General features: G+C 46.9%; 59 protein-coding genes and 3 riboswitches (2 of these 62 running past the window's edge). Of the genes, 12 read left to right on the top strand and 47 right to left on the bottom strand.

Features of this window, described 5'->3' with window-relative positions:
• From NKT06_RS02490 to NKT06_RS02475, 4 genes are all read right to left on the bottom strand, one after another.
• A protein-coding gene (locus tag NKT06_RS02490) for an ABC transporter permease (RefSeq protein ID WP_253429489.1) crosses the window boundary here: on the bottom strand, positions 1-110 show its beginning. The gene continues 607 nt to the left of window position 1, outside the view; 110 of the gene's 717 nt are visible here — the first part of the coding sequence; its start codon is at positions 108-110; the stop codon falls past the left edge of the window.
• Positions 107-1,021: an ABC transporter ATP-binding protein gene (locus NKT06_RS02485; protein WP_253429487.1), complete on the bottom strand. Its 915-nt coding sequence runs from the start codon at positions 1,019-1,021 to the stop codon at positions 107-109. The genes NKT06_RS02490 and NKT06_RS02485 overlap by 4 nt, the downstream gene beginning before the upstream one ends.
• Positions 1,022-1,106: 85 nt before the next feature.
• On the bottom strand, positions 1,107-2,642 hold the full coding sequence (locus NKT06_RS02480; RefSeq protein ID WP_253429486.1) for a sensor histidine kinase: 1,536 nt from the start codon (positions 2,640-2,642) through the stop codon (positions 1,107-1,109).
• Between the two features lie 26 nt (positions 2,643-2,668).
• On the bottom strand, positions 2,669-3,352 hold the full coding sequence (locus NKT06_RS02475) for a response regulator transcription factor (RefSeq protein ID WP_253429484.1): 684 nt from the start codon (positions 3,350-3,352) through the stop codon (positions 2,669-2,671).
• 228 nt (positions 3,353-3,580) lie between these two features.
• Between NKT06_RS02475 and NKT06_RS02470 the strand changes: the two genes are divergently transcribed.
• Positions 3,581-5,335, top strand: a complete 1,755-nt coding sequence (locus NKT06_RS02470; protein WP_253429482.1) for an alpha-glycosidase — start codon at positions 3,581-3,583, stop codon at positions 5,333-5,335.
• Between the two features lie 142 nt (positions 5,336-5,477).
• Here NKT06_RS02470 and NKT06_RS02465 read toward each other — a convergent pair whose 3' ends face one another.
• The 27 genes from NKT06_RS02465 to NKT06_RS02335 all read right to left on the bottom strand — a co-directional run bounded on the left by NKT06_RS02465 (position 5,478) and on the right by NKT06_RS02335 (position 32,982).
• Positions 5,478-5,990, bottom strand: a complete 513-nt coding sequence (locus tag NKT06_RS02465) for a PadR family transcriptional regulator (RefSeq protein WP_253429480.1) — start codon at positions 5,988-5,990, stop codon at positions 5,478-5,480.
• Positions 5,991-6,044: 54 nt separating this feature from the next.
• Positions 6,045-7,259 carry a YhgE/Pip domain-containing protein gene (locus NKT06_RS02460; protein WP_253429478.1) on the bottom strand — a complete coding sequence of 405 codons (1,215 nt, stop codon included), beginning with the start codon at positions 7,257-7,259 and terminating at the stop codon, positions 6,045-6,047.
• A gap of 267 nt (positions 7,260-7,526) precedes the next feature.
• The gene (gene sdaAA, locus NKT06_RS02455; RefSeq protein ID WP_253429476.1) at positions 7,527-8,471 is read right to left on the bottom strand and encodes an L-serine ammonia-lyase, iron-sulfur-dependent, subunit alpha; all 945 of its coding nucleotides are present in this window, start codon (positions 8,469-8,471) and stop codon (positions 7,527-7,529) included.
• Positions 8,461-9,150 carry an L-serine ammonia-lyase, iron-sulfur-dependent subunit beta gene (gene sdaAB, locus NKT06_RS02450; RefSeq protein WP_253429474.1) on the bottom strand — a complete coding sequence of 230 codons (690 nt, stop codon included), beginning with the start codon at positions 9,148-9,150 and terminating at the stop codon, positions 8,461-8,463. The genes sdaAA and sdaAB overlap by 11 nt, the downstream gene beginning before the upstream one ends.
• 112 nt (positions 9,151-9,262) lie before the next feature.
• Positions 9,263-9,398: riboswitch (glycine riboswitch) on the bottom strand.
• Between the two features lie 4 nt (positions 9,399-9,402).
• Positions 9,403-9,527, bottom strand: a riboswitch (glycine riboswitch).
• 352 nt (positions 9,528-9,879) lie between these two features.
• Positions 9,880-10,857 carry a phosphotransferase enzyme family protein gene (locus NKT06_RS02445; protein ID WP_253429472.1) on the bottom strand — a complete coding sequence of 326 codons (978 nt, stop codon included), beginning with the start codon at positions 10,855-10,857 and terminating at the stop codon, positions 9,880-9,882.
• A 239-nt stretch (positions 10,858-11,096) separates the two neighbouring features.
• Positions 11,097-11,852 carry a phosphate ABC transporter ATP-binding protein PstB gene (gene pstB / locus NKT06_RS02440; protein ID WP_253429470.1) on the bottom strand — a complete coding sequence of 252 codons (756 nt, stop codon included), beginning with the start codon at positions 11,850-11,852 and terminating at the stop codon, positions 11,097-11,099.
• A 12-nt stretch (positions 11,853-11,864) separates the two neighbouring features.
• A complete protein-coding gene (pstA, locus tag NKT06_RS02435) occupies positions 11,865-12,752 on the bottom strand; it encodes a phosphate ABC transporter permease PstA (RefSeq protein ID WP_105601638.1) in 888 nt (295 codons plus the stop codon).
• Between the two features lie 2 nt (positions 12,753-12,754).
• Positions 12,755-13,690 carry a phosphate ABC transporter permease subunit PstC gene (pstC, locus tag NKT06_RS02430; RefSeq protein WP_017690972.1) on the bottom strand — a complete coding sequence of 312 codons (936 nt, stop codon included), beginning with the start codon at positions 13,688-13,690 and terminating at the stop codon, positions 12,755-12,757.
• 115 nt (positions 13,691-13,805) lie between these two features.
• Positions 13,806-14,732, bottom strand: a complete 927-nt coding sequence (locus tag NKT06_RS02425; RefSeq protein ID WP_253429468.1) for a phosphate ABC transporter substrate-binding protein — start codon at positions 14,730-14,732, stop codon at positions 13,806-13,808.
• Between the two features lie 99 nt (positions 14,733-14,831).
• The gene (locus NKT06_RS02420; RefSeq protein WP_253429467.1) at positions 14,832-14,975 is read right to left on the bottom strand and encodes a hypothetical protein; all 144 of its coding nucleotides are present in this window, start codon (positions 14,973-14,975) and stop codon (positions 14,832-14,834) included.
• A 591-nt stretch (positions 14,976-15,566) separates the two neighbouring features.
• The gene (locus tag NKT06_RS02415) at positions 15,567-16,859 is read right to left on the bottom strand and encodes an arsenic transporter (protein ID WP_253429465.1); all 1,293 of its coding nucleotides are present in this window, start codon (positions 16,857-16,859) and stop codon (positions 15,567-15,569) included.
• Positions 16,860-17,046: 187 nt separating this feature from the next.
• On the bottom strand, positions 17,047-19,134 hold the full coding sequence (locus tag NKT06_RS02410) for a methyl-accepting chemotaxis protein (protein WP_253429463.1): 2,088 nt from the start codon (positions 19,132-19,134) through the stop codon (positions 17,047-17,049).
• 173 nt (positions 19,135-19,307) lie between these two features.
• Positions 19,308-20,366, bottom strand: a complete 1,059-nt coding sequence (locus NKT06_RS02405; RefSeq protein ID WP_253429461.1) for an EAL domain-containing protein — start codon at positions 20,364-20,366, stop codon at positions 19,308-19,310.
• A gap of 215 nt (positions 20,367-20,581) precedes the next feature.
• The gene (locus NKT06_RS02400; protein WP_253429460.1) at positions 20,582-22,831 is read right to left on the bottom strand and encodes a bifunctional 2',3'-cyclic-nucleotide 2'-phosphodiesterase/3'-nucleotidase; all 2,250 of its coding nucleotides are present in this window, start codon (positions 22,829-22,831) and stop codon (positions 20,582-20,584) included.
• A gap of 477 nt (positions 22,832-23,308) precedes the next feature.
• Positions 23,309-23,725: a pyridoxamine 5'-phosphate oxidase family protein gene (locus NKT06_RS02395; RefSeq protein ID WP_074093246.1), complete on the bottom strand. Its 417-nt coding sequence runs from the start codon at positions 23,723-23,725 to the stop codon at positions 23,309-23,311.
• 651 nt (positions 23,726-24,376) lie between these two features.
• Entirely contained in the window at positions 24,377-24,835 is a 459-nt protein-coding gene (locus NKT06_RS02390; RefSeq protein WP_253429458.1) for an NUDIX domain-containing protein, read from the bottom strand.
• An 85-nt stretch (positions 24,836-24,920) separates the two neighbouring features.
• Positions 24,921-25,694: a LamB/YcsF family protein gene (locus NKT06_RS02385; RefSeq protein ID WP_253429456.1), complete on the bottom strand. Its 774-nt coding sequence runs from the start codon at positions 25,692-25,694 to the stop codon at positions 24,921-24,923.
• Positions 25,691-26,725: a 5-oxoprolinase subunit C family protein gene (locus NKT06_RS02380; protein WP_253429455.1), complete on the bottom strand. Its 1,035-nt coding sequence runs from the start codon at positions 26,723-26,725 to the stop codon at positions 25,691-25,693. The genes NKT06_RS02385 and NKT06_RS02380 overlap by 4 nt, the downstream gene beginning before the upstream one ends.
• On the bottom strand, positions 26,722-27,438 hold the full coding sequence (gene pxpB / locus NKT06_RS02375) for a 5-oxoprolinase subunit PxpB (RefSeq protein WP_253429453.1): 717 nt from the start codon (positions 27,436-27,438) through the stop codon (positions 26,722-26,724). The genes NKT06_RS02380 and pxpB overlap by 4 nt, the downstream gene beginning before the upstream one ends.
• A gap of 37 nt (positions 27,439-27,475) precedes the next feature.
• Positions 27,476-28,309, bottom strand: coding sequence for a DUF2785 domain-containing protein (locus tag NKT06_RS02370; protein WP_253429451.1), 834 nt, complete (start codon positions 28,307-28,309; stop codon positions 27,476-27,478).
• Entirely contained in the window at positions 28,310-28,903 is a 594-nt protein-coding gene (locus tag NKT06_RS02365; protein ID WP_253429449.1) for a histidine phosphatase family protein, read from the bottom strand.
• On the bottom strand, positions 28,900-29,490 hold the full coding sequence (locus NKT06_RS02360; RefSeq protein WP_253429447.1) for a DUF1572 family protein: 591 nt from the start codon (positions 29,488-29,490) through the stop codon (positions 28,900-28,902). Before NKT06_RS02360 ends, NKT06_RS02365 begins: the two co-directional genes overlap by 4 nt.
• A gap of 69 nt (positions 29,491-29,559) precedes the next feature.
• Positions 29,560-29,889, bottom strand: coding sequence for a DUF952 domain-containing protein (locus tag NKT06_RS02355; RefSeq protein WP_253429445.1), 330 nt, complete (start codon positions 29,887-29,889; stop codon positions 29,560-29,562).
• Between the two features lie 51 nt (positions 29,890-29,940).
• Entirely contained in the window at positions 29,941-30,498 is a 558-nt protein-coding gene (locus NKT06_RS02350; protein WP_253429443.1) for a GNAT family N-acetyltransferase, read from the bottom strand.
• Between the two features lie 28 nt (positions 30,499-30,526).
• The gene (locus tag NKT06_RS02345; RefSeq protein ID WP_253442346.1) at positions 30,527-30,925 is read right to left on the bottom strand and encodes a ribosomal maturation YjgA family protein; all 399 of its coding nucleotides are present in this window, start codon (positions 30,923-30,925) and stop codon (positions 30,527-30,529) included.
• Between the two features lie 13 nt (positions 30,926-30,938).
• Positions 30,939-31,490 (bottom strand): GrpB family protein, encoded by a 552-nt coding sequence (locus NKT06_RS02340; protein ID WP_253429441.1) that lies wholly within the window; start codon positions 31,488-31,490, stop codon positions 30,939-30,941.
• A 385-nt stretch (positions 31,491-31,875) separates the two neighbouring features.
• Positions 31,876-32,982, bottom strand: a complete 1,107-nt coding sequence (locus tag NKT06_RS02335; RefSeq protein WP_253429439.1) for an Ig-like domain-containing protein — start codon at positions 32,980-32,982, stop codon at positions 31,876-31,878.
• A gap of 180 nt (positions 32,983-33,162) precedes the next feature.
• Between NKT06_RS02335 and NKT06_RS02330 the strand changes: the two genes are divergently transcribed.
• Together NKT06_RS02330 and NKT06_RS02325 are read left to right on the top strand one after the other, a co-directional pair.
• The gene (locus NKT06_RS02330; protein WP_253429437.1) at positions 33,163-33,366 is read left to right on the top strand and encodes a hypothetical protein; all 204 of its coding nucleotides are present in this window, start codon (positions 33,163-33,165) and stop codon (positions 33,364-33,366) included.
• Positions 33,367-33,382: 16 nt separating this feature from the next.
• Entirely contained in the window at positions 33,383-34,000 is a 618-nt protein-coding gene (locus NKT06_RS02325) for a hypothetical protein (protein WP_253429435.1), read from the top strand.
• 67 nt (positions 34,001-34,067) lie between these two features.
• Here NKT06_RS02325 and serS read toward each other — a convergent pair whose 3' ends face one another.
• A complete protein-coding gene (serS, locus tag NKT06_RS02320; protein ID WP_253429433.1) occupies positions 34,068-35,366 on the bottom strand; it encodes a serine--tRNA ligase in 1,299 nt (432 codons plus the stop codon).
• 387 nt (positions 35,367-35,753) lie between these two features.
• On the opposite strand from serS, the gene NKT06_RS02315 reads away from it, so the two are divergent.
• On the top strand, positions 35,754-36,989 hold the full coding sequence (locus NKT06_RS02315) for an MFS transporter (protein WP_253429431.1): 1,236 nt from the start codon (positions 35,754-35,756) through the stop codon (positions 36,987-36,989).
• 353 nt (positions 36,990-37,342) lie between these two features.
• Here the strand turns inward: NKT06_RS02315 and NKT06_RS02310 are convergent, their stop codons facing one another.
• Entirely contained in the window at positions 37,343-37,852 is a 510-nt protein-coding gene (locus NKT06_RS02310) for a DUF2798 domain-containing protein (RefSeq protein ID WP_483311556.1), read from the bottom strand.
• Positions 37,853-37,983: 131 nt separating this feature from the next.
• Positions 37,984-39,384: a phospholipase D-like domain-containing protein gene (locus NKT06_RS02305; protein ID WP_253429427.1), complete on the bottom strand. Its 1,401-nt coding sequence runs from the start codon at positions 39,382-39,384 to the stop codon at positions 37,984-37,986.
• A 178-nt stretch (positions 39,385-39,562) separates the two neighbouring features.
• A riboswitch (TPP riboswitch) is annotated at positions 39,563-39,675 on the top strand.
• Between the two features lie 208 nt (positions 39,676-39,883).
• On the opposite strand from NKT06_RS02305, the gene NKT06_RS02300 reads away from it, so the two are divergent.
• The 5 genes from NKT06_RS02300 (at position 39,884) to NKT06_RS02280 (ending at position 44,134) form a co-directional block, all read left to right on the top strand.
• Entirely contained in the window at positions 39,884-40,924 is a 1,041-nt protein-coding gene (locus tag NKT06_RS02300; RefSeq protein WP_253429425.1) for an ABC transporter substrate-binding protein, read from the top strand.
• Between the two features lie 254 nt (positions 40,925-41,178).
• Positions 41,179-41,469, top strand: coding sequence for a thiamine-binding protein (locus NKT06_RS02295; protein WP_127551654.1), 291 nt, complete (start codon positions 41,179-41,181; stop codon positions 41,467-41,469).
• Complete coding sequence (locus NKT06_RS02290) at positions 41,469-42,227, top strand: ABC transporter permease (protein WP_253429423.1); 759 nt, start codon at positions 41,469-41,471, stop codon at positions 42,225-42,227. Before NKT06_RS02295 ends, NKT06_RS02290 begins: the two co-directional genes overlap by 1 nt.
• A gap of 86 nt (positions 42,228-42,313) precedes the next feature.
• Positions 42,314-43,222 (top strand): ABC transporter ATP-binding protein, encoded by a 909-nt coding sequence (locus tag NKT06_RS02285; protein WP_253429420.1) that lies wholly within the window; start codon positions 42,314-42,316, stop codon positions 43,220-43,222.
• 81 nt (positions 43,223-43,303) lie between these two features.
• Positions 43,304-44,134: a TatD family hydrolase gene (locus tag NKT06_RS02280; RefSeq protein WP_253429418.1), complete on the top strand. Its 831-nt coding sequence runs from the start codon at positions 43,304-43,306 to the stop codon at positions 44,132-44,134.
• Between the two features lie 134 nt (positions 44,135-44,268).
• Here NKT06_RS02280 and nfsA read toward each other — a convergent pair whose 3' ends face one another.
• The 9 genes from nfsA to NKT06_RS02235 all read right to left on the bottom strand — a co-directional run bounded on the left by nfsA (position 44,269) and on the right by NKT06_RS02235 (position 51,949).
• The gene (gene nfsA, locus NKT06_RS02275) at positions 44,269-45,012 is read right to left on the bottom strand and encodes an oxygen-insensitive NADPH nitroreductase (protein ID WP_253429416.1); all 744 of its coding nucleotides are present in this window, start codon (positions 45,010-45,012) and stop codon (positions 44,269-44,271) included.
• Positions 45,005-45,604, bottom strand: a complete 600-nt coding sequence (locus NKT06_RS02270; RefSeq protein WP_091018425.1) for a TetR family transcriptional regulator — start codon at positions 45,602-45,604, stop codon at positions 45,005-45,007. The genes nfsA and NKT06_RS02270 overlap by 8 nt, the downstream gene beginning before the upstream one ends.
• A 155-nt stretch (positions 45,605-45,759) precedes the next feature.
• Positions 45,760-46,920 carry a YhgE/Pip domain-containing protein gene (locus NKT06_RS02265; protein WP_253429414.1) on the bottom strand — a complete coding sequence of 387 codons (1,161 nt, stop codon included), beginning with the start codon at positions 46,918-46,920 and terminating at the stop codon, positions 45,760-45,762.
• A gap of 352 nt (positions 46,921-47,272) precedes the next feature.
• A complete protein-coding gene (locus NKT06_RS02260; RefSeq protein WP_301290256.1) occupies positions 47,273-49,759 on the bottom strand; it encodes a heavy metal translocating P-type ATPase in 2,487 nt (828 codons plus the stop codon).
• 219 nt (positions 49,760-49,978) lie between these two features.
• Positions 49,979-50,179 (bottom strand): copper ion binding protein, encoded by a 201-nt coding sequence (locus tag NKT06_RS02255; protein ID WP_253429412.1) that lies wholly within the window; start codon positions 50,177-50,179, stop codon positions 49,979-49,981.
• 58 nt (positions 50,180-50,237) lie between these two features.
• Positions 50,238-50,594 carry a metal-sensitive transcriptional regulator gene (locus NKT06_RS02250; protein WP_253442342.1) on the bottom strand — a complete coding sequence of 119 codons (357 nt, stop codon included), beginning with the start codon at positions 50,592-50,594 and terminating at the stop codon, positions 50,238-50,240.
• A gap of 167 nt (positions 50,595-50,761) precedes the next feature.
• Positions 50,762-51,250, bottom strand: a complete 489-nt coding sequence (locus tag NKT06_RS02245) for a GNAT family N-acetyltransferase (protein ID WP_253429410.1) — start codon at positions 51,248-51,250, stop codon at positions 50,762-50,764.
• 123 nt (positions 51,251-51,373) lie between these two features.
• Positions 51,374-51,559: a hypothetical protein gene (locus tag NKT06_RS02240; RefSeq protein WP_253429408.1), complete on the bottom strand. Its 186-nt coding sequence runs from the start codon at positions 51,557-51,559 to the stop codon at positions 51,374-51,376.
• Positions 51,560-51,661: 102 nt separating this feature from the next.
• The gene (locus NKT06_RS02235; RefSeq protein ID WP_101314873.1) at positions 51,662-51,949 is read right to left on the bottom strand and encodes a hypothetical protein; all 288 of its coding nucleotides are present in this window, start codon (positions 51,947-51,949) and stop codon (positions 51,662-51,664) included.
• A 135-nt stretch (positions 51,950-52,084) separates the two neighbouring features.
• Here NKT06_RS02235 and NKT06_RS02230 point away from each other — a divergent pair, with 135 nt between their 5' ends.
• The 3 genes from NKT06_RS02230 (at position 52,085) to NKT06_RS02220 (ending at position 53,864) form a co-directional block, all read left to right on the top strand.
• Complete coding sequence (locus NKT06_RS02230; RefSeq protein ID WP_076329734.1) at positions 52,085-52,270, top strand: hypothetical protein; 186 nt, start codon at positions 52,085-52,087, stop codon at positions 52,268-52,270.
• Between the two features lie 289 nt (positions 52,271-52,559).
• On the top strand, positions 52,560-53,078 hold the full coding sequence (locus NKT06_RS02225) for a hypothetical protein (protein WP_105601542.1): 519 nt from the start codon (positions 52,560-52,562) through the stop codon (positions 53,076-53,078).
• 108 nt (positions 53,079-53,186) lie between these two features.
• Complete coding sequence (locus NKT06_RS02220) at positions 53,187-53,864, top strand: hypothetical protein (protein ID WP_133386949.1); 678 nt, start codon at positions 53,187-53,189, stop codon at positions 53,862-53,864.
• A 436-nt stretch (positions 53,865-54,300) separates the two neighbouring features.
• Here NKT06_RS02220 and NKT06_RS02215 read toward each other — a convergent pair whose 3' ends face one another.
• The 4 genes in view from NKT06_RS02215 to NKT06_RS02200 are tightly spaced (at most 46 nt apart) and all read right to left on the bottom strand, a layout consistent with a single transcriptional unit that may run on beyond the window.
• On the bottom strand, positions 54,301-55,059 hold the full coding sequence (locus tag NKT06_RS02215) for a nucleoside phosphorylase (protein WP_253429406.1): 759 nt from the start codon (positions 55,057-55,059) through the stop codon (positions 54,301-54,303).
• A gap of 1 nt (position 55,060) precedes the next feature.
• The gene (locus NKT06_RS02210; protein WP_253429404.1) at positions 55,061-55,732 is read right to left on the bottom strand and encodes a sulfite oxidase-like oxidoreductase; all 672 of its coding nucleotides are present in this window, start codon (positions 55,730-55,732) and stop codon (positions 55,061-55,063) included.
• Between the two features lie 46 nt (positions 55,733-55,778).
• The gene (locus NKT06_RS02205) at positions 55,779-56,702 is read right to left on the bottom strand and encodes an ABC transporter permease (RefSeq protein ID WP_076332630.1); all 924 of its coding nucleotides are present in this window, start codon (positions 56,700-56,702) and stop codon (positions 55,779-55,781) included.
• On the bottom strand, positions 56,686-57,671 hold the 3' portion of the coding sequence (locus tag NKT06_RS02200) for an ABC transporter permease (RefSeq protein WP_253429402.1). The gene runs 82 nt beyond the window's last position; only the last 986 of its 1,068 coding nucleotides appear in the window; its start codon lies off the right edge, out of view — the gene reads right to left on this strand; its stop codon occupies positions 56,686-56,688. Before NKT06_RS02200 ends, NKT06_RS02205 begins: the two co-directional genes overlap by 17 nt.

The raw sequence follows: 57,671 nt of genomic DNA, 5'->3' as shown, positions 1-57,671 counted from the left end.
AAATTAAGCGCCTGCATCGCTGTCAATCCAAGCGGGGCCAGGAAAACGAGAAACCAGATTCCTTTCCCCCGAATCTTGAGCCAGTCCGACGATAATGCACGTCCGGTCATATGGATGCCCCCTCGCCGATGACCCGCATGAACAGATCTTCCAGCGACTGACGCTGTTCCTCTACACGATACACATCATGATCCTGTTCAATCAATCGGCGCACAAGCAGCGCAACCGAAGGATTATCCATATAAGGGAACGTTAACGCCGAACCTTGTCGCTGACCAAATTGCCCCTGCTCTCTCGCCAGTTTCATGGCCTCTTCCGGTTCGGAAACTGTTAAACGGATCGAGCTGCCCGTCTGACTATGCAGACTCGCGATGGTATCCTGAAGCACCATCTTGCCTTCACGGATAATGCCGACACGACTTGCCATCTGTTCAACTTCACTCAGCAAGTGGCTGGAAACCAGAACGGTAATGCCATGTTCCAGAGGCATACGTTTGATCAGTTCCCGAATCTCCTGGATACCGGCCGGATCAAGTCCATTCGTTGGTTCGTCCAGAATCAGCAATTCCGGTTCACCCAGCAAAGCACTGGCAATACCGAGGCGTTGCTTCATCCCAAGGGAATACCCTTTTACTGAACGTTTGGCATCCTTGGTCAAATCTACAATGGACAGCACCTCATCAATTCTTGATTTTGGTACATTGATGATGCGGCGCAAGGTTTCCAGATTCTCTACCGCGTTCAGATGTCCATAATAGGACGGGTATTCAACCAAGGAGCCTACACGGCGCAAAATATCCATGCGCTCCTTGCGGATATCCTTGTCAAAGACACGGATCACGCCTTTGGTTGGTTTAATCAAGCCGAGAAGCATGCGAATCGTTGTTGTTTTGCCGGCACCATTGGGACCAAGGAAGCCGTAGATATCTCCCTTTTTAATATGCAGATCAAGTTCACGGACCGCTGCACGATCCCGATATGTTTTCCATAAATTCGCCGTTTGAATAATATTTTCACTCACTGTATGATCACCTCGGAACTATCGTAACCTTCCAAGGTTAAAGCCAAGGTAGTCTCCAGTTTAAGTTTAGTTTAAAAAAGCTATTTCAGCGGTGGATCGTTTCCTTATTTCCCTTACCACTGTAGATAGATGTCCGGACACCCGCATCGGAACTGTCTACCCGCTTGCGCAGACCCATCTCACGAATCAACAAGTCTACAATGGATAAGCCCAGACCTGTGCCTTTGGTGTCGGAATCCTGTTGCATTCCCGGACCCCGATCCTGAATAACGATGGCCGTCTCACCCTGAATCTCCTGGGTTGATATGCCAATATATTTCCCGCTGGCAGCATGACGAATTACGTTCTGGAACAGATTATCGAGAATACGGCGCATGCCTTGTTCATCCATATGCCAGATTAGCGGTTCCTCTGGCAGGTCAATATCAATTTCGAATTGCTCTTTCTCCCAGACCGGGTACCAAGCCGCCGCCGTTTCCCTGACAATGCGCAGCATATCTTTCTCTTCCAGCTTCAACGTATATTTACCGCTCGTGAGCAAATTGTAAGACAACATGTTGTCAATGAGCCCGCCGAGGTCCTCCATCTTCGCTTCCATGCGATGTAATGAACGGTCACCTTGCTCGCTCAGCGCTTCCTTGTGCAAAGCATGCATATGTCCACGAATCACCGTTAGCGGGGTGCGCAGATCGTGGGAAAGCCCCGCAATCAGACGTTTGCGCAATTGTTCTTCCTCACGTTCACGCTCGCGGCTGTCGGACAGTTGATGTACCATCTGGTTAAATGATTCCTCCAGTTGACCAATCTCGTCTGATCGGCGGATATCAACCGGAAGCGGGATGCCTTCCTTGCCCGTGGTCATCATTGCCGTCTGCAATCGTATAAGCCTTTTGCGAATGCGTGCGAAGAAGAGAACCGACATGATGATGAAAATCATGAAGATGATCATCATGACAACGCCGAGATACAGGAGCTCCATCGGCCAGTTACTCTGTGTCATTTGCAGAAGTGATCGCGGCACTTCAATGATCATGAAGCCCTGTCCTCTGTCCTGTTCAGCCCCGCCAATATATGCAACTACGGTCAACGGATCGCGAAAAGAAGCTTCTTTCATGAATTGTATCGTGTTATTCACATTCCATAAGGCTGGAATTCGGGTCTCTGCCTTTTGCCCGGTATCCAGCGACCATCTCAATGTCGTGTCTGTCCTGCCATCCGGGGATGTGGATTTCTGAATCGTTACATCCTCACTACCGATAATGAAGAGGGTCTCACCGCTCGCATTCACACGATACATGGAAGACTTGGGATACGAGCCATGTAATTGCTCCAAACGGGCCTTAATCTCCTCATCTGAAGCACCATCCAGATTCTCTGCTTCCCGCGACCAGAGGTTACTGATCCGAGTAACGTCACCATAGGGTGCCGCTTGATTCGTATTTGTGTTATTCACTACGACAACATATAGGATGGATATAATCGGAAGAACGACGGGCACAAATAACACGGCCGCCAGAATCAGGATGATATATCTGGACATCAACGACCGCCCAAAGCGTAGCTTGCGCCGCCCAGACTGCTTTTGATCCGCGCTTCGTTCTTCCTTCCGTTCTACCTTCATGGTCTTCCGTTCTCGGAAACGCCGGATCATGGCTTCTTCACGCGATATCCCACACCGCGGACTGTCTGAATAACGACCGGATTGGCCGGATCAAGTTCCAGCTTCTCGCGTAGATGTCGAATATGTACCATCAAAGTCTTGTCTCCATCCAGATAGGGCTCGTTCCAGACGGCTTCATAGATCTGCTCTTTGGTTCGAATCATGCCCATATGTCGCAGCAGGTAGGCGAAGATGTGGAACTGTTTTCCCGATAAAACAATCTCATCCCCCGTCTCCTCATTGACGATGCGGTTATCTTTCTCATAGATGGAGAGGTGATCCAGCTTCAGAGCTGTATCCGATGAGACCGCAGTTCCCGCCTTACGCAGTTGGACCTCAATCCGGGCAGCCAGTTCATCGGGGTGAAATGGTTTCGTCACATAGTCATCGGCAAAATCGAGACCATGCAACTTGTCGTCAATGGACGTTCTGGCCGAGAGCATGACAATGGGCACGGCGGGATGTTCTTTTTTCAGTCGCTGGCCCACCGTAAATCCATCCAGCCCGGGCAGCATGACATCCAGAATAATGAGTGAGCAACCAACAGCAGCCTCCGCTGCACCTTCACCACTACCGAGCCATACCACCTCATAACCGCGCTCCTCCAGATCGGCTCTGACCCAAGTCGCAATTTCCGTATCATCTTCAATATATAACAGTTTGGTTTTCATTCGAATATTCGTTTCCTTTCTGCCCCCATTGGGTTAATGATATATCTGAGCATCATCATAATAAAAGCTGTCTATAATACATGGATTCATATCTTGTTGAAACCATGTTGAATTCCTTTACGTTACCACACATTCTAATTATAGCTTATCCATTCACGTGGGGAATGTTATATCAATCAAGTCTACCAAGTACATATTATACCTACACCTGACGGGAGGAATTTCATTATGCTGTTGGAAGCCATCTATCATCAACCGAAACGCAATTGGGCCTATGCCTATGACCAAGATACAATCCATCTGCGTCTGCGCGCCAAAAAGAATGATCTGACCGAGGTACATGCCCTGACCGGAGATAAATATGCGTGGGATGCAACCAAAGCGCTGGTTCCCTTAACGAAGTTCACCTCTGACTCCATGTTCGATTACTACGAGGGCGAGGTGAAACCTCCCTACCACCGACTGAAGTACTCTTTTCTGCTCAAAAACGGAGACGAACAGATCTGGATGACCGAGACGGACTTCCAAGAAGAGGAACCAGATGATCCGGGTCGTATGTTCCAGTTCCCATATATTCATGCAGGAGCTGTATTCACACCCCCTGCATGGGTTAAGGATGCCGTGTTCTATCAGATTTTCCCTGAACGATTCGCGAACGGCAACCCGGATATTAGTCCGGAAAAGGTGGAACCGTGGGGTGGCGAGCCAACCCCTTTCAATTTCTTTGGCGGTGACCTTCAGGGCGTGATCGACCATCTGGATTATATCAGCGATCTTGGCATTAATGCGATCTACTTCACCCCCATCTTCGAAGCCACCACCAACCACAAATACGATACCGAAGACTACCTGCGGGTAGATCGGCATTTTGGTGACGCAGATACCGTGAAGAGACTGGTCGAGCTGTGCCATGCACGTGGAATTCGCGTATTGCTGGATGCTGTGTTCAACCATTCCGGGAAGACGTTTGCGCCGTTTGTGGATGTTCAGAAGAACGGAGAACAATCCAAATACAAGGACTGGTTCCATGTACATGAATTCCCGCTGGACGTGAAAGACGGCATTCCTACGTATGAGACCTTCGGATTCGAAGCACACATGCCTAAGTTGAATACGGAGAATCCCGAGGTTAAGGCATATCTGCTGGAGGTTGCCGAGTACTGGATCAAGGAAGTGGGTGCGGACGGATGGCGGCTGGATGTTGCCGACGAAGTGGATGATGCCTTCTGGCGTGATTTCCGCCGTGTAGTCAAAGCCGCTAATCCGGATGCCTATATTCTGGGCGAAGTATGGAACGAGTCCTCCTCTTGGCTTCAAGGCGACCAGTTCGATGCGTCCATGAACTATCCGTTTACCGATGCCGTGAATGCTTTCTTTGTGAAAAACACAATGCACGCCGAACAGTTCGCGAACTCCATCGGTCGGCAATTATCCCGTTACCCGCTTCAGGCCAGCGAAGTAGCATTCAACTTGCTGGACAGCCACGATACCCCGCGGCTTCTCACGCTGTGTGAAGGCGACCAGCGCAAGATGAAGCTGGCTGCGTTATTCCAGTTCAGTTACATGGGCGCGCCGTGCATCTACTACGGAGACGAGATTGGAATGGACGGCGAGCATGATCCGGGCTGCCGTAAATGCATGGAATGGGATGAAGCGAAGCAGGACCGTGAGCTGTTCGACTTTTATCAGAAACTGATCTCCCTGCGTCATGCTCATCCTGCCCTCCGTGCAGAAGGCACCGTTCGTTTCCTGCAGGCTCGTCCCGATGGCAGCCAATTGGTATTCGAGCGGCAAAATGAGGAGGAACGTATTCTGATTCTGTTCAATCGGTCCGAAGAGACGGCTATTGTCGAACTGGAGTCAGGAGACGGGGATTGGACCGAGCTATTCGGTGGAAACCATCGTACCGCCAAGGATGATGGCGTGCTTGCCATTGAATTACCTGCGTATGGATATGCCGTACTAAGTACTAGTCTCACATAAACATCAAGCTATATATGCTTTTATGCAAGACAGGACAGGAGTGCACTTTATCGGAATATAAAAAATCAAATAGGCGCTTACAGACCTGTTCCGGATCTGATGAGTGCCTATTTGACTTTGACGTTAATTATTAGGGCCATGGTTATTCTGCCTGAACCAGCTGTTCCTTGAGCAACTGGATGGTAGCCTCATATTGTACAAGCCCCACTTGCAGACACAGACGCTGTGCAGGAGAAATACGCTCACCGAATTCTTCCATCTGGCGCTGAAGTTCAGCATATAACATTTCCTTTCGCTTCAACTGGGTCGAGATCCACCCCGTTACGGTATCTTCATCCGCCAACTCTCCGAAGTACAAACGCATCAGAAAATCAGAACGAAATACCTCAGCTTCCAAAGGACTCATTAAATAGGCGTGAAATTGCGCTGCTCCTTCAGGGGTCAATGAATACACGTTCTTATCAGGTTTCCCTTCCTGCTTCACTGATTCCTTAGTCAGCAATCCTGACTTTTCCATCTTCGCAAGTGTAGGATATATGGTGCCAAAGCTGGCATCAAAGAAAAATGAAAAATATTGTTCAAAGTACTGCTTGATCTCGTATCCGGAACTTGGCTGATTGTGCAGTATTCCGAGGATGACATGCTGCGTGTTCATCGGTGTACCGCTCCTTTCCATTCCCCTTAACGTATCACAATCAGTACCCCTTGTTCAATGATCAGATGACGAAACGGTTGCTTTTAGAGCGACCGGCACAGCAACAGGCTGGTTCTCCCTACGAGGTTCAGAACGTGCCGGGCCGGAGCGTCTGATCCAGGTGCAAAGTGCACCCAAAGTCAGTGTTACTCCGCCGATTACGGCGAGCAACATCGCATCTCGGCCGATCCCGTTTCCTCCGAGCACAAGGTTCATCATCCCCTCTACGGCATAAGTCGCTGGCAGATAATGACCGATAAATTGGTAGAACTCAGGCATTACATCTCGCGGAATCGTTGATCCCGAGGACAGCATCAATAGAGGCAACAGAGCACTGTTTAACCAAGCCCCAGCATTGCCAAGCAACTGCAGGCTCAACTGAGCCATGAATAGAAAAGATATGGTGATTAGTAACTGGAACAGCCATAACATGAACCAACCGTCTGCTGACGATACCCCCATAATTTGCATCATCCCCGATCCAACGAGCGAAACGATAAATGCCGCACCAAGATTAACGATGTTACGTGCCCAGAAGCGCTCCCACTTCCCTGCCCTGCCACTCAATTCACCAGAAACTTTCTGCAGATTCATGCCAAGCAACATCGCTCCGGTAAACGTAGCCGTTACAATCAACATCGGTACCATGGAAAAGGAAAAATTATCAACAGGGTTTAGTCGCACCACCTCAGCCTCCACGCGTGAGGATAACCCCAGCGCCAACCCATCGGCCTGATCGGCAGGCATACCGGACTGATTCAGCACTCCGCGAATGCTATTCTGTTGTACTTCACGATTCAATGTCGCTGTAACCTGTGCGGCTACGTTCTGCATCACACTTTTCACGGTAGCCACGTTCGATTCGTTCATCACATAATTGACTGCCACCGTCTTCGACAAGTCTCCTGTCTGCTGCATAAAACCGGATGGAATCTCAATGATCATGTATACTTCCCTGTCCGTTAACAGTTGTCTCGCTTCTTCCATCGATTCGGATGGTATGATCTCGAAATCCAGCCCTGCTGCCAAAGACTCCGCCACTGGCTCAGCTGCCACCCCATCTTCATTCACGATCGTGACAGCCAACTCAGTCATTCTTTCATTAACCCGATCGTATCCGCTAAGCCAGATGATGTTAAAGAAAACCTGAAATAGCACTGCCGTAATTAGACCCACAATAGTCGCTCCATTTTTCAAAAACAGCAGACTCGTTCGGATAATTCCTTTCATTTTAACCATCTCCTTTAGTTTTGTTTCGCTCTTTTATATATCGTATTGATATATGACAATTGTTAATATATCAATACGATATATAAAACGTCAATATGTTTTTATTTTGTTTGTTGTAAAAGACAAAAATAGCCGATACAAATCTTCACCAGGAAGAGTTTGTATCGGCCTTTCGTATCATGCAAAGAGCGCTGCATCACCTTTAATAATCAAGACTAAGGACTACATGAGATAGCGTTAAGTTAGATTTAATTCATACCGATTCTATTACGCCTTAGGTTCTACGTCATTTTCATTTTCAGTCGCGGACTCCGTCTCAGGCTCTGCACGCTTTGCCTTCGGTTTAGCCAGCTTCTGCATCATTTTGCGGCCAGTTGGTGTCTGGGCCAGTCCGCCTTGGGCCGTCTCCCGGTGGCGGCTCGGCATCGCACTGCCTACTTCCAGCATAACGTCAATGACTTCATCTGACGGAATGGCACTACGCACTCCGGCCAATGCCATGTCGGCCGCAGCCAGTGCCGTGACGGCACCCAGTCCGTTACGGACGATGCACGGAATTTCAACGAGGCCTGCGACCGGATCGCAGATAAGGCCCAGTGTATTTTTTAACGCCAGGCCTACGGCATGAACGACCTGCTCCGGTGTACCTCCACGCAGTTCAACCATGGCACCCGCAGCCATGCCGATCGCGGAACCCACTTCTGCCTGACAGCCACCTTCCGCACCAGAGATAAATGAATTGTTGGCAATGACATAACCAATCGCCCCTGCACAGAACAACCCGTTCACCAGATGTTCGTCCGTCCAGCCAAATCGCTCCTGTGAGCTGATAAACACACCAGGGATGATGCCGCAGGAACCGGCTGTTGGTGTTGCGACAATCCGGCCCATGGAGGCATTCACTTCAGATACACACAGGGCATACGCCATGGCAAGTGCGGAAGCATCACCAGAGCAAGTCTCACCCTTGCGAATGTACTCGGCCATTCTTTTACCGTCTCCACCCGTTAATCCACTGCGTGATGTGGTATCTTCCGTTAACCCTTTACGTACCGCTTCCTTCATCACCTGATAATATTCAGACATCTGCTTCACAACATCCGCTTCCGGTGTATTGGTCTCCTGAACCTGCTCCTCGATCATCAGTTGAGCAATCGTTTTGGATTCCGCTGTACAGATCGTATTCAGTTCGTGTAAATGTTTAAATCGCATCCGAATCAACTCCTCTCTTCAAATCGATGACACGAATGTCCAGTACATGATCCAGCTCCTTCAGACGCTTGAGCATATCCGGATTCGGCACGCCGTCCATCTCCATCGCAGTAAGCGCTTCGCCATCACGGGCTTTCCGGTCCACCTGCATATACCCGATGTTAACCCCGGATGAACTGATCGTGGACGTTACCGAGGCGAGCACTCCTGCTTTGTCCGCATGTCGCAGAACGAGTGTCGGAAACTCACCACTAATCTGAACACGAAAATCATTCATCGCATGCACCGATACACTACCACCACCAATAGAAGCACCGATTAAGGAACATGTACGTCCTTCATGCCACAACTCAATTTTGACCGTATTGGGATGAGGAGCAGGCAGGCCGCTTGTATAAAACTCAACCTCCATGCCCGCTTCCTCTGCGTATTGCTCTGCATCCGGGATACGTGGATCGTCTGTGACATAGTCCAAAAGACCACCGATCAGTGCCAGATCTGTTCCGTGCCCCTGATACGTATCAGCGAATGAACCGTATAGTGTCAGCCGGGCACGTTCAGGCGTACAACCTAGCCACTGACGAGCGATTCTTCCCAGCCTTGCTGCTCCAGCTGTATGTGAACTTGAAGGCCCCGTCATCGACGGACCAATAATTGAGAAAACATCTTTAAATCGCACCTTATAACCCTCCAATTGTATTCGTCATTTGCATCCAGATCCCATGCCATAATGTTCCTTTATTACTGAATGATGACATCAAAAAAGGACAGAAGAAGGCCTCAGGCCCTCTCTCTGTCCTCGATACCTGAGAGTTTCACGATTCAGCAGTGTCTCACGACAAGGTGCATGGCCTGCAATTGCAGACAAGTCACCGGACTGACTGATCATATACCCCTTGGGTGGCGCAGTTCGCGCACTCTCCAGAGTTGCGTCCAACGATGGTACATTTACCTGAGAGATTAACCACTGGGCTGGGTGCGCAGCAGCTTGCTCCTTCGGTGCCTGAACAATAGCCATTTTGGTCGGCTAACTCAGGTCTCTCCCGCTCGTTATCATCCGCTGTATGGAACCATTCTGAGCGTATGTCAGAACAGTAATGGAAATTGTTCATTCTTCTTCATTAAGATTAATCGACCGGAAGATCAGTGTCAACAAACTTAACGATATCTTTGGATGTATTTCCTTCATTTTCGATTGAACCGATGAAAACCAGAATATTTTGTCAGATTTCATCACATTAATACGATAAAAAGAACTTTTAAACAGCTTATTTCATTTTCCTTCAATTCATAAAGCGCTTACTACTATTTATGATAATGTCCACGAAACTGTTCGGGTATTCAGGCAACCATATCTTTGAGCTACACTATTCATAGCCCTTAAGGATCTGCACACCCGGATTATAAATCACAGTTCGTAGAAGATACTCTCGTTCTGTACATATGGTCTGCAATACTTGCTACATAGCTTCGGCATGCGATCTTTCATCCATTCGTGCCTAGACTCGTTCGCCATCTGAAAAGCATAATAACCAAGTGTAAAGATCAACATGAACCCTTCCATTAATCGTATATCACGATCCGTCAGTGGTGCGATCTTTTTTGTGTATCCGGATAAGAATATGTCACGTTCCTCCCGATTGAACATAAGCGCTGCCCCTCCGGCATCGAAAAGATAATAACCATAACCGTGTAGACAAAAATCAATCATGGACATTCCCTGATCCGTTATCAGCAGATTATTGCGAGTAATATCCCCATGAATGATTCCCCATGTCCCCGCCTGCTGTGGGTACGTTGCTAGCTGCTCGTTAATGTTCTCAAACGTCTCCCGAAGCAGATTGAAGTCTTCCGTTGTAAAAATTCCCAATCGGACACCTTCCTCCAGCTGCCCTAGCATGACCAAATTCTCAGGGATATTGCCATATGTCGGCCGTACCTTTGTTCGATCTGTCTGATTCTGCACACGCCCATACTGATGAAGCATCTGTAGTTGCGCACCAAGATCATATATCTGCTCTGTTGTCAGGCGTTCTCCCTGCTGGATGTCCCTGCCCTCAATCCACTCCAGTACTGTACAGCAGATTTCTTTACCTGCTTCACTTGTCCATAACGTGACCCAATCTCCCGATACATTGCGTACCGGATGTTGTACGCGTAATGCTGTCGTTGCATTTAACTCATGAAGCAGGTTCATCTCTGCCTCCAGTGCAGGAGGCGTGTGCTGAATGCCTGACATACTTGCATATGCAGCTTGATGGATACGCAGCAGATACTTCTGCCCGCTTGCTTCATCAACGACATGATACGTCAGGTTCTCATTGTGACGAATATAAGAAACGACAGGTTTTTCAATCGTGTAATTCTGTATGATATCGGTTGCCATGTGGTCATAAGACCTCTGATTCGTAGTGATTATCAACATCTCCTTCGAAGTTGTGTAAACGCTCTCTTATTACTGAATATCGTAGCATAATGTTTATCCCGCATACAGAAAATTCCACTAAAATTATAAATTAAAAAAAGCACAACTCCCGAACAAGCGTCCAGGCATTGTGCTTCTTTTGTCTCTATTTATTTCTTCATTTCTCTGTCTGTTGCCCTATGTGACACTCCATGATCCAATTAACCAAAACGACCCATAATGTATTCTTGGGTCAAGCGATTGTCCGGGTTCGTGAAGATATGCTCTGTATCCCCGTGCTCAATCATGCTTCCCAGATAGAAGTAAGCTGTATAATCCGAAATACGTGCTGCCTGCTGCATGTTATGGGTAACAATAACAATCCGCAGCTCCTTCTTGAGCTCGGTAATCAATTCTTCAACTTTACCCGTGGATACCGGGTCAAGTGCAGATGCAGGCTCATCGAGCAGCAGAATCTGCGGATCAACAGACAGGGCGCGGGCGATACATAGACGCTGCTGTTGTCCACCTGAGAGAGACAGGGCTGATTCATTCAGCCTGTCTTTCACTTCGTCCCAGAGCGCAGCACGACGCAAGCTTTTTTCCACAATCTCATCCAGTGCCTTCTTACTCTTCGTACCACGGTAGCGGGGGCCAAACGCGATATTGTTGTAGATGGACTTGTGAAAAGGATTTGGCTTCTGCCACACCATGCCAATCTTCTGGCGAAGCTTGATTACATCGGTTCCAGGCTCATTCAGATCGTTACCGTCCATCCAGATATGTCCCTCTGTGCGGGAACCGGCAATCTCGTCGTTCATTCGGTTAAGCGACCGTAGGAACGTAGATTTACCGCAGCCAGACGGCCCGATAAGCGCCGTTACGCTCGCTTCGGGAAATGTGAGACTGATCTGCTTGACCGCCTGAAAATGTCCATAATATATGCTTAACTGTTCCGTACCAAAAGGTATGGCCATGTTGGTTCCTCCTTATTTCGAAGCTGTCATGCGGCGGAATACAACCCGACCGATCCAGCGTGCACTTAGATTGAACGCCAGCACGAGAATGACAAGCACGGCGGATGCCCCTGCTGCCACTTCTTTGGAATCCGGGCCAATGCCTTCACTATTCACTTTCCAGATATGAACAGCAAGTGTTTCTGCCGGACGGAAAGGATTAAGTGGTGATCTTGGACTCGTCGGATTCCAATCTGTAAAGTCCAGTGGCGGACTACTCATACCTGCGGTGAACATCAACGCGGCCGCCTCACCAAAGATCCGGCCCGATGCCAGAATCGTACCCGTAATCAAACTCGGCAATGCCACAGGCAGCAGAATGGAAGTGATAATCTTCCACTTGGACAATCCAAGTGCCAGACCTGCTTCCTTCTGTTCCTTCGGAACGGCCCGGAAAGCCTGCTCCGTTGTCCGCACCATCAGTGGCAAGTTAAAGATCGCCAGAGCCAAGGCACCCGAGATCAGAGAGAAACCAAGACCAAATTGATTGACTAGCAACAAGAGACCAAACAAACCGATAACGATGGAAGGGAATGATGACAACACTTCAACGACAAGACGAATGAAGCTGGTAATCTTGCCTGGCTTGGCGTATTCCGCCATGTAAATTCCGCCGCCCCATCCGAGTGGGATGGTCACAATTAATGTCAGGACAAGCAAGAATATAGAGTTAAAGAGCTGTGGACCAATCCCGCCGCCACCCTTAAGCAACTGTGGTGCACTCGTCAGGAAGTTCCAGCTAATATGTCCAATTCCTCTATACATGATGAAGCCAAGCAGACCGAGCAATATAATAACAATGAACAGGGCCAATACAACGATAACGGATGTTGCAATCTTATCTACCGTCTTTGCCTTCATTTTCATACCCGGTTCCTCCTCTCAAGCAGGCGAACCAGAATGACGAAGACAAATGTCATCACCAGCAGGACAAGCGCCATACTCCACAGTGCATTGTTATGAACAGAACCCATCGTGGTGTTACCCATGCTGAGTGTAATTACACTTGTTAATGTTGAAGCCGATTCGAGCAAGGATGTTGGAACATGCGGTGCATTACCGATAACCATCTGCACAGCAAGGGCCTCACCAAAAGCACGAGCCATACCCAAAACGACACCTGTCAACAAAGCTGGCAAAGTCGTTGGAATGATGACACGGTAGATGGTTTGCCAGCGAGTGGCACCCAGTGCGTACGAGGATTCACGCAATCCTTTTGGCAAAGCAGACAACGCATCTGCCATAATACTTGTCACCGTAGGAAGAATCATTACCGCGAGAACAAGACATCCGGCTGCAATCCCGACGCCTGTTCCACCAAAGATACTGCGCAGCAAAGGTACGATGACACTCAGACCGATAAATCCGTACACAACGGACGGAATTCCAGACAAGAGCTCAATCGCGGGCTGCAATATCTTTTTCCCTTTACCCGGTACAATCTCTGTCATGAAGAGTGCTGCACACAGGCCAAGTGGACTAGCGATCAATGCTGCAAGCAAGGTTGTAATGAAAGAACCTGTAATGAACGGCAATGCTCCGTAGAACGCAGGTTCTCCAGTCGGATTCCACGTCTTTCCACCAAGGAATTCACTTATGCTTATTCCGTTTTGGAAAAATGTGGACAGACCCTTGGACGCTACAAAATAAACAATGGAAAACATGACAACGATCAGGAAAACGACACAAATCGACGTATAGATCCGTCCCGTCCACTCTTCCCAATAATGTTTCTCTTTTAAGGGCCGGCGCGGTTTCAACTTGTTATTCATTACCGTTCCCCCTTCGGTCTGTTCCATAACAACCATCCTTCTATAGTAGAATTAATGAAAAATATGGGATTATTTCAGAGCAAACCGCGTAAAGAGGCGGGACCTAAGTCCGCCTCTTTCGCTGTATGCGCAAGTTCAAAGATTATTGAACCACATTACCTGCTGCATCGCGTTTTACTTTCATACCTGACATTGGAATGTATCCAAGTTCTGTCACGTCGTTTTGTTGAATTTCGTCACTCAGGATGTAGTCCAGGAAAGCTTTTGTTGCTGCATCTGGCTCACCTTTTGTGTACATGTGCTCGTAAGCCCATACTGGATAAGTTCCTGCTTCTACGTTCTCAACTGTTGCTTCTACACCTTCGTATTTCAACACTTGCAAGCTGTCATCCAAGTAAGACAGGGCAAGGTAACCAATAGCACCTGGCGTTTCAGCTACCAATTTTTTTACGTTACCAGAAGAATCTTCTTGAATCGAACCTTGGATATCATCCATTTTTGCACCCAATGCATACTTCTCGAACGTTGCACGAGTACCGGAACTACTTGGACGATTTACAATAACAATTGCTTTATCCGCGCCACCAACGTCTTTCCAGTTCTTCACTTTACCGGAGAAAATGTCGACCAGTTGTTGCTTCGTCAAATCTTCTACACCTGCATCTTTGTTGCTAACTGGAGCCATAGCTACTACGGCTACTTGATGGTCAACCAGTTCTTTTACTTTGGCTTCGTCCTCCAGTTTCTCTTCTGCGAATACATCAGAGTTACCGATTGTAGCTTGTCCGTCAGATACTTGCGTCAAGCCAGTACCACTACCGCCACCTTGAACTTGAACCGTTACGTTCTTATATTCATCAACTGCCATAAATTTCTGTCCAGCTTGTTCTACCAGAGGTAGCAATGCTGTCGATCCGACTGCCAGAATGTTACCGCTAAGCTCAGCAGCAGCTTCCCCTGATCCATTGCTTGCAGCACCCTCTGTACCCGCGTCATTTTTCGATCCGCATGCAGCGAGCACCAGTACGAACGTTAAGGTCATCAAAATAAACGGCAACTTTTTAAACATGTTTTGTTTTCCTCCCCCAATGTAGTGATGGCGTTTTGTGAATTTGTTTGTTCACCATCAACTCTTTACTTATTGTAGTTTCGGTATGTCATCTTAAAATCAGTGTTTTGTAAACGCAATGTTAAAAATATCGGCAGCATATTGAAAATCATTTGAGACAAATTGCGCTGAATTGGCCGCTTCGGGAACGGACATTGTTTCAATCGCTGTTATCCCCGGATTTATATGATTTACTTTTTCCAAGGAATACATCCGGGGATAAAGGCGAACGCTTCGCTTTTCTACAATCGTTCCGTTCCCTTCGCTGTGTCAGCGCTCGTTGAATCTCAGGCATTTCAATCTCCTGCCTGGGAAGTAGGCAAAGAAGAGGATGTCCCATAAGTCATGAATATGACGGGGGACATCCTCATTTAGTGTTATTTTGTTTTAATGAACCTGACACACGCTATTCGCTCCCATTTGCCCAGATCTGAGAACTAACGAATCTCAGAGACGTTATTTCGTTGATTTAGTTGATTTTTTAGGTTTTGAAGCACTTTTATGACGAAATAGCGTTACTGAGGTTCGTTAAATCTTGCAACCTTTGATGATCTGCCTTTTAAGGTGCGGTAGGTTCATTAGCGCTTGGAGCGAAGCAGAATTCCTTTTGAGACAGCCCCTTATGTAATTGGTTAGGTACTTAATAGAGATGGAGAATTTCCATTTCTTCTATAGAAGAAACAGAAGAGGAAACTAAAAAACTGCCTCACTGCCAGTGCGTAGCACCGGCTGTGAGAGCAGCTTTTACAATACAACAGATTATCTTATTAATACTTAATGTAAAATCTAATTTTACTAACCTAGGATCCATAACCACAATGCCAGCCCAGCTAGAGTAATTAACAAGGTGGGAATGGTCAGGATGATGCCTACCTTGAAATAATAACCCCATGTAATCTTCACACCTTTGCGGGATAACACATGCAGCCATAGCAATGTGGCAAGAGATCCAATCGGGGTCATTTTGGGACCCAGGTCGGAACCAATGACATTGGCATAGATCAATGCTTCCTGAATAATACCTTCGGTATGCGCGCCCTGGATGGCTAGCAGGTTAATCAACACGGTCGGCAGGTTGTTCATCACCGATGATAATACAGCAGCGATGATGCCCATCCCGAGCGAAGCAGCCAGCAGACCATGCTCTGCTATGGCATCCAGCCAGCGGCTCAGATGATCCGTTAACCCCGCATTACGCAGTCCATATACGACGATATACATGCCCACCGAGAACACCACAATCGACCATGGCGCTTCCTTAATTACTCGTTTCAGATCAACAGCCTCGCTCTTGCGTGCCAATAAAGCGAACAGCAGCGCAACGGAGCCCACGATAACCGACACGGGAATCGGCAGAAACTCACTGGATGCATAGGCAACCAGTAACAGCCCAAGCATGAACCAAGCGATTCGAAACATCCGCGGATCACGTATTGCTTCCTTCGGATCACGCGCTGCTGAAATATCATAGCGAAGAGGTATGCTTTTGCGATAGAACAAAAACAACATCCCCGTACTCGCTACGATCGAGATCAGATTCGGCACAGCCATGCGTACCGCATACTCCACAAATGTAATGCCAAAGAAATCAGCAGACACAATGTTAACCAAATTGCTGACGACCAGCGGCAACGATGTAGTATCCGCGATAAACCCACTCGCCATCACAAAAGCCAGCACCATACGCTCATCAAACTTCAATGCACGCACCATTGCCAGCACAATTGGCGTCAGAATGAGCGCGGCACCGTCATTTGCGAACAAGGCAGACACCGCCGCTCCCAACAGAATGGAGTAGAAGAATAGTCTGCGACCGTCTCCTCCAGCCAGCCTTGCCATATGAAGGGCAGCCCATTCGAAGAAACCCGTCTCATCGAGAATGAGAGAAATCATAATAATGCCGACAAAGGCCAGCGTTGCATTCCATACAATGGATGCCACATCCGAGGCATCGTTCAAGCTGACGACTCCGCACAACAGGGCAAGTAATGCCCCACCTGAGGCTGTCCAACCGATGCCCAACCCACGAGGTTGCCAGATTACCAAGGTGATTGTCACTACAAAAATCAGTATTGCTACGTATACCATAAAGCCTCCTGCTGTACCCTGTATCAATATATTATTCAATAATTCGATCTTATATTGTTAGATTACACCGCTATATGCGCGGAATAACCAGACGATATATTTATACAGGGCTACAGGAACATTGTCTATCTTTATTTTCTTCTATATATAAAAGTTGTGGTAAATTATGTTGATAAAATGCTGGAATTTATTCTTTGCCCTTATCCTTCGGCGTATCCTCTACCATCTTGAACATGCCCAGCAATCCCTGCAATTGTTCCGCCATACTGTTCAGATGTGCCGACGATGATGCAATCTCTTCTACCGATGCCAGTTGTTCTTGCGAAGATGCAGACACGGATTCTGTATTCGCAGCCGATTCCTGGGTCACATTCGAAATATCGCTCATCGCCTTGGCAACGTGGGATGCCCCACTCTCCAGTTGTTTCGTTGTTGCGGACAAGTCATCCAATGTATGAACCGCATCTTCCACCGCCTCCCGAATCTGAGCAAAGGATTGTCCAGACGTATTCACGGCCTGAATTCCTTCTCCCACCCGAGTCTGAGCCGCATTCATGGCGATTAGAGCGGCATCCATGTCCTGACGGATATTATGAACGACCTGACCGATCTGCGCTGCCGAGCTTCCGGATTCTTCTGCCAGTTTGCGTACCTCACCGGCTACAACTGCAAAACCACGACCTGCATCCCCTGCTCTGGCCGCTTCAATAGAAGCATTCAATGCGAGCAAGTTCGTTTGTTTGGAGATGGATGCAATGACATCCACCATGCTACCAATCTCAACGGAACGAGCATTCAGAGATTGAACCACAGTTCCCAGCTGCTCCACGGTTTGCTGGATGCTGTTCATCTGCTCCACAGCCTGTCCTGCTGCCTCATTCCCAGAAGAAGCCGCTCCAGACGTATTCCGCATATTCGCCGTAATGGATTGCACACGCTCAGACATCATCCGAACATCTTCGGCCATTCGGCTCATCTGTCCCGATCCGTCTTTCACACTGTTTACCTGCTGTTCAGCACCTTCGGCCAGTTCCTGAATGGCCTGTGTTGAATGTTCAATCGCTTTCGTCGTTTGTTCTGCACTGGCAGACAACTCTTGAGAAGAAGCAGATACTTGCTCTGTCGTTTCCTGTACACCAAGAATCATCATCCGCAGGTTATCGACCATTCGTTCAAAATATTTTGCCAGTTCCCCGACTTCATCTTTACGCCCGGTTTCCATTTTCACGGTCAAGTCACCTTTACTAACCGCTCTGGCCGACTCCTGAAGTCGTTTGATCGGACGCAGCATGGAGCGTGTGAACCAGATAATAAAGATGAGCGTAAGGAATGTTGCTGCGAGGATCACTATCAATGTAATCATGCGAATGTCCTTGCTCGCATTGGTTATTTCACTTTTAAACATCGTGCCGGCAATTTTCCATCCCGTTGCTTCATTGGTAGCAAAGATCATCGTTTTCGGCTGCTCGTCGAATACGTAATCGAATTGACCTTCTTTACCCTCATACATTTCATCCAGCAAACCGCTCGCTTCCTGTGTACCGGCATCTGCTACAGGGGATACGACATAATTTTTGTTTGCATCCAAAATAATGACGTAGCCTTCTTTACCCACCTTAATGGATGCTTGCTCTTGCAGGTCTGTTAGATCCAGAGACAAACCGACAACACCGGATTGGTCCTTTAATGTTTTAGAAATAAATACAACGGCAACGCCATCGGTATTGACAGACACAGCGGATACAACGGCTGTGCCTGGCTTTTCCATCGCTAGTTTGTACCACTCCCGCTCCCTAGGATCATATGCATCTCCCCGCGTACTGCTCGCTGTTGGCTTACCTCGAACCATGACTCCGTCCGTTGTTCCTACAAAAATGTTCATGGCATCGGGATGCAAGCCCAGATATTGCTCCAGCTTCAACTGAAGCTCGGGACTATCGTTCTCCCCTTTGATCAGGCTCGGATCAAGGGCATCCGCGAAATAGTTAATGTCATGGATCTTGTAATTCACTTGGCTTTCTACAATGGTATTGGCCGTGCTCACACTTTGCTTGGCACTATCCACTAATTGTCCTTGTACGCCATCTTCAGCCATCGTTAGTGTGATTAAGCCGATCGCTAAACTTGGCAGGAGCAGAACGGCCAGGAAGGAGACCAATAGTTTGTTCCTTATATTCCAGACGAAACCTTTCTTTTTCTTCTTTTTATTTTGATTATGTTTTGGTTTGGCAGGTTTCGCTGCTTTCATTGGTTTGTTATCCTGAGTTTCACTCATGTCTTTCTCCCCCTCTAAATGTAAAAATGCCCTCTTTCTTTTTATGTATGAATGAATCTAAAAGGCTTATCTTATATATCGGCTAAATGAGGGGATTTATTTGCGAGAAAATTATGCAGGCACGCCAAACAAGCCACCTCTGATCAGAAGCGACTTGTACAAGGTACAGGTTACTAATTATTCCATGAATTAGCTGAAGTATTGGAGTACGGACCGCCTGGGGGTTGTGCCGAGGGTTTACCAAAATAGTAGCCCTGTGCAAGCTCAATACCTATGGAACGACAGAATTCAAACTCTTCCATTCGTTCGATCCCCTCGGCAAGGACTTGCCCTCCAAATCGACTCGACATCTCAACAATATGAAGAATTTGCTGTTGTTTGGTCGAATCCTGATCACAACGGTCAATAAGACTTCGATCTATTTTGACAAAATCCGGTTCTAACCGATTCATTAACTCTATTGTCGAATATCCGGCACCCACATCATCCAGTGCAACCGACATTCCACGGGAACGATACACCTCAAATATCTGCTGCAAGATGGGCATATGCTGAATCTGCTCTGTTTCCACGACTTCAAACACAAAATCTTTAGGGTCCAGCGAAAGACGTTCAATCGCTTCAAACGTATGTGTCAGACAATATTCGGGATTATATATGGAGGAAGGCAGGAAATTTACGAAGCGTTTGACACCATGTGGTAAAAAAACAGCACTGGTCTCAATAGCAGTAATACGCGCCGTTCGATCCAGAAAAGAATGTAGTCCGGTTTCGCGCGCAACTTCAAATAATTCATAGGAACTGAAGGATTTTCCATTCTCAGCAGGACGAAGCAAAAACTCATATCCGATAATCTGCTCCGATGCATCAACGATAGGTTGCATATGACTGCTGAATTGATGCTCCAGAATAATGGAAACAAGCTCCGCATGTTTGAAACGGGACTCTTGCATGGTTAGACTAATCCAGCTTTCTTCATTCACCTGTTCGTATAAAGGCATAATCTGAACGGTTAGGGAATCACGTAATGTTGGATCCATCTCGCCGATCTTTTCTATTAAATTCTGAACCGTCTCAAGATTAGAAAAATGCATCCACATCATGTCATCCGACGTCTCGATAAGTCTTCCCGGCGTTTGTAGCGCTTCCAGCAAAGCGGGGGAAATGGGACGCAAGTACAAGGTACCTTGGCCCTCTATAGGATAGATTGGACTGCAGCCACTGCAATTCATGTAGGACCCCCCTTGCCAATTTAGATTCCATGTCCATTAATGTTCACTTGTATATACCCAAAGTTTGTAAATATTATATCATGGGTCTTAAAATTAATCTCTACTGTTTTGATGACTTCCTGTATGACGGTTCTTGGAACAAATATATTCAAATTTGCAGAAAAAAGACCGACAGTCTGATGACTGTCGGTCTCCTCCTCACCGCTTATTAAACTTTAAGAAGCGGGAATCACGATTTTCTGTCCAACTTTCAGGTTATGCACATTTGAGATTTTGTTCGCTGTCGCAAGCTTGCGCCAGTCCACACCATATTTCAAACCGATGCGGTACAAGTTATCCCCTTTTTTCACCACGTATACAACCTTGTTATTGGTTGCCGGTTTCTCTGGTTGTGGCTTAGGCGTTGGTGTTGGAGTTGGTTTAGGCGTTGGAGCTGGCTTCGTACCGGTTTCAGGTGTTGTCGTTGCTTCACCTGTCAGTTTCAAGCCATACTCTGCAAAACCTTCTTTGTTCGTACCGATGAACGACATCGCCGGATTCGCTTCAACCAGACCTTTCGCATCCGGGGAAGAAGCAAACACAACTTCAAGATCGTTCAGCGCTGCTGCGGTTACACTCGCAGATGGTTTGATTGGTGCCAGGGACCAGTTGCCGTCCGCTGCCGGATTAATTGTTTTATTTTCACGGATGTAGTCGATGATCACTTGACGGTTCTCATCCGGTGCAGCCAGAACGATCCGTTTGCCGTCCGGGTTAGCCAGTTTGGATGAAGAAGCACGGTAGTTATTTGTCGCTACAATGAATTTTTGCGCTGGGTCAATCGGTTTCCCGTTAAAGCTCAGGTCCTTGATCCGGCTTGCGGATGCATTAACGATCGTAGCTTTGCTATCGTATTTGGCTGGTTGGGTCACATCAATCTGATACGTTACCCCATCGATAACATCGAAGTTGTACGTTGGGAAGTCATTATTGATCAGTTGTTGTTGTCCACCTTTGGCCGGGTCAATCTGGTTGAACTGGCCTGCAGACCATTCCAGCCATTCTTTCAGTTCTGCGCCGTTAACCATTACAGCATGTACCGTATTTGGATATACGTACAGGTCAGCAACGTTTTTGATCGCAATGGTGCCTTTAGGAATATTCGTGTAGTACGAAGCGCCTGAACGTCCACCGGCTTTGAATGGTGCACCTGCGGACAATACAGGGATTTTCTCGTATTCCGTACCTTGCATATGTTTTTCGACATACCATTTCTGTGCATTCGTTACGATCTGAATGGATGGATCATCCTGAACCAGAGCGAAGAAGCTGTTGATAGGCGCAGTCGTTTCGCCCACCGGACCACGAACATACTCCAATGTACCTTCATGCTCTTCATGAACCGCATCAATGATGTCCTGATCCGCATCTACCAGTGGCTTTTTGTTGGCAGTGTCATAGATTGGGCGTGCTTCCGTTTTGGAATCGACCACTTTCCATTTGCCATCAACCAGCTCCAGATCCAGATCAATAATACCCAGATGATCACCCCAGAAACCTGGCTCTACAGCAGGAACACCATTGATTGTACCTTTCTCAAGGTCTACCCCTTTTTTGCCTACAAAATCAGCACTTGGGAATACTTTGTGAGCATGTCCAAACAAAATGGCATTAATGCCTTCTACCTGACTCAGGTACAATACGGAGTTCTCCATCAGATCCGTTTGAGGGATATCTTCAAATCCGGAGTGAGGAATGGCTACAATAATGTCGGCACCTTCAGCCTTCATTTTTGGAATGAATTTTTTCGCGGTAGCAATAATATCCTTGGCGATGACTTTGCCTTCAAGGTTAGCGCTGTCCCACTGCATAACTTGTGGCGGTACAAACCCGATCACACCCACTTTGATCGTATGTTCTTTGCCAGTCTCGTCCGTTACTTTTTTATCCAAAATCTCATACGGTGTGAAGTAATTCTTGTCATTCGTCTCATCATCATCACCATCGTCTACATAGACATTGGCATTAATGTAAGGGAAGTTCGCTCCCTCCAGCGTCATGTCCAGGAAGTCCAAACCATAGTTGAACTCATGGTTACCGATGTTACCTGCATCATAATCGAGCAGATTCATCGCTTTATATACAGGGTGAGTCTCACCCTTTTTCAGTGGATCAATCTTCGCCACATAGTCTCCCAGCGGGTTACCCTGAATCAGATCACCATTGTCGAACAGCAAGCTGTTCTTGGCTTCATCACGTGCTTTCTTAATCAGTGTAGCTGTTTTGGCAAGGCCATACTGGTCTGTCTCTTTGTCGGAATAATAGTCGTAGTTAATCAGATTGTCATGAATGTCTGTTGTCTCCATGATCCGCAGTTTAACTTTGGCAGCATCCGCAGCCGATACAGGTACCGGAAACACCGCAAGCACGTTTAATGCAACCAAAGCGGCAGTCAGGCTTGATAATACTTTTTTACTCGTTTTCAAAATAACCCCTCCCGGTTATGTACATTGAATCATGCATTATTGGGCAAACGAAGAGCGCAGAAAAAAGATAGATCTCATGGGTTGTGCGTACTGACGCTCTGATGACATGCATCGGAATTTCAGGTAAGTTTATCTCACATGAACATCTATTTATGTCTGTGCTTGTCGTTTACATTCCAAATCATAACGCAATGTTCAGCCATTGAAAAGCATTATTTTTTTACATTACCCGCACATACCTAGGCCAGTTTACATTATCATGCGTGATTTCGACATTATTTTCAACATTTTAGTAGGTATATCGTACTTATTATCTTTAAAATACGTATATTACATGTGTCTTACATGTATATCCAATTCATCGTTATTCATTCATACCAAAAACCGTGAAACCTTAAAGGCTTTCACGGTTGGATTGAACTCTGCGCGTATTCCGCATAAGGACGCTATTTTGCAGAGGTTATGTTCATATTTGGATTATTGTTCCCACACATGATGTTCATGATCTTTTCCTGTATATTCAATACGAGTCGGGGTGATGTCCAGAATGACATAGTTCGGATCATTAGGTCCATCGAACCACGCCTTCAGTTCGTCGTTCCATACTTGCTCACGCAAACCTTCGTTCTTGGTCACTTCACAGGTTCCTTCAATCTCAACGACTTCTTTGGAACCACCAGCCTCATAACCAAGCAGCAGGCTAACATTCGGATTATTCTCCAGTTCCTCTACTTTGTGTGTACGACGGTTCGTTGCCAGATGAATGTTCAGTCCATCGTTGAAAAGCGCCATATAGCGGGATTTCGGTTTACCATTCTCCACAGTCGAGAAGCTGCAAAAAGGGTTGTTTTCCAAAGCTTTTACAATGTTTTGTTCCAATTCAGTCTGGTTCATGGGAAGTGCTCCTTTCGGTTTTGGGGGTATTTGGAGAACGTTGTAGGCGGCCGTTCCGGGTACGGATCGTTCTTTGGATCGCTGTTATCACGCAACAATCTTGATATTGTTCTCATACACATTGGACTAAAAACGATTCACACTGGCACTACGATGACAGAACAACCTTCCAATCGCTGTTATCCCCAGATTTTCTGATTCCCTTCTCTCAAAGGGAAAAATCCGTTGATAAAGGCGAGCGCTTCGCTTTTTCAGGTTTCTTCTGTCCTCTCCGTTATCGTGTGAATGCTTAATTCCAAAAGGTATATGAATAAAAATTCAAGATACATGCGAACGCTTCGCTTCCTCAGAATCGATTCCGTCCCCTCCGCTACGTCTACCGTTCTCCCAAATTTGAGGAGTGGGTAAGCTAAAGTTCAAACAGAAACCTGTACTTACTTACAAGGTTTCGCTTCTTTAGGTTTTATCCGCTCCGTTGCTGTGTATAAGTACAGTCAACTTACATTAGGTGTAATAAGCCTGTACTTATAGTGTACCCACCTCACCTGTGGTGAATCCCATGAACAGGTATGCAAACGTGACAAAATTGGAAAAGTACTTTATAAAAATGTTTACATAAAGGCATTAGCCCGTATGACTCCTATAATCATTTTAATTCAAATCTCCAAGATAGATTGATGAAGAACCCGATTTAAGCAGTAACTCACCAATGGTTTTTGGATATAAACGAACCTGAGACAGCTCTTCAATTGCAATCCATTCCACGGCGACTTGGTGGTCGTCAGGACTGGAGCCTTCAAAAATAGTTGCCTCCGGATTGATCAGGCTGCACGCAAAATAAAATTCAACCTGGTGGATATCTGCATCCCACTCGGCGAATTCATGATTTTTTCCGATATACTCTCGAATATGTAACAACTCTCCCACGTTCACAGCCTGACCAATCTCCTCCAGACATTCGCGCGCGACAGCATCCTTGAGTTCTTCACCTTTCTCCTGTCCTCCACCTGGAAATACATAAGCGGTACCATATTGGTCTTCCAGCCGGATGACCAGCAATCTTCCATCCTGCACAATGACGGCCTTTGCCGAGTTGCGTATGGGTTTCATTCTGTTCTTTCACTCCTTAACTTTCAAAATTTCAAAGTTCCATCCGTTCAACCTCATAATACTATTATTCTGCTGAACAGGCGTATCATCCCGTTGTATGCGCGGATAACTGTATGCCTTCCGATTCCAGCACACGACGAATCTCTTGAGCAAATGCTAGAGCATTCGCTCCGTCACCGTGAATACAGACCGTCTCTGCCTTAATGGAAACCCGCGTGCCATCCGTGGATACAACCACTCCGTCTTTCACCATCTGGATCACTTGAGCAATCGCTTGTCCCGACTCTTCAATGACAGCACCCGCCAGGCTTCGAGGGGTTAGCTTACCATCCGCCCCATAGGTTCGATCCGCAAACACCTCGCTCACACTGCGCATGCCGATGCGATCCGCAGCGTGGATCAGCTCACTGCCCGCCAGACCATACAAATACAGATCAGGCTGTACTTGATAGATCGCTTCCACGATGGCTTCAGCAAGCTTCGTATCTTCTGCAGCCATATTGTATAAGGCACCGTGCGGTTTCACGTGATGCATTCGCCCCCCACTTGCACGGACAAAGGCATCCAGCGCACCGATCTGATACACCACCATGTCATATGCTTCCCGTGGGGTAATGTCCATACGTCTTCTGCCAAACCCTTGCAGATCCGGCAACCCGGGGTGGGCTCCAATTGCCACCTGATGCTCCAATGCCCTCTCCACCGTTATCCGCATCGTAGCCGGGTCCCCTGCATGAAACCCGCAGGCAATATTGGCTGATGTAATCAAGGGCAGAATGGCTTCGTCCGATAACGTGCGATATATACCATAACTTTCGCCCAGATCACAATTGATATCCAAGTTTTTTGAGGTATTCATTTCGTACTCTCCATTCCTACCATTCTTCTGCGTATCAGCTTATCCATGAGTTGCATGTTGCATTCCTGTTCCATGTACAACTGCCGGGCTTGATCATGCGTAATCTGTTCAAACGAAATTTGGTTTCCCGGCCTGGCCTGAGCCAAGATTGGCATATCCACCTGTGCTACCTGCGCTATAACAGGATAACCTCCAATGGTCTGATGATCTGCCATCAAGATAATGGGCTGACCGTCTGGTGGCACCTGTACCGTGCCATAGGTAACGGCTTCAGACAGCCGATCCAGCGGCTGATTCAGCTCCAGTCTGGAGCCTTGCAAGCGATAGCCCATCCGATCGGATTGCGGAGAGATCACGTATTTTTCGGCATAGAAATGTCCCAGACTCGCCTCGCTGAACAGCGAGCTATCCTTGCTCTCCATCACACGAATAACAGATCTCCCATAATAGTCAGGTCTTTCACGTTCAGATAAGAACCACGCAGGCGCCAATATTCGGCGGTCCCACTCACTCTCTTCTACCTGCTGCTCCATACGCTTCATCCAACCTTGCGCTTCACCAGAAGGTTCACCTGTAGATAACAGGTCTGCCACATGCAGAGCTCTTCCTTCCAAACCGCCAAGACCTGTCTTGAGATTTGTACTTCGGCTGCCCATCTCTTCAGGCACAGCTATTCCGCCCGCAAACGCCAGATAACAACGCAAGCCATGACGACAAGGGCCGAACTTCAGTACACTTCCAGCCCGCACCAGCACAGGACGCCACAAAGGTACAGGCAAATGATCCACGGTTGCGGACAGATCGGCCCCACATAATGAGACTAGCTGGCTCTCCTGAAATCGGAGCTCCGGCCCCGTCATCGTCATCTCCAGCACTGCCACATTGCGGGGGTTGCCCACAAGCATATTGGCGGCTCTGGCTGCAAAGGTGTCCATGACCCCGCCAGGATGAATACCATACCTGCGATAGCCGGTTCTGCCTTCATCCTGAATGGTAGATAACAGCCCAGGACGAATCACTTCAATACTCATCGCTCGCCCTCCATCCGCTTCAACGCCAGATAGTCCTGCTTCGTAATCTGTTCAAATCGAACCCGATCACCTGCTGCCAGCAAACTCGGTACATTCTCATCCGGCCGAAACAACCGGAGTGGCGTTCGTCCAATACATTGCCATCCTCCGGGTGTGTCCACCGGATAGATTCCCGTCTGTTTGCCACCAATTCCTACTGTACCGGCCTCGACCCGAAGCCTTGGCGTTGCCCTTCTGGGCGTAGCAATCTGTTCAGACAACCCACCGAGATACGGAAAACCTGGTGCGAATCCAATCATATGTACGAGATAATCCCCGGATGTGTGAATTGCAATAACATCCTCTGAAGTCAGTCCATGCTCACTGGCAACATAGTCCAGATCTGGCCCCCATTCGCCACCGTAACATACAGGAATAGTAACCGTTCTGAACTTGTCTTGTAGGGATTCCTTCAATTGATTCAACTGCTGAAGCAGAGTACGGCATAACTCGGGGTACGGGGAGATGAACGGATCATAAAATAGTGTAACGGACGTGTATGAAGGCACCCATTCGATCATGGCTGGCAGAGTGCTTTTTTCCAGCAATGCACATACAGACATCACTCTGCGTTGCACCGCGTCAGACAAATGATCCCCGCAATCGATGATAACGGCTGTCTCACCCAGCGGAAATAAGATCTCCTCTGTCCAAGCATACGGTAATTCGCTCATGCGCCATCTCCCCTTTGTCCACACGTTTAGCGTATCGTTATTTCTCTCTCTCCAATGTCAGCAATACTAGTGAACGAACCGCCGGAAACGGCTCGTCTTCTTCTGTACGTATCGCAAGATACAGTGTCTGCAAAAACAGACGCACATTCAGGTTCCTATGACTGGTTTCCAGAAGTGATCTGTTCACTGCCATATCCCCTTGATGAAGAGAATTCATCCACAACGTAATATCTTTTTGCTCCAGCAGATTGCGACGAAGAATGGTTATTATGGCATGCGCTATTCGCTGATCTTCATCATGGAGGTAAACTTCACTTGATTCGGTTATTTTCCGACTGATTGCATGCAGAAGTTCCAGCAGATCCATTCGCTCCAGATATGGCGACTGAGCCAGGTCTTCAACCGCATCCGCCGCATGTGCGGGGGCATGCGCCCAGCCCTTATCATCGACATAGCCGCGAAGATCTTTTTCACATTCCAGATATGTAATCAACCGATGATGAATCCCTGCGATATCCTCCTCGTTCAGGAAAGGCTTCTCACGATCCACATTCAGAATTGGAGGCAGTAATAAAACGGAGAATGTCCGTGTAAACACACTGTCTGTTCCCTGCTCTCCGATGCCATAGAAAAGATGCTGATCGTCCAGCGCCAACTGCAACACATGCCTTAGCTGGTCTTCCGAAAATACACCCTGTCCAATCCAGGTTGCAAAAATAACATAGATCAATTCATCCCGCAGGACAGGGTCAGGACTGCCAATATGTTTTAACATATGCAGCGCCAATTCGTAAGGCTGTTCCTCGTTATTAATGGAACGATTAGCTGACTGGATATGCTGCAATTTTTGCTTTAACGTCAGAGCATCCATCTATTGTGAATCCTTGGACGAATTCAAATGCACGCTGCAATTGTACAGTTCGCATTGCCATGTATCATCTTTCTTAGCAATCCGCGTAATGGATGTGTTGGACAACTTCACGCTAATATCAAGTTCAGGCACCAGACCTCGTAATGTATTCCGCAGGACGGCTCCGTGACTGACGACGATTACTTTTCCATCAGGGTGCTGCTGTACAATCTCTTCAAGCACCGCACTGCCTCGAACAGCCCCTGCATCTGCAAGCTCCCGTCCCAGATCCAGGGTACTCCAGTCCGCTCCCCACTTGGCTAACCGTTCCTCTTCCGTCGTTCCTTCGACCTGTCCTCCGCCCATCTCGCGAAGTCTAGAGTCCAGATGGATCTCCTGAATGCCCAAGCGGTCACCAATGATGCGAGCGGTCTCACTTGCACGCTCCAAGTCACTCGCATAGATGGCATCCCAGGATTCCTCAGCCAGTCTCGCAGCAAGTAAAACCGCTTGTTCCCTTCCATCCTGATCCAACGGATTATCCGTCTGTCCCTGCGAACGTTTTTCCTTGTTCCACGCTGTGCTTCCATGACGAATCAATGCAATTTCAGTCATTGTAGTTCCTCACCTTTTTCAATATGAATTTCATCTTCTGTAAAATGTTTACGTGCCTTCGGCTTGGCAAATTTGCCGCCATTATATTGAGCAGACCCGTTTCTCGGGATTGAGAGACTGTCCCACGCTGTTTCTTTAAGCATTTTGGCGGCAAATACAATCTGTCCGACATGATATGGATAGTGCGCCAATTGCCGAATAATAGCCTCCATGACGGTATGTCCTTCATTGCGAATATATACGATGTGAGACAATTGTTCCGGGGTAAACGAACGAATGGATTCGAGTAGGCATGTCCAGCCTTCTTCCCATTTGGCGAGCAACTCTTCCCGGGAAGCAATATCATTCACGAATTCGGCATCTCGTTCACGCCACGGTTTCTCACCATCTGTTGTCAGTACATCGGTCCAACGGGACAGCATATTGCCCCAGAGATGTTTTACAATTACAGCGATGCTGTTCGCGTCTTCATTCCAGGATTGAAACAACTGCTCGGACTCCAATTGTGCCATGGCTTTTTCTCCGAGCTGCTTGTAATACAGAAATTGCTTCTCCGCTGTCTCCAGAAAAACCTGATTCATATCCATCCGTTAACCACCCTTCGGAAAAGTATGTTGTCCCCTGATCACGTTCAGAAATATACGTCACATGTTAATTTATTCAGGAAATGAGAATGTACCGTCTGCATTCGATTCAAATGGAATGACTTTACGAACCGCATCCAGATTCAGCTCTCCATAAATATGTGGAAATAGTTCATTCAATTCGTAGAGATCTTCATACACCAGTTCCGGCTTTAACGCCTTCTCATCAATACTGAGCAATAACAGATCCGTACGGCCTGCATAATATTGCCCGGCTACCCATGGAATCTGTTCCTTGGTGGAACAATGAATGAATCCGTCCGTCTCCAGGCTATCTGGTGCATACTCACTCCCCTTTGACACTTGCTCCCACAAAGAACGGGAAATAATACTGTAGATCATGGTTCCGCCTCCTTCAATTTCTGCGATGTACCCTATGTGTCATTGGAAGTATTATAGATCATCCCGGATACGGGAGTACAATTTTTGATCCGTAAATACACCTTTGATCTTCAACTGTTTGCGTAGCAAACCTTCGTACGACATGCCCAGCTTCTCCATGACACGTGCAGAGCCTATGTTGCCTGCATTACATTTCCCCTCCAACCGATTGCAGTCCATTTTCCGAAAGCAATAATCCACGATGGGTTGCATCGCTTCTGCTGCGAGGCCCTTACCCCATTGACTGCTGGCTATCGCGTACCCTAGTTCAGCACTCTGCATAGAATCGTTGAGATGAAAAATGCCACCCCTCCCGATCAAGGTCCCTGTTTCCTTCAAAATAAAAGCCCAGATATGTACCGTTTTCCGTTCATAATTATCCAGTACCCGCTGAATATATTGAATGGAATCCTCCACCGTCTCATGGCAGTTCCACAAGCTTTGCTGACTCACTAGCGGATCAGAGGCAAACGCATAATATTCATCAAGATCATTCATCGTAAGCCGCCTCAGCTTTAACCGCTGTGTTTCGAATTCGGGTGATTCGGCAAAAAGTTTTTCTACATTCATTCAGCACACCTCCATGATTTACTTGAGTTCAGGATTTAGCTATCTTATTTCTCAGGAAATAACGATCTATCATCACCATGCACAGAATACCGACCGAATATCGAAGCAGATCGATTACCAGAAAACCATGTCCCAGAATAAGAGCACCTAATACGGTTGAGCGTATCTCAATTAGCCAAGGCGTCTGAATCAACTGTGAGAACTCAATCATCCAGCTGAATACACAGCTCAAACACATCGCCCATACCAAGCTGCGATGAGGCCACACCATGCGTACTCCGAAATAAATCATGCCCGCCCAACATGCATCCCCGAAATGTTCATGCACCCAATCCGGCAATCGTTCACCAAAGTGTCTGGAGGCGAGTCCTGCCGCCATTGTAATCATGACTGCGAAGAAATAGATCAGTCTGTCTTTGATGAGCATGCCTTTCAATCGATCACACGCCTTCATTAAGCACTTTTAAAATAAATTGCGTTTTGGCAGCGGTGTACGATTCCCTGTCTTCCTTATTCTCCTCAGCAAGCTTCATCTTAAGGACGGCGTAAGCTTCCACCAGATCGGGGCGTTTTCTGAGCACATCCCGAAACTGCATTTGACGATTCCAACGTTCTTCTCCCGGACGCATCAGATGAAGGTGTACAGATCTCTTGCCATACTTAACCTTCACCCAGAATCGTCTATAATCCCGACCATCCAGTTCAGGCGGAACGTAGTTCCAGCCCAACGGATTCAACTGATCGGCAATCAGATCCATGTCATCCCATGACTGTACCTCTGCCATCAGATCGATAATGGGTTTGGCGGGTAACCCCGGTATGGATGTACTTCCAATATGTTCGAATTGATGGATATTAAATTGCTCCAAAAGACGTTTCAGTTGCCGAATTTCTTCCTGAGCCTGCGCATCCCAATTCGGATTGGGCGGAGCAATCTCTACCGACTCTGTCGCCCAGGCCGGCCAGTTTTCCGGTTGCATTGGATCTGTCATTCAGGTATCTCCTCTTCTCCATGACATTTTAAATGATAACCTTCTCTGTATTTTTCATAGGTGCGTTGCTTCATGCACTCAATCGTAGTACTCCTTTGGAATGTAAGTATGGAACTTAGGGATAGAAGAAGATAATTCAGGTAAGCCAACTCACTAGAGTTAGGGTGTGAGCTTATAATCGAAGCTTTCATATTCATCCCACCCATTCCCGTTATATTTTTGTTAAAACAGAACGCGATCCAGATCCCTATTTCTATATATCCAAAAAGGAGCGTATGTCTACGCCCCTAATTGTCTGATACCCTTGATCATATAATGCTATTTAACGTGATGATGTACTGAATTTATGTTTGGATTTATGCCAATCGCTTCATTATATAAAGATTTATTTTACCGTAACAGGGATGGTCACTTTTTTGTTGCCCCACTTGGCCGTTATGGATGTTTTACCTTTGCCTACAGCCACAATCTTGCCATTCGTGACTGTCGCTACGCCCGGCTTTGTGCTACTCCACACCGCACTGTCGGTCACAACAGTGGTTTTACCCGTATCATACTGGGCCATCACACTCAGCGTTGTACTTCCCTGTGGGGATAAAACCAGTTTTTTCTGACCTGTAATCAGCTTTTTGAGCAAAGGCACAACGGTAACCTCTGCCTTTATTGTCTGATTTTGATAAGTTCCTGTCAAGGTGGCTTTTCCTTCTGTCAGCGTTTTGACTGCTCCATTTTTTACGATAGCTACATTCGTATTGGAAGATGTCCATATCACTTGTTTCGAAAGGTTGATCGTTTTGCCATTTGCGTAGGTGCCGATCACCTTCAACGCTTTGGACTTCTTGATGTTCAGCTGCATTGATGCAGGTGTAACCTCGACTTTGGTAATTTCGTCCGTCACAGCAACGGGCACTTTCACAATCGTTGTTCCGTATTTGCCTTGAAGCAATACTCTGCCTGGCGTAACGCCTTTGATTTTACCGTTTTCCAGCACAGCCGAGCTACTTGATACCGACCATACAATCTCAGACGTCACATCCTCTTCCTTACCGTTTGCACGGGTAATGCTTACTTTCGGGAGGGTGTTTTCACTGCCTTTAACAAAATTGTAGGAGTTTGGTGAAGCTTTGATGCTTTTGATCTTCTCCTGAACTTGGACAATTAACTGGGCTTTAGCCCCGTCTACTTCTGCAAAAATGGTTGCTTCGCCTGCGGCCACAGCCTTGACTTTGCCTTTCACCATCGTTGCAACTGCTGCATTACTGGTGGACCAAGTCACTCCTGCGGTAACATCCTGCTTGTTATCAAAACCTTCTACCGTTGCCATCACCTGTAGCGTGCCTGTTTCGGAGACACTCATCTTCTGCGGACTGTTATTGGTTATTTCAATCGATGTCACGTCACCTGTAGCCGCCAAGGCCAACGAAGGGACAAGTATTGTTAATGCCATAATTAGAGCAAGTGTGCCTCGAAGCGCCAGTTTGATTCTACTCATTTCTATCTCCATCTCCCATAATCCAATATTTTACTTCTATTATATTATATCGGATACGATTGGCATAAAGTTGAATAACGTAAGTGGGAGTCTTGGAACAATTCATGATTTTCATTGTATAATATGGGAAGGTCGCGTAATACTGTTTTAATAAACCTAAAAGATGGGGGTGGGATATGTATGATCGAAAAGAATTTGCTTGATATGGTTTCACCCAAAAATAATCGTAAACGTATGAAAGCTATCGTCACTTCGACATCCACCAAGATTCGTCCTGAAGACGAAATGATTCTATTGATGAAAACAGCCCGCAATCGTTTCAAAAAAGCCCTTGAATCCGGACAAATTGAAATCATTAACGAGCGTGAATGGAAGCTGCGTTAAAGAATATAGGTGAACTATGGAACGTATTCAAACACCAGAAATGCAGGAAAGAATTAAATGGGCTAAACGAAAATTGAAGGAACTTGCAGCTGATGTGACCAAAAGTGATTTAAAAGAGTTTTATGTAATGGGTATTATTACTCCTATTCTTGATGAATTAGATGCAGATCCAGCCATTATTGTTGGAGGACATGCTGTTGAACTATACACTTCTGGAAGTTACAAGACAGCTGATGTTGATCTGGTCATGATTAGAGATGATTTGGCCCGAAGTTTATTTGATCATCTGGGTTTCGTCCGCGAAGGAAGACATTATTATGTCTCCGAAATGGACATCCCTATCGAAATTCCTTCTGATACACTGGAAGGTTCAAAAGATAAGATTATCAAATTATTAACACCTGAAGGCTACTGTTACGTAATTGGAATAGACGACCTTATTTTGGATCGATTGAGAGCCTCCGAGTACTGGACAGATGCCCGAAGCTTGGAGTGGGCACGTTACCTGATTTACAGTCAATTTGATACGATTGATTTAACATACATGAGAAAAGTTGCAGCCGAGGAGGATCCCAAATTGGCAGCTCGACTTGAACAAGAGTACCAGTGGGTAACAGATCATATGTTTAATTAGAAGGAACCCCGGTCAAGGGGTTCCTTTTCTGATTCTTCTTCATTTCCTAAAACATTATATATCCTCTCTACTTCACTTCATCCTGCTCTGGCAAAATCAAACTTTCGGTACCGCCCATATAGGGCCGCAGGGCTACCGGAATGCGAATGCTTCCATCCTCCTGCTGATGATTCTCAAGCAAAGGAATCAAGATACGCGGCGATGCCACCGCCGTATTATTCAGTGTGTGGCAATAGGCCAACTTACCTTCGGCATCCAGGCAACGAATATTCGAACGGCGAGCCTGAAAATCATGCAGATTCGACGACGAATGCGTTTCTCCATATGCACCACGACTTGGCATCCAGGTCTCGATGTCATACTGTTTGTACGTTTTCTGCGACATATCCCCGGTACACACGGCGACAACTCGATACGGAAGTTCAAGTAATTGCAGCAATTCCTCCGCGTGTCCCGTAATCTCTTGCAGCATGCGCTCCGATTCTTCCGCATCAGGGGCACAGAGAATGACCTGCTCGACTTTGGCAAACTGATGCACACGGTACAATCCGCGTACATCACGTCCGCCGGAGCCAACCTCACTGCGGAAACACGTCGATACCGCGGCCAGCTTCACCGGCTCTTTGACATCGACAATCTCATCCGCATAATACGACACCAGCGGCACTTCAGAAGTTCCCACCAGCCACTTGTTCTCCCCTTCGAGTTCGTAGACCTGATCTCGCCCCGTTGGGAAAAATCCGGTGTTCACCAGCGCAACCTCCCGGACCATCAACGGAACCTCCATTGGTGTAAACTCATGCTTCAACAGCAGATCCAGTGCGAGTTGCTGCACAGCCCGATGCAGCAGAAGGCCAGCGCCTTTCAATACATAGCTTCGCGTACCGCCAATCTTAACGCCACGGGGAATATCGATCAGATCATGCAATTCCCCAAGTTCCACGTGATCTTTGGTGTTATACTCAAACGTTGGCACCTCTCCCACACGTCGCAGCTCCACATTATCCGCATCCGACGTGCCTTTCGGGGTATCCGGGGATACGATATTGGGTACCAGCCATTGCAGCTTGGTTACTTCCTCCTGCACAGGGGCGAGCTTCGCTTCCACCTGTTCCAACTGTTCATTGATCTGTTTCACCTGAGCCCGCAAACCCTCGGCCTGTTCCCGATCCCCAGCTTGCATGAGTCTGCCAATGTCTGCAGATAACGTATTGCGCAATCTGCGCCCTTCTTCCGATTCCTGTAAAAGTGCTCTGCGTTCCTCATCCCGCTCCAGCAATGTGCGAATGCTGATATTAATTTTTTTCCCGTCTGCTGCCGCCTGAACCTCTTCTTCATGTGCACGAATCCACTTCATTTCCAACATGGTCACCGTCTCCTTTGGCTGTAAAAATACAAAGAGCGCCCTCATCCCTTGGGACGAGGAGCGCTCTGCTCGCGGTGCCACCCAACTTGCTGAATCAGGATATCCTGCTTCCAGCCTCTTGGTCCGCGATAACGGGCGGTTCCGGTTAACTTGGGGAAATATCGCTCCCCTGGCGAAAACGCCTCCGAGTTGGATTCTCTTCAACGGCATGGTCCGATCTGTAATTGTTGTGTCTCAGTATATATGAACGCCGGACCAAATTGCAACCTTTTGTATCGATCAGGAATTCATGGCACAACTTAACACGTCCTGTTATGATAGACTTTGTCTTTGAGATTGCGCTTTATTGTGATCGTCAATTATGTATATAAGTAGAAGGAGTTCTTTATGAAAAAATTACTTTGGATCGGATGTCTGTCCTATTTCCTGATTGGACTTGCCCACGTTGTGCTCGGTTCCATTCTGCCGGTTGCACTTGAACATTACGGCAAAGATTATAGCCAGGGCGGGACATTGATCTTTGCTCAATTTGCTGGATTCCTGGGTGGTGTATTGTTATCTCCATGGCTGAACAGACGCTTCGGTAAACGGGGAGGCCTGTTAATCGCTACAGCATTGCTCTGTATTGCGGAATTATCCTACATGCTGTTGCCACCATGGGGCTGGATGTTCGTCATCGCACCCGCTGCCGGCTTTGGATTCGGAATGGTTGAGGCTGTCATTGGTACCATTATCATCGCTGCAATCAAAGACAATACGGCCGTTGCCATGAGTCGATTGGAAGTATTATTCGGGATCGGAGCGATGGTCATGCCGCTCATAGCTAGCGGTCTGATTGCTGCCGGTTACTGGCGCCTGTCCTTTCTCGTTGTTGCGATCTGTGCAGCGCTGACCTTTGTTTTCTGGGCGAAAGGATCATTCGGTGAACTCGATAAGTTTCTGGAGCGACAGAGTTCAAATCATGCTTCCGTAAATACGCACTCTGCTGGGACATCGGGTGAGATGCATCCCGCATCTGCAAGTACACCCAATCCAACCTATCGTGGCCGTAACAGGACTCTTCTGGTATTATTCGTCCTGTTCTTCTTCCTCTATGTTGGCACAGAGATGAGTCTTGCGAATTTCATGCCAGCGATTCTGATTGAGAAAATGAACATGAAGGAAGCCGGAGCAGCGCTTAGTGTCACCTGTTTCTGGATTGCCATGTCCGTGGGACGACTCTTCGCGGGATATATCGCAGAGAAATTCCAATACCGCGTCTATGTGCTGTACAGTTGTCTCGCATCTGTTCTTTTGTTAATGGTGTTTCCATTTACAGACCAAATCTGGTCTGCATTTCTCATCATCTTACTGCTTGGACTTGCGATGTCAGGCATTTTCTCGATTGCCCTCGTCTTCGCCAGTAAACTGTTGCCTGGAACCGAAGAATCCACACCCAGCATTTTGATTGCCTCAGGTGGGGTTGGCGGTGCCATTCTGCCTTTGACCACGGGATGGAGTCTTGATCATCTGGCGGTTAATCAATCCGCATGGATGCTTGCCATCTTTGCAGTTGGCCTGCTTGTCATTAGCGTGATCACGTACCAGTGGCAGAACAAACATGTGGTCGATCCAGCGACTTAACAGCTATGGGTCCATCCTTACCTGAGAGCTAGATACCTATGATAGAGATTGAGATGTCCACCTCCATGACTTTGGCGGTGGACATTTTGTTTAGCATTATTTTGTTCTAACGAACCTAGTACACGCTACTCATCTCCATTTCCGCATATTTGAAATCTAACGAATCCTAGAGATCTTATTCTAAATAATCAGCTTCAAATGGAGGTCTCGTTGCAGTTTCTTAGCATAATAACGCCGCTGAGATTCGTTACATTTTTCATCCCCTAAAAACTGGCCGAATAAGATGTTCTCGATTCGTTACGCTCTATTCATTTGCACAAGATTGCCCAGGAAATACTTTAGGCTCATCGGAATTACACACTTTTGTTAATAGCAGGCATGACAGGCCCGTTGCTCTTGATGAATTTACCGAATACATATCGGACGAGTGGCCCCAGAATGATCAACTGATATGGAAGTGCCAGACTGAAGTTATGAGCAATTGTATGAAGGTACGTACGAAGTAAGGATGCCCCATTTAATTGGTCCGCGAGATATGCTGAAATCATTCCGTACAAAGACATGATCAGAACCATGCCAATCACCATGAAAAATGACATAGCGAGCACGCCCAAGATACTGTTGGACTTGTCAAAAGGTAAGGAAAATGCAATTTTTCTTGCTAAAGGTCCAACAATAAAGGACTCCACCAGGAACGCAATGACAAAACACAGTATGAATTGAAGCAATATATCAAGCGCGGACATCTTGCCAAGTAACCCACTGTGCCATAAATTGAAAGTCATCATGATGGCGACCATTCCTGTACACATCATTAATCCGAAAACAATCTGTTCCTTCTTGCTTATTGGCAATTCTCTCATCCTCTCTGTTTACCTTCGTAATTATAGAGATGATGAACCCCTCCACATAAGTGAACATTCCGTGAACAAATCTGGTTTTCAAGTTTAGATGAACTGGAGAAAAATTCAATCTCAAGAGAATGCGATTTTTTCTACAACATAAATTTCCAGAGAAAAGACAGTTTGGATAAAGCTGTGATTGCTATTCGTTTGAAAACAGAGCCTTTCTGATTCGTAGATTCTGCTGGATGCTCACCTTTAACCGCGAGTGTACTATGTGCACGTTTGATATCCATAGCCTCTGTTAGTTGGTTGGCGAATGCAGAACCGGAAATGACCACAGCGGATTCGGTATTTAGAAAGGCAGATCTGGGATCAAGATTATACGAACCAACCATGCTGAGGTAATCATCCATGACAAATGATTTGCCGTGTATGGAATAAGGGCCTTCGTATTCATAAATGGCCAGACTGGTATCAAGCAACCGTTCCTTAGAGCTTAAGTATCCCGCGAAAGCCAAAGGGTTAGGGGTTTGCTGGATTGAATTGGTCAGCATGACCCATTCTGCTTTTGGATTCATCGACAGATGTACTGCTTTCTCCATTTTCTTGGTAGGAATGGCATATGGCGTCTGAAGGTACACTTTCGAGTTTGCTTGATTGGCGAAATGAACAAATGTTCTCCACATGATCGGGTCTTTATACAGCCTTTTGATTGGATTGTGAATGAAAGCAACGTGGTCGGAATGAAGCGCTCCTCGAACCCATTCCTTTGGCAACACTTTAACAAAAGGATCACTCTGAGCTTGTGCTTCTTTATATAACTCTGCCAGCTGAGCCAGCTCTTTTAACCCTTTTGCATGATGCTGACGTTTTGCATGTTTTTCTGGTTTGGTGAATGGATGGTTCCATAACTGATCTATATATTGTTTCATTTCAACAACCGTGCTGTTTGTATTATCGTTTGGATTGTAAACAAGGACATCCCGATCGAAAACATAGTCTTTTGGGGGTTGCAATGCCATGTATTTATCACCAATATTTTGGCCGCCAATGATGCCATATGTGTTGTCGACAAGAAGGATCTTGTCATGCAGACGATTATGCCAGGTCCATGGCATAAATAGGTGGAGTGGTTCATAATATCTCAATTCCACATTGGGGTGAGCTGCAATGGCATCCGGAATATCACGCAATTCTCCACGCATGCTGTGAAAAATCCCGTCTAAAATGATTCGAACTTGAACACCCCGATCAGCCGCATCGAATAAAGCAGCAAAAAAGAGTTGAGATGTTTTTCCTTTTTGGATGGAGTAATACGCCAGGTCGATGCTTGTTTTTGCCTCTCGAATGGTCTGGATTCTCACCTGTCCCGATTGAAAGCCATCCTCCAAAAGCATTACGCGATCTGTTGTACTTCCTTCTGTTAACGATTTTTGCACATCTGTATTTTCAATACTTGATGGAGACGGAACCAAAAATAAAAGATAAGCTGTGAAAAAAACGTAGGCACTATAGCACAGAATCATTGCGATTATGGTTTTAAGGATCATTCAGTACTCCCCCATTTTTATGTAAAAGTATTTATTTGTATAGCAGTACTATCTCCTTTTGTATCTAAATTATGTTGTTTAAATTAATCAAGCTGCTCCGGTGTCTCCCCATCCAGTTCCTGACTGGACACGAATGGGCCTCTGGCCTATAATTACACCTAGTAATGCCCGTAACTTCATAGTTTCCCAGGGGAGTCGGAATTGGCCGGCTGAGAGTGTATCCCACCAAGATACTAACCCTTAGACCTGATCTGGATCATGCCAGCGTAGGAATCGGAGTATATCGAAATGGCACAGCCCTTTGGCTGGACGCCACCTCTCTAACGCCTGCACGCGTCCCGGATTACGGGACGCTTTTTTTTGTTTTATTTATCCAAACAAAAATAAGTCATCCAGATCCAACTGGTATAAATCTGTCGATTTATGCAAGATGATTGGATATGAAGCCAAGGAGTACCCCGTGCCACCCGGCCGGACATACCGAAGGAGAGAATCACAGATGAAATGGCGTAAAACAATGGGACTGTTGCTCTTATGTGTACTACTGGTGACTGTGGCCGCATGTGGCGGCAAAGAAGCTGCCCCAGCAGAACAGAACGGCAACACGAATACGGAAAGCAGCAACGAAGGTGGCACGGCTGCCTTGAAGGATATTAAAGTCGTGCTCGACTGGACACCAAATACGAATCATACCGGCTTGTATGCGGCTGTAGATCAAGGTTTTTATAAGGCCGAAGGCTTGAACGTGGAGATTGTTCAACCAGGTGCCGGTGGCGCAGATACGATGGTTGCATCCAATGAAGTGCCGTTCGGCGTAAGTTATCAGGAAAGTGTAACTCAAGCCCGCACACAAGGTGTTCCACTCGTCTCCATCGCAGCGGTTATTCAGCATAATACATCCGGGTTTGCTGCTCCCGCGGATCGGAATATTAAATCACCAAAAGATTTTGAAGGCAAAACCTATGGCGGCTGGGGTTCCCCTGTAGAAGAAGCGGTGATGCAATCCATTATGGAAGGCGAAGGCGCGGATGTATCCAAAGTAAAAAACATTAACATGGGTGATGCCGACTTTTTCACCGCAGTGAAACGGGATATTGATTTTGCATGGATTTTCTACGCCTGGACGGGGATTGAAGCTGAACTGCGCGGAGAACCGATCGACATGTTATATGTGAAGGATTATTCAGATGCACTGGATTACTACACGCCTGTTCTCGTAACCAACGAGCAGACGATTCAGAACGATCCTGAGCTGGTGAAAGCATTCCTGAAGGCTACTTCGGAAGGATATCAGTATGCGATTGATCATCCCGAAGACGCCGCGAACATTCTAATCAAGGCTGTACCAGATCTGGATAAGGACCTGGTACTGGCAAGCCAGAAATGGCTGAGTCCGAAGTACACAGATGACGCCCCGCGCTGGGGAGAACAAAAACAGGAAGTGTGGCAGAACTACACCGACTGGATGTTTAGCAAAAAACTGCTGGATGAACAGGTCGACGTGAGCAAAGCATATACGAACGCGTTTTTACCCCAATAAAAATTGCTTAAGTTTAACTTTTTTACACAAGAACGAAGAGTGCAGAACCCATCTGAAGAAGCGAAGCGCTCACCTAAAAGCTTTCTGAAAGAAAGCTCCTTCGGAAGCATATGCTATCCCCGGATTTCCTCCATTAGAATTCATTAAAGAAATCCGGGGATAACAGTGATCGGAAGAGGGTACTGCAATCGGAGTGATAAGTGTAAACCTGGTTCAATTCATGCAATTTATCACGAAAGGAGCCGTGATCTCTCATGGCAAGTACACTACTTAGCATTCAGGTTATTCCGAAAACGCCAAATGGCGAGAACTCTTATCCTTATGTAGATCGCGCCATTGAAGTTATTCAGCAATCTGGATTGAAATATCAGGTGAACGCGCTCGACACCACGATGGAGGGGGAACTGGAGGAACTGCTAGAGGTTGTCCGCAAAATGCACGAAGTACTCGTCGAGGCTGGCAGCCCAAGCATCATCTCCCAGATCAAGATCGCCCATAGCCCTGCTGGCTTCAGCATGGATACCCTGACGGAGAAATATCGCTAATGCATGCCTATTGGAAAAATGTATGGCCGCCCATTGTGGCGGTTATTCTCTTTATAGGGATATGGCAGGGAGCCGTCTCCCTGTTCCATATCGAGAAATGGATGCTGCCAGCACCGTCCGATATCGCCCGCGAAGCGGCATCCCAGGCTGATCGGCTTGGCATGCATGCCTCCGCAACCATTCAGTTAACCCTGATCGGATTCGCGGCCGGCACAGCGGTTGGATTACTGATTGCAATGGTGCTGCATTTAGTTCCTTTTCTCAAGTCAGCCCTGTATCCTTTACTTATTCTTAGTCAAAATATCCCGACCATCGCGCTCGCGCCGCTCCTGTTAATCTGGTTCGGGTTCGGCTTGTTGCCCAAGCTGATTACCATCATACTAGTCTGCTTTTTCCCCGTGGCGGTGGCGGCTATGGACGGCTTGACCCGTACTGACGCGGCGATGATGAACTATATGCGCATGGCTGGTGCGAAACGTCACCATATCTTCTGGAAGCTGGAATTACCCCATGCCCTGCCATCAGTGTTCTCTGGTATCAAAATCGCCGCTACCTATAGCGTGATGGGTGCTATCATCGCCGAATGGATTGGTGCAGACAAGGGTATTGGTTATTATATGATGCTGCAAAAGTCAGCTTATCGAACAGATCGCTTATTCGTGGCGATCATGATTATTGTCGCGCTCAGCTTACTGCTCTTCCTTCTCATTGCACTACTGGAGAAGTTTCTCGTGCGCTGGCGGCCACAGAAGCGGTAGCGACAAGGTCGAGCTGTTCATATCAAGAGACGATGGGAAGATAAGAAATATATGATGTAATCTGTATATTAGGAAGTGATGAGCATATGAATCAGCAACAGGACGAACACGTCCAGCCTGAACGGGGAGCACGCGCATTGGAACCAAAGCACGGTGAAAAACTTCACTCGGCTAATCCTGGTCTACCGACAAATACCACTCCTGCTCCGGTTCCGCCGGCACTGAACGTTGTTAATGTTCATGCATCATTCCGTGAACGGCGCAGCAAGCTACCGGTTCTGAACGGCCTATCCCTGACTGTGGAGCAAGGCGAGTTTGTTGCTATCGTTGGACCTTCTGGCTGTGGGAAAAGCACTCTGTTCCATATCATCGGTGGTCTGCTGAAACCTCAGGAAGGGCAAGTACTCATGAACGGTCATGATGTGACGGGCCAACGTGGTAAGATCAGTTATATGCCACAACAGCCTGCTCTTTTCCCGTGGCGCACCATTGAAGACAATGTACTGCTTGCTGGTGAAGTTGCTATAGATGCTCCTCCCCGGGCCGAAGCTCTTGCGGAGGCTCGAAAGTGGTTAAGCAGCGTGGGTCTTGCGGGATTCGAACAGGCATACCCGCATATGTTGTCGGGCGGAATGCAGCAGCGTGCTGCATTCCTGCGCGCCCTGCTCAGTCCGCAGGAGCTGATGCTGCTGGACGAACCCTTCAGCGCGCTGGATGCACTGACACGTAGTGATATGCAGCGCTGGCTGCTCGATATCTGGGAACAGAACCGCCGTTCGGTGCTGTTCATCACCCACAATATTGAAGAAGCATTGCTGCTTGCGGATCGGGTCTATGTATTATCCAACCGGCCTGCAACGGTGCTGCATGAGGTACATGTTCCTTTTGATCGCCCCAGACGGGAAGAAATTACGGAGGAATCGGCATTCCTTGAACGGAAACGGCAGATTGCACAGTGGATGAGAGAAGAACAGCAGAAAGCCCGCCTATCTTGATAGCGCGGGTTTTTAAGTTATTATTTTCCTTTTATGGGTGATCCGTCATAAGAAATCCTGCGTAACATAGTTAGAATATAAATGAACACAAGGAGGAATTCCCTCGTGCATTCTCAAGCTTTTGCACCATTAATTGATGCTCATATTCACTTCGATCAGTATACCCCTGAAGAACAACGCGAGATGCTGCTTTCTTTCCCGTCTCAGCAGGTCGAAGCAGTCATTGCGGTATCCATGAATCTGGCCTCTGCCCAGGCCAATCTGGAGCTTGCAAATCAACATCCACGCACCATATATCCGGCCTTCGGTTTTCATCCGGAACAGGAACTGCCATCCGCTGCAGAGATGGACCTGTTCTTCCAATGGATCGAGAAGCATATGGGACAAGCCACAGCCATAGGAGAAGTTGGTTTGCCCTATTACAACCGTCTGGAAGCGGAGCAAGCAGGACAGCGCTTCGATCAGAGCGGGTATATCAAGCTGCTTGAACGTTTCATCCAACTTGCCAAAAAGCATAACAAACCACTTGTCCTTCATGCGGTATACGATGATGCGGATATCGTCTGTGATCTGCTGGAGCAATATCAGTTCCGACGCGCTCATTTCCACTGGTTCAAAGGTTCTCGCCAAACCGTAAGGCGCATGGCGGACAACGGTTATTTCATCTCTTTCACGCCGGATATTCGGTATGAAGAAGAGATTCGTGAACTCGCCCGGCAATATCCATCAGAACAAGTGATGGCCGAGACCGACGGACCTTGGCCCTTCGAAGGGCCGTTCCAGGGACGAATGACACACCCTGCCATGACCAGACAAGTCATTCAGGCATGGAGTGAGATCACCGGCATGGGAACCGAACGGGCCGCCCGTCTCTTTTATCAGAATACAAAGCGTTTCTACGGCCTAACTTGATTACAGTCTGGTAGCAGCAAGCACACTCACTTGCCCTGCCAGCACAGCACAAAGAAGCCAGTCGGCTTCGCCACCGACTGACTTCTAGTCTACTATATAAATCAGTTGAACTAAATTTTTACCTTCCGTTCAACTTAACGCTTCAAAAATCCCTTGCCTTCCAGGAACGGTCTCACCTGCAAACGTGCCGGCTCAGTCAGACGCTTCGCCATCAGTTCGGACCATGGGGTCGTTCGTTCTCCATTGGTCCGTTCTTTCATGTACGCGGTTGTAGTCTCATCATACTGCTCAACACCTTTGATGCTCTGCTCGGCATTATAACGATTATGATGCAGGACTGCATCCAGCGGCAGACGTGGCCGAATTCCCGTTTCCTGATCTGCAACACCAATACACATGCCGTACACCGGATATACCCCCTCCGGCAATCCCAACAGCTCAGCGACTTCTTCTATCCGGGTACGAAGCCCGCCAATATATACGATTCCGAATCCAAGGGACTCGGCGGCAAGAGCAGCATTCTGGGAAGCCAGTGCAGCATCAATCGTGGCTACCATGAAATTCTCGGTCGAATCGGCATACGATTCCTTCTCAGGAAGATGACGTTTCGCAGCATCACTCAGCCGATAAAGGTCAGCACACCACACGAGAAACACGGGACATTCATTGACGTAGGCCTGATTGCCTGCCAGTTCAGCCAGCTTGGCTTTTTGCTGCGATTCAGTCACAGCAATCACGGTATAAGCTTGTACACTACTTGAAGAGGAAGCCATCTGCCCTGCCGATACAATGGCTGCAAGCTGCTCATCACTTACCGGGTCTGGCTTAAATTTTCGTACAGAACGGTGTTTCATCATCAACTCAATGGTCTCATTCATGGCGGTTCACTCCCAATCCTCGAAGTACGAACTCAATTGTCTGCTCCGCGAGCTCGTCTGTATTCATATGTTGATAATCAAAGCCAAATCGTGAATTCTTGGCCCGTTTGTGCGCCAAAGCCACACCCATAACCTGGAGCATTGCATAAGATACAGACTCGATTTGGAACAATCCCTGGTCTTTTCCTTCTTGCAGCAGTTCCCTCACACGTGTCCAGACGGGGTCCAGAAAACGAAATACGGTAGCTGTGCGATGTGTACGCAGTGTAATTTCAAGCTGCACAATATCGCTCATCTCCCGATCTGTCATCGTGAACTTCACAACTTCACCAATAATTCGTCGGATACCTTCCACAGGCGAGGACATGGACTCTTCAGCCAGCGAGTTCATCATATGATCGGGGAAGAAATGTTCAAATAATGCCTCGAACACCTTTTCTTTGCCGCCAAAATGATAAGACACCAGCGACACATTGGCACCTGCCTCATCACATATTTGACGAACACTCGTCCCGTCATACCCTTGCTGTGCAAAAAGCTTCTTGGCTGCAAGCAATATCCTCGTTTTGATATCCAACTCCGGTTCCGTCATTCCGTCCCGCTCCCTCTTGTCCGTTCATCTCATTCGCTCCAGCTCAAGGGCTGCAGCCAGCGATTCATCTGTCTATTATATTACACCAAGCACCCCGATGAAAATCATCGGGGTGCTTGTCCTATCCTATGATGCAATGGTATGCATCTGCTGCATTAGTTGTTTGCTTGAGCAGGGCTTGGAGCCATAGCTGGCATACGTTGTTTTTTCAACAACGTCACGACCAATGACAACGCAACGGCAACCAACAGTACAATCACGATAGAGCCCGCAGCAGACTGAACTCCTGGGCCTCCCAACTGCACGCTCAGAATACCCTGAACGGCGTATGTTGCAGGCAGATACTGCCCAATGCCGCTATAGAAGCTGTTCAGCAATTCACGCGGTACCATTGCACCGGAGGATACCAGCTGCAAGGACAGTGAGATGATGTTGAACAGACTTCCTGCCGGTCCAAAGCAGATCAGGAAGAACTGGGAGAAGAACATGAACGTACATAGGAAGAGTGCCTGGAACAACCAGAATGCAACGAATCCTTGTGCAATCTGTCCTCCCAGTGCCACGATCAGCGATGATCCCAGCAAGGAAACGACCAATGCAGAACCCACGTTAATGACGACTCTCGCGCCAAACAAAGTCAAGCGGGAATAGGTAGATGACAGCATACCCATGGCTGTCTGAAGGTTCATCCCCATGATCATGGCACCTACATAGGAAGCCAGTACCATCATCATCGGCACCATCTGATTATTCATCCCGTTAACCGGGTTGATAGACGTTGTTGTTCCTTCCACTCGGGTAGCCAGGTTCGTAGCAGCTTCAGCAGCCTGATCAGCAGGTGCACCCGAAGCGGTGAGTACCGTTTGTACCCCTTGTGCTGTAGCTTGTTTGTTAATCGTGTTTGTCACACTTTGTGATACACCTTGCATCATGCTTTTGATCGTAACCGGGTTCGCTTCATTAATGGTGTATTTAATCTCGGCAGTTGAGCCAGCCGTTTGAAGCAATTCGTTAAATCCAGCCGGGATATCCAGCACCATGTGTACTTTGTGATGATTCAGCTGATCCAACGCTTCAGCTGCACTCAGATTGGATACGGTATGGAAAGGCAGTGTTCCTGCGAGCGAATCCGCGATTCCTTTGGACATTTCGCCATCCTCGTTCACAATCGCAACCGTCAATTCTTTGGCACGGTCATTTACTCCAGAATATGCGGTCATCCAGATCACGCTAAAGATCACTTGGAACATAAGTGCTGTTACGATCCCTACAATCACTGGCGGTTTTTTAAACAATGTACGTAAAGCCTGCAACATAAAAGGTGTCCTCCATTACTCAAAATAGTTCTAATTTGATTTAAACAGTTGTTTGAATCAAACGATCGTTTAAATTTTATGTGAATATGACCATATTGTCAACTCATTTTTGAAATATTCAGAAAATATAAGCTTTATTCATGAATGCATTTAATCCATTTTCATAAAAGAGCATCATGCTAACTTTTCTCCATAGAAAAGAACATCCATATCAACGATTCAGGTCGCATCTCTCTGACAATTCAAACTGTTTTTCTCAACAAAAAACACGGCCCGCCTTTAGCGAACCGCGCATGTATTATCCTCACTTTAATACAATGAGGCTTTGAATATATCTGTAAACAAAGATCAATCAATCATTCCTCTTCAGCTTCATGCGTTGCAAACGCAGGGAATTCAGTACAACCGACACGGAGCTGAACGCCATCGCCGCCCCTGCCAGCCATGGGGCCAGGAAGCCAACTGCCGCAATGGGAATACCAATAACGTTGTATCCGAGTGCCCAGAATAAGTTTTGTTTGATGTTACCCATCGTGCGCCGGCTCATCTCAATCGCATCTGCAATGCTGTTCAGATCACCACGCATCAAGGTAATATCCGCCGCTTCCATCGCTACATCCGTTCCTGTTCCGATGGCCATCCCAATATCAGCAGTAGCAAGTGCCGGAGCATCATTAATGCCGTCACCTACCATCGCAACTTTCAGGCCACTCTCCTGAAGTTTCTTCACTTCCGTTGCTTTGCCTTCCGGCAGAACCTCAGCCAAAACTTTACCGATCCCTGCCTGTTCTGCTACAGCGCGAGCAGTCCGCTCATTGTCTCCCGTGATCATAATGACATCGATCCCCATCGCTTGAAGACGACCGATGGCTTCACGAGAAGTATCCTTGATGGTATCAGCCACAGCCACGATCCCTGCCCACTGACCATCCACCGCTACCAGCATCGCTGTACGTCCCTGCTCTTCCAGACGGTTCATCTGCTGAACGGTTTCCTCAGAGACATTCACCTGTTCATCCGCAAGCAACCGCCGTGTGCCGACCAGAATTTCCTGCCCTTTTAATGATGCTCGCACGCCGTATCCCGGTATGTTCTCGAACTTCTCTGTTGGGGTCAGCTCCAGGCCTTTGGCACGGATACCCGCAACAATCGCCTCTGCCAGCGGATGCTCGGAACTCTGTTCAGCCGCTCCCACACGCTCAAGCAGATCGGATTCCGTCCAATTCGGAGCCGTGATAACATCGGTAAGCACGGGTTTACCTTGAGTCACTGTACCTGTTTTGTCGAGCACCACGTTCTGAATCTGTTGTGCGGACTCCAGATGTTCGCCGCCTTTGAACAGAATGCCGTACTCAGCAGCACGGCCTGATCCAGCCATGATTGAGGTCGGCGTGGCCAGCCCCAGTGCACATGGACAGGCAATGACGAGCACGGCAATCGCTTTTTCAAGGGAACCAGCGAAGTCACCCGGACTTGCAAACAGATACCAAATCAAGAATGTCAATGCAGCTATGCCGACGACAATCGGAACAAATATGCCTGATATAACATCTGCAATCCGCTGAATCGGCGCTTTGGAGCCCTGTGCTTGCTCAACTACTTTGATAATCTGGGACAAAGCCGTGTCCGAGCCTACTCGTGTCGCACGAAGTCGTAATACCCCGTTTTTGTTCAACGTAGCACCTGTAACGGGATCTCCTGGTTTTTTATCCACGGGAAGGCTCTCTCCACTTAGCATGGATTCATCTACTGAGGATTGCCCTTCTTCAACGATGCCATCCACCGGAATGCTATCCCCCGGCTTCACCAGGATCAGTTCGCCCACCGCAACATATGCAGCAGGAACCAACACTTCCTGTCCGTCCCGAATGACACGAGCTTCACGTGGAGCCAGTTCAATCAGGCTTTTGATCGCCTGTGAAGAGCGACCTTTCGCCACAGCTTCCAACCATTTTCCCAGTAGAATTAACGTAATCAGAATTGCACTTGTCTCATAATAGAGTTCTACCGAAGGCATGGCGGCTGTGCCCGTTCCCATTGCACCATGATCCACCGACGCAAAAGGCAAGTACCCACTGGATAACGTCAGATACAGACTATAGAAAAACGCTGCGCTGGTACCCAGTGCGACAAGAACATCCATATTCGCGCTGCGGTTGCGAAGTGCTTTGTACGCTCCTATATAGAACTGCCACCCAATCACGAACTGTACCGGTGTTGCCAGCAGCAGTTGGAACCAAGGGTTCATGAACAGCTCGGGTACATAGATTCCGGATGTGAACGAGAAATGCCCAACCATTGCCCACAGCAAAGGAATCGATAACAATGCCGATATCATCCATTTCCACTTTTTGCGTTGCAGCTCACGTTCACGAACAGATGTGGTCTCTTCTTGGGTCAATTGGAGTTCAGCACCATAGCCCATCTGCTTGATCTTGGCAGTAATATCCGAAGGTTTCAATGAGCCCGCGGCATATTCGATATGCCCTGTCTCCAGCGCCAGATTCACATTCGCCTGAGATACCCCGGGTAGTCGGGAAAGACCTTTTTCAATCCGTGCGGAACAGGCAGCACACGTCATACCGGTGATGTTCAGATCAACTGATTCGGACACCGTACCGTAGCCAAGTGCCTCTACTTTATCCCGCAATGCATTCACGTTGGTTGTCTTCGGATCATAAGAGACGGTTGCCTGTTCAATCGCAAGGTTCACATTAGCCTGATGCACACCTTCCATGCGGGACAAGCCCTTCTCCACTCGTGTCGAACATGCGGCACACGTCATGCCCGTGATATGCAGTGTTGTCTTCAGTCCTGGTACTTCTGCCATAGGTGGCATTGGTGTGGGTTCGGATGATCTATCCATTGGTTTATTCGTTGAGTTATCCATCATGTCAGCTCCTTTCATGTCGATTCAAATTATTGTATTGTTTCAATTAATTATACCCCCAAGGGGTATGTATCAGACAGAAAATTAGGCTTAAACCTGACTCGTAGGAAAAAAAGCCACTGACCTCTTTTTACCCATGAGCATGTTCGGTTTAAGCCTGTAATACCGTTAGACTACATCGTATCCCTGATCTTCAATCGCAGCTTTGATCTGATCCACGTTCACTGTCTGCTCATCATATTCCACAGCTACCGTTCCCGCTGCCAGATCCACGTGACCACTCGCCCCAGCATTCTTCACAGCCTCTTCAACCGACTTCACACAGTGATTGCAAGACATTCCCGTAACGTTCAACGTAACATTAGACATTCAAAATTCCTCCTTGGGGTATATTAAAATGATAACTTAATTAGGTAAATACATTTGCTTACTTCATTAACTTCCGCATCGTAACCAGCAGTTCATCGACAACCTCATGTTCACCAGCCTGAATACGCTCAACGATACAGCTCTTCATATGGCCTTCAAGCAAAAGTTTGCCTACTGAATTAAGAGCAGACTGAGCCGCCGCGATCTGAGTCAGCACATCATCACAGTACGTATCCTTCTCGATCAATCCCTTGATCCCGCGAATCTGACCTTCCACACGGTTCAAACGAGAAACCAGGTTACTCTTCATCTCCTGCGAATGGTGACTCTTGCGCACATGCTTCCCATCACTGCCTTCGGCATGACAGGATACTGCTTCTTGAACTGTAGCCGAAGCATCCGTTGAATCGGACATGGAGGATTGCAAAGGTTCCTCGGGATGGCTCTGATGATCCATCATGAACACCCCTTTTCTTTCGTTCTTTTCTAAGAGTAACATACCCCATGGGGGTATTCAAGTTCATTTTGATATTTTGTTAAAAATAGATGATTGCTTGTTCGAATTATAAAGAGCAGTGCATCTTACAAGGTATATTCCATCCTGCTGCTGCGAACGACCAGACCCATCTGTTCATAGAAAGCCTGTGCACCCGAGTTAAAAGTCGACACGGATAATTCCACGCTGTCTGCCTGAAGCTCTCTTCCTAGCTCGATGAATGCCTGTATTAACTGTTTGCCCGTTCCTTGGCCCCGATGCTTGGTATCCACCACAAGTTCATGGATGTACAGCATCTTGCGATCTACCATCAATGGGTTATCCTGAATGACACTTAACTGCGCACTCCCGTAACCCAGAATCAAGCCCGGTTCTAAAGACTCGGCAACATACAGGTAACGCTTGTCCGTTTCCAGTAGTTCGGTGAACTCCTTCTCCTCCATTCTGGTCTCTAACACTCTGTATAGATCCGGCCGCGCCTCAACATGCATCTGGTGCAGCTCATCCATCAATAATGACACACCAGAGTAGTCCCTCATTTCTGCCTTTCTGATGTTAATCGTACCCGCACTCATCCCCATCACTCTTTCATCCGCTGAATTTTACATTATTATACAACCAAAAAGCAGATACCATAAGGGTACCTGCTTCGCTAAATTTATCTTCATTCCATCAAGCCCATAGAATGCTCATGTTGTTTATTTTTTCGTAGAAGCATTTCCTTCATTAAAAGCAACAGGTGATGGCTTCGCCGCCCATTCGTCCGCCTGCGGCTCAATGTCTACTCCGCTTAGAATCTTCTTTTTCTCCATCAAGGAATCCCCATCTTCATCCAACTTGTTGCGAATTTCCGCCTCGTCCTGAGGTTGATTGTTCTGTGTCATCGTAGAGTCCTCCCTTTTTCGTATTCATGGTTGATGTTCCTTTATATAACGTGCCCACTTTCTGCATTATCATTCTCTTTGAGGATCAGGCCGTCCCCCAAGTTATGTGTTATTTGAATTAAACATTAACTTTATTAGGCTAAATCCATCTCTAAACCCTTGCTCGTACATTACTGACTCTGCTGTACCCTGAAGAAGGGTTATTACATTACAATAGTCCAAAAATAAAGCCATCCCCTCTGGCTTAACATATTCACATAGCTCCATAAACAAACGATCACTTTCTTGACTCAATCTTTTATATTCTTTTGAATTATAAATCACAAGATTTCCGATACTCTCCATACGAAGAGCTTTGAACTGGTTAAATATTTCTTCGAAGTCCTCCATGTTCCCCTCCAAAAAAGTGACGTCACTATGAATATAAATATTAGAGTGACATCACTTAGATGTCAATATGATTGTATATTGAAGTATTTTGTAATGATACAATATGAACATTACTTTTTGAGGAGATTTTATTTCATGGCTACAGATAAAAGAGTCTTTACACTTAGGCTGCGAGAAAAGAATTTTGAGAAAATTAAAGTGATTGCGGACAAAAACAAACGATCTATTGCAATGCAGATTGAGTATCTTATCGAACAACATATTGAAGAATTCGAGAAAGAACAAGGTGTTATTTCTCCAGATACACATAATGACGTATAGATTTTTGCGCCCTTAGTACATGCGCATCATCCATACGTCATTTTTCATGATATATCCTGTTCTCTGTTAATCGAAATCAACCTGTTTATCCAAAATGATTTCCTCTACTTTGTATTCCAACTCTGGTATGGAGGGATTCAAGGAAAATCGAACGTTTTCCAGAGAAGTTAAAAGTGATTCGACAAAAAACTCCATTATTTGTCGATACTATATGACTTTTGCATCATATGAATTCCTTGTTTTTCAATGTTATCCTTATTAAGGAAATTAATAATAGGGAGATGTAAAAGTGAAGAATCTCAAGAAATTATTTTTAGTTGTTATGACCATGGTAGTGTTGTTAGTTGGTCCATCAAGTATTTATGCCTCTGAATTGGTAAATAATACTGCAGATCAGTCAGAGTCTAATATTGTCTCAATTAGAATCCCATTGACATTTATACCTAGTGAACAAGCCCAGGCTAATGATGGATCTATAACGACTATGGCTGTGAAGCCACTTGATGGTTACGCTGATGTAGTAGCTGAAGTAGAGAACGGTAATCATGTGTTTGTGGACTGGAGCGTATATATAACAACTCCACAGGCTAAAATTACTAGAGTAGATTTAGAGTTAGCGTATTCTGATTTAGTGAGAACACCATTTAAGTATTCAACTTTCCAAACTAAGAATTTTGAACAAAATCAAGATGATCGCATTTTTACTAAACCAGGTCAACATGCAGTAACTTTAACTGGTTCTGTCACTACTACCAAGGGAGTTTTAAAAGTTATTACTACAGGAAACGCATATTTTACAACAAAATAAGTTTCTGAGTGTAACAAAATGTCGAGAATACCTTCCGGTGTCTCGACATTTTGTTTTCCGAATAGTAATGATATAAAATGCATAAATAAAGATCTGGGAGGAAACACCTTGAATTTATTTGAAAAACTTGAGATTAAAGATGATGATGTCGCGAACTATCCTGACACCCTAGCTAGGAAAAGGAATAGGTATATCAAAGTAGATACGTCTTCTGATGGATCTGATATTCAAGATTTACATTTCAATTTATTTGAACAATTATTTATTTCCCCATTTGTATTTGTAGATCCACAAGGACTCTTAAATATTCCTACAGATAAAAGTTCAGAAGGAAATCAAATAATGCAACTGGTTCAATATTTTGAAAATGTAAAAAAATTGGAGAATAGTTCCCAGGTATCATATTATTTTCAAAATATAAAAAAAGTTTATTTGGATCGTTTTTTAGAACTTTATAAAGCAAAAAAGTGTAGTGAAATAATATATGATTTATTTCCTAATGGCAATGTAGGAGATGATTTTCATAATGTAGAGGTTGAAGAATATCTAATCAATTTAGATTTGATTGATAAATTACAAGCCAAGGAACTGAATGAATTTTGGAACAATATTAAAGAAACTTTCATTCTAGCAGGACAGGAATTCGTATTATGGGTCGATAATTGGGAATTCAACGATTTCATAAAAGATAAAGTTAGTATCCGATTGTTTGCTAATGTGTGCAATCAAATTAAGCTCTCAGTTGATAAGAATACAAATGTAATTCGATACATTTCTTTTTCTTAATGTAACGATGGTAACTGTAATTAACATGGCTACGATCAAGAATTCATATATTAAATGTTGAAGTGTTCAATCATTCCTGCTAATGACACTAGGGAGTGTCTTTAAGCTCAAAAAAGATCTCATTTTTCACATTCAGCTGGAAAATGAGGTCCTTTTTTTGTTGCAAATTCTGGCACAATTGGACATCAGGTAGTTAATTTTTAACAATACAAAATTTACTGCGGCTGTGTAATATCGCATTTTATTTAAGCTCAACTAAACAATCTTACTGAGAGCTTACATCATAGATCAGTCACCTTACATTATTCATGCTTCGATTGCTAGCGAAAAAATCCAGAATCCTTTTGAAGGAAATCTGGATTTTTTGTTAATCCATTCGTCTTACAAATTCCATATCTCTTTGAATCCACAAATACACCAAAGTCGAGGTTTAACCTTACTGCATATCCTGGCGCGCAAGCGTGACTAGCGCACGTAGCGCTGCATTAATCTCACGCTCTACCGCTTGTCCAACCGCGTCCGTATGCGGATCATACTCGGCTGCCAGATCACTGTCCGCGAATCCATCGATCGCGACAATGGCTCCGGCGCGAGCCCCACGCAAGGTGCTGACGATGTAGAGTGCCGCAATTTCCATCTCAGCCGCAAGTGCTCCAGCCTGCTTATACTTGCGGTGTGGAATCTCTTCCACGCCTGCAAAGAACGCATCCAGCGTTACGGTGATACCAACGCCCACTTTGCCTGCAAATGTTGCAGCATCCGCGCTTTCTTGCTCACGAGCAGCTTCGATCAACGCTTGTGTCACCCCAAGGTCCGCTACCGCAGGGAAACCATCCGGCACCAGTTGGCGAGTTAACCCATCCGTACGAACAGCGGCTGTACTCACAATCACGCTGCCTGCTGGATAATCGGCTGTATACGATCCCGCTGTACCTACACGAATCAGAGTTGTTACACCCGCGCGAATCAATTCCTCGAAGCAGACAGCTGCTCCAGGTGAACCCACACCATGGCTGACCACAGCGATCTGTACCCCTTCGTACAAACCAACAAACGTGCGATACTCCCGACTGAACGCCAGTTCTCTCGCCTGCTCCAGCTTCCGGGAAATCTTCTCCGCACGTGCCGGATCACCACAGACGATGGCGTATGCCGGCATGTCTTCCGAATGAATCTGCAAAATAGGCATCAACATATCAATCAAACTCCTTCTTCGTCCACTCGTCTTCCGGAATCGGCAGATCTTCACCCGAGAAGCGTTGTTCCTTGAACGGATCGGCAAAATGGTGGAACCCATTCACTTCCCAGAAGCCGTTACGGTCTTCGGTCATAAACTCCAGACCACGTATCCACTTGGCACTCTTCCAGAAGTAAAGTTGTGGCACAACCATACGCAGGGGAAAACCATGCTTGGGAGTAAGTGGCTCACCGTTATATTTGAATGCAAGCAATACGTCATCATGCATCAATTCTTCGAGCGGTACATTTGTTTCATAATCATGATCGGCATGGATCATGACGTATTTTGCCTCTGGCTTAACCCCCAGAAGTTTCACAAAATCGGAAAAGCGTATACCTTCCCACGGCGTATCGAATTTCGACCAACGGGTAACACAGTGAATATCACTCACCGTGTTCACCTGAGGCATCGCCTGCAACTCAGCCAGGGAGAACACCTTCTCTTCCTCCACTTCGCCGAATACCTTCAAGTCCCAGGTGGACAGGTCATATTCCGGCACTTCCCCTTCATGCAGAATCGGGAATTTCTCCGTCAGCATCTGTCCTGGCGGCAGCCGATCTCCGTGATCGTTACCTGTTTTGGGTGCCGGAGTTTTTCCTTTTTTCAAACGTTCAGCCTTGTTATGCATGTGGAATTCCTCCTTCTTTTACTGTCTCTAACATAGACATTCAGAATTAACGCGAGCTTCCGCCCGCTTTCAGTGCGTCCTGTGCATAGGTACGGTCTTTGAAAAAGAACATCGCGACCAGCGTCACAATATACGGCAGCATCAACGTGAAATGCGTTGGCAGGGAGAATCCTTGCAGACGAATACTCAATGCTTCCATGAAGCCAAACAGAACACTGGAGCCCATGACGCCAAGCGGATTCGCTTGCCCCAGCATCGTTGCCACCAGCGCGATAAAGCCACGACCAGCAGTCATACCTTCGGTAAACATCGTCACCTGACCAAGCGACAACTGCGCGCCAGCCAGAGCACACAATACGCCGCACATCAGAACGGCACCATACTGGATGCCCCGCACCTTAATCCCAATGCTCTGTGCTGCAATCGGGTTCTCCCCGACGGAGCGCAGGCGGAATCCGGATACACTTTTGAACAGATAGAATTGCAGTCCAATCACGAGCACAATACCGAGGTAGACCAATGGACTATGTCCCGATAATACATCGCCCACCCACGGGATGTCCTTGATTAGCGGAATATCCCACTTGGGAAGTCCCACCATGTCTTTGTCGTAGTATGCACCTTTTACATCAAAAATCGCACGCAGTGCAAAGGTCGTCACCCCCGCAGCCAGAAAATTCAGCGAGATCCCGACCACGATGGCGTTAGCCTTGAGATTAATGCTTATAAAGGCAAAGAGCGCCGAGAATAACATCACAATAATAATGGAAAAGAGTACAGCCAACAGCACATTGCCAAACAGATAATTACCGACAATGGCGGAGAACGCACCGATCAAAACCAGTCCCTCGAGACCCACGTTGAACAGACCGACACGGGAACATAAAGCCCCACCGAGCGCTGCAAGCAGGATTGGAGTCATAATCCGCAAGGTTGAGCCAAACATGGCTGCATCAAACAGTTGTTGCATTGGACTTTTTCTCCTTTCTCCGCTTCAGGAATGAATAACCGATCTGAGCTGATACAAATAACGTCAATACAGCCTGGATGACACTGCCGACTTCCAGCGGCACATCCGTATTCCGCTCCATCCCCATGGCACCTGTCTGTAACGCAGCGAGCAAAATGGCTGCCACAGCTGTACCAAGTGGATGCGAACGGGCAAGCAGCGTGGCCATAATGCCGCTCCATGCATAACTTGCCGATGACAACGAGCCATCAAGGAAACGGTACTGTGTACCGAGCACTTCCCCCGCACCTGCCAGTCCAGCAAGCCCACCACTAATGACCATGGACAGCATCATCATGCGAATGCGGCGAACACCGCCGTAGGTTGCAAAGGACGGGTTGCTGCCGAGCATGCGGATCTCGTAACCCGTCACCGTTTTGTGAGTGAACCAGTAGATCAGAATAGCTGCGACAATAGCAATGATGAAGCCGGCATGCAGTCCCATGCCTTGGAACAATTTCGGCAACCAGATACTCTGATCAATCATGGGTGTCTGAGCCATCGCTGCTGATCCAGTCCGATCCTTGAATGGGTAGGAGACCATGTATCCGCCAAAATAAATGGCAATATAGTTAAGTAGTAAGGTTGTGATCAATAGATTCATGCCGAAACGAGCATCCAGCCAACCTGCAAACAGAGACCAGAGTCCCCCGGCAATAATACCTGCTACAATCGCAGCAATACACACGAACCAGCCCGGACCTGGCAGATAAAGCGCCGTGAGCGCGGCACTGAGTCCGCCAAGAATCATCTGGCCTTCGGCTCCCATATTGAAAAATCCGGCACGGAATGCCAAGGCTACGCCAAGTCCCGCCAAGATGATCGGTGTGGAACGAGCCAACGTATTGGTGAAGAAGTAGAAGTTGCCGAAGGCCCCTTTCCACATCTCCGCATACGTATCCACCACATTACCGCCAACAATCAGAATCG

This window comes from Paenibacillus sp. 1781tsa1 (genome assembly GCF_024159265.1).
Taxonomy (GTDB): Bacteria; Bacillota; Bacilli; order Paenibacillales; family Paenibacillaceae; genus Paenibacillus.
The sequence above is the reverse complement of the archived record's forward strand: the minus strand, read 5'-3'. Positions and strand labels throughout refer to the sequence as shown.

Bases quoted from the DNA above. Each gene is read 5' to 3' on its own strand.
- NKT06_RS02480 (WP_253429486.1), bottom strand. From the start codon at position 2,642: ATGAAGGTAGAACGGAAGGAAGAACGAAGCGCGGATCAAAAGCAGTCT.
- NKT06_RS02475 (WP_253429484.1), bottom strand. From the start codon at position 3,352: ATGAAAACCAAACTGTTATATATTGAAGATGATACGGAAATTGCGACT.
- NKT06_RS02470 (WP_253429482.1), top strand. From the start codon at position 3,581: ATGCTGTTGGAAGCCATCTATCATCAACCGAAACGCAATTGGGCCTAT.
- NKT06_RS02465 (WP_253429480.1), bottom strand. From the start codon at position 5,990: ATGAACACGCAGCATGTCATCCTCGGAATACTGCACAATCAGCCAAGT.
- NKT06_RS02460 (WP_253429478.1), bottom strand. From the start codon at position 7,259: ATGAAAGGAATTATCCGAACGAGTCTGCTGTTTTTGAAAAATGGAGCG.
- sdaAA (WP_253429476.1), bottom strand. From the start codon at position 8,471: ATGCGATTTAAACATTTACACGAACTGAATACGATCTGTACAGCGGAA.
- NKT06_RS02445 (WP_253429472.1), bottom strand. From the start codon at position 10,857: ATGGCAACCGATATCATACAGAATTACACGATTGAAAAACCTGTCGTT.
- pstB (WP_253429470.1), bottom strand. From the start codon at position 11,852: ATGGCCATACCTTTTGGTACGGAACAGTTAAGCATATATTATGGACAT.
- pstA (WP_105601638.1), bottom strand. From the start codon at position 12,752: ATGAAGGCAAAGACGGTAGATAAGATTGCAACATCCGTTATCGTTGTA.
- pstC (WP_017690972.1), bottom strand. From the start codon at position 13,690: ATGGAACAGACCGAAGGGGGAACGGTAATGAATAACAAGTTGAAACCG.
- NKT06_RS02425 (WP_253429468.1), bottom strand. From the start codon at position 14,732: ATGTTTAAAAAGTTGCCGTTTATTTTGATGACCTTAACGTTCGTACTG.
- NKT06_RS02415 (WP_253429465.1), bottom strand. From the start codon at position 16,859: ATGGTATACGTAGCAATACTGATTTTTGTAGTGACAATCACCTTGGTA.
- NKT06_RS02410 (WP_253429463.1), bottom strand. From the start codon at position 19,134: ATGAGTGAAACTCAGGATAACAAACCAATGAAAGCAGCGAAACCTGCC.
- NKT06_RS02405 (WP_253429461.1), bottom strand. From the start codon at position 20,366: ATGAATTGCAGTGGCTGCAGTCCAATCTATCCTATAGAGGGCCAAGGT.
- NKT06_RS02395 (WP_074093246.1), bottom strand. From the start codon at position 23,725: ATGAACCAGACTGAATTGGAACAAAACATTGTAAAAGCTTTGGAAAAC.
- NKT06_RS02390 (WP_253429458.1), bottom strand. From the start codon at position 24,835: ATGAAACCCATACGCAACTCGGCAAAGGCCGTCATTGTGCAGGATGGA.
- NKT06_RS02385 (WP_253429456.1), bottom strand. From the start codon at position 25,694: ATGAATACCTCAAAAAACTTGGATATCAATTGTGATCTGGGCGAAAGT.
- NKT06_RS02380 (WP_253429455.1), bottom strand. From the start codon at position 26,725: ATGAGTATTGAAGTGATTCGTCCTGGGCTGTTATCTACCATTCAGGAT.
- pxpB (WP_253429453.1), bottom strand. From the start codon at position 27,438: ATGAGCGAATTACCGTATGCTTGGACAGAGGAGATCTTATTTCCGCTG.
- NKT06_RS02370 (WP_253429451.1), bottom strand. From the start codon at position 28,309: ATGGATGCTCTGACGTTAAAGCAAAAATTGCAGCATATCCAGTCAGCT.
- NKT06_RS02365 (WP_253429449.1), bottom strand. From the start codon at position 28,903: ATGACTGAAATTGCATTGATTCGTCATGGAAGCACAGCGTGGAACAAG.
- NKT06_RS02360 (WP_253429447.1), bottom strand. From the start codon at position 29,490: ATGGATATGAATCAGGTTTTTCTGGAGACAGCGGAGAAGCAATTTCTG.
- NKT06_RS02355 (WP_253429445.1), bottom strand. From the start codon at position 29,889: ATGATCTACAGTATTATTTCCCGTTCTTTGTGGGAGCAAGTGTCAAAG.
- NKT06_RS02350 (WP_253429443.1), bottom strand. From the start codon at position 30,498: ATGAATGTAGAAAAACTTTTTGCCGAATCACCCGAATTCGAAACACAG.
- NKT06_RS02345 (WP_253442346.1), bottom strand. From the start codon at position 30,925: ATGCTCATCAAAGACAGACTGATCTATTTCTTCGCAGTCATGATTACA.
- NKT06_RS02340 (WP_253429441.1), bottom strand. From the start codon at position 31,490: ATGACAGATCCAATGCAACCGGAAAACTGGCCGGCCTGGGCGACAGAG.
- NKT06_RS02335 (WP_253429439.1), bottom strand. From the start codon at position 32,982: ATGAGTAGAATCAAACTGGCGCTTCGAGGCACACTTGCTCTAATTATG.
- NKT06_RS02330 (WP_253429437.1), top strand. From the start codon at position 33,163: ATGATCGAAAAGAATTTGCTTGATATGGTTTCACCCAAAAATAATCGT.
- NKT06_RS02325 (WP_253429435.1), top strand. From the start codon at position 33,383: ATGGAACGTATTCAAACACCAGAAATGCAGGAAAGAATTAAATGGGCT.
- serS (WP_253429433.1), bottom strand. From the start codon at position 35,366: ATGTTGGAAATGAAGTGGATTCGTGCACATGAAGAAGAGGTTCAGGCG.
- NKT06_RS02315 (WP_253429431.1), top strand. From the start codon at position 35,754: ATGAAAAAATTACTTTGGATCGGATGTCTGTCCTATTTCCTGATTGGA.
- NKT06_RS02310 (WP_483311556.1), bottom strand. From the start codon at position 37,852: ATGAGAGAATTGCCAATAAGCAAGAAGGAACAGATTGTTTTCGGATTA.
- NKT06_RS02305 (WP_253429427.1), bottom strand. From the start codon at position 39,384: ATGATCCTTAAAACCATAATCGCAATGATTCTGTGCTATAGTGCCTAC.
- NKT06_RS02300 (WP_253429425.1), top strand. From the start codon at position 39,884: ATGAAATGGCGTAAAACAATGGGACTGTTGCTCTTATGTGTACTACTG.
- NKT06_RS02295 (WP_127551654.1), top strand. From the start codon at position 41,179: ATGGCAAGTACACTACTTAGCATTCAGGTTATTCCGAAAACGCCAAAT.
- NKT06_RS02290 (WP_253429423.1), top strand. From the start codon at position 41,469: ATGCATGCCTATTGGAAAAATGTATGGCCGCCCATTGTGGCGGTTATT.
- NKT06_RS02285 (WP_253429420.1), top strand. From the start codon at position 42,314: ATGAATCAGCAACAGGACGAACACGTCCAGCCTGAACGGGGAGCACGC.
- NKT06_RS02280 (WP_253429418.1), top strand. From the start codon at position 43,304: ATGAACACAAGGAGGAATTCCCTCGTGCATTCTCAAGCTTTTGCACCA.
- nfsA (WP_253429416.1), bottom strand. From the start codon at position 45,012: ATGAATGAGACCATTGAGTTGATGATGAAACACCGTTCTGTACGAAAA.
- NKT06_RS02270 (WP_091018425.1), bottom strand. From the start codon at position 45,604: ATGACGGAACCGGAGTTGGATATCAAAACGAGGATATTGCTTGCAGCC.
- NKT06_RS02265 (WP_253429414.1), bottom strand. From the start codon at position 46,920: ATGTTGCAGGCTTTACGTACATTGTTTAAAAAACCGCCAGTGATTGTA.
- NKT06_RS02260 (WP_301290256.1), bottom strand. From the start codon at position 49,759: ATGCCACCTATGGCAGAAGTACCAGGACTGAAGACAACACTGCATATC.
- NKT06_RS02255 (WP_253429412.1), bottom strand. From the start codon at position 50,179: ATGTCTAATGTTACGTTGAACGTTACGGGAATGTCTTGCAATCACTGT.
- NKT06_RS02250 (WP_253442342.1), bottom strand. From the start codon at position 50,594: ATGTCCGATTCAACGGATGCTTCGGCTACAGTTCAAGAAGCAGTATCC.
- NKT06_RS02245 (WP_253429410.1), bottom strand. From the start codon at position 51,250: ATGAGTGCGGGTACGATTAACATCAGAAAGGCAGAAATGAGGGACTAC.
- NKT06_RS02240 (WP_253429408.1), bottom strand. From the start codon at position 51,559: ATGACACAGAACAATCAACCTCAGGACGAGGCGGAAATTCGCAACAAG.
- NKT06_RS02235 (WP_101314873.1), bottom strand. From the start codon at position 51,949: ATGGAGGACTTCGAAGAAATATTTAACCAGTTCAAAGCTCTTCGTATG.
- NKT06_RS02230 (WP_076329734.1), top strand. From the start codon at position 52,085: ATGGCTACAGATAAAAGAGTCTTTACACTTAGGCTGCGAGAAAAGAAT.
- NKT06_RS02215 (WP_253429406.1), bottom strand. From the start codon at position 55,059: ATGTTGATGCCTATTTTGCAGATTCATTCGGAAGACATGCCGGCATAC.
- NKT06_RS02210 (WP_253429404.1), bottom strand. From the start codon at position 55,732: ATGCATAACAAGGCTGAACGTTTGAAAAAAGGAAAAACTCCGGCACCC.
- NKT06_RS02205 (WP_076332630.1), bottom strand. From the start codon at position 56,702: ATGCAACAACTGTTTGATGCAGCCATGTTTGGCTCAACCTTGCGGATT.